At 54.7% G+C, this 57,344-nt stretch carries 56 protein-coding genes (1 of these 56 only partly in view); 21 read left to right on the plus strand and 35 right to left on the minus strand.

Features of this window, described 5'->3' with window-relative positions; translation table 11 throughout:
• Nucleotides 1-93 precede the first annotated feature (93 nt).
• Together VK738_15100 and VK738_15105 are read right to left on the minus strand one after the other, a co-directional pair.
• Nucleotides 94-309, minus strand: coding sequence for a hypothetical protein (locus VK738_15100; protein HTD23983.1), 216 nt, complete (start codon nt 307-309; stop codon nt 94-96).
• Nucleotides 310-352: 43 nt separating this feature from the next.
• Nucleotides 353-847, minus strand: a complete 495-nt coding sequence (locus VK738_15105) for a Spy/CpxP family protein refolding chaperone (protein HTD23984.1) — start codon at nt 845-847, stop codon at nt 353-355.
• Nucleotides 848-1,248: 401 nt separating this feature from the next.
• Here VK738_15105 and VK738_15110 point away from each other — a divergent pair, with 401 nt between their 5' ends.
• The 3 genes from VK738_15110 to VK738_15120 all read left to right on the plus strand — a co-directional run bounded on the left by VK738_15110 (nt 1,249) and on the right by VK738_15120 (nt 2,749).
• On the plus strand, nt 1,249-1,722 hold the full coding sequence (locus VK738_15110; protein ID HTD23985.1) for a hypothetical protein: 474 nt from the start codon (nt 1,249-1,251) through the stop codon (nt 1,720-1,722).
• Nucleotides 1,723-1,743: 21 nt separating this feature from the next.
• The gene (locus VK738_15115; protein ID HTD23986.1) at nt 1,744-2,463 is read left to right on the plus strand and encodes a hypothetical protein; all 720 of its coding nucleotides are present in this window, start codon (nt 1,744-1,746) and stop codon (nt 2,461-2,463) included.
• Between the two features lie 100 nt (nt 2,464-2,563).
• Nucleotides 2,564-2,749 (plus strand): hypothetical protein, encoded by a 186-nt coding sequence (locus VK738_15120; protein ID HTD23987.1) that lies wholly within the window; start codon nt 2,564-2,566, stop codon nt 2,747-2,749.
• Between the two features lie 61 nt (nt 2,750-2,810).
• On the opposite strand, the gene VK738_15125 is transcribed toward VK738_15120, so the two are convergent.
• Both VK738_15125 and VK738_15130 read right to left on the minus strand, forming a co-directional pair.
• The gene (locus tag VK738_15125) at nt 2,811-4,181 is read right to left on the minus strand and encodes an AsmA-like C-terminal region-containing protein (GenBank protein ID HTD23988.1); all 1,371 of its coding nucleotides are present in this window, start codon (nt 4,179-4,181) and stop codon (nt 2,811-2,813) included.
• A gap of 5 nt (nt 4,182-4,186) precedes the next feature.
• The gene (locus VK738_15130) at nt 4,187-12,841 is read right to left on the minus strand and encodes a glucoamylase family protein (GenBank protein ID HTD23989.1); all 8,655 of its coding nucleotides are present in this window, start codon (nt 12,839-12,841) and stop codon (nt 4,187-4,189) included.
• Nucleotides 12,842-13,617: 776 nt separating this feature from the next.
• Between VK738_15130 and VK738_15135 the strand changes: the two genes are divergently transcribed.
• Both VK738_15135 and VK738_15140 read left to right on the plus strand, forming a co-directional pair.
• The gene (locus VK738_15135) at nt 13,618-13,995 is read left to right on the plus strand and encodes a hypothetical protein (protein ID HTD23990.1); all 378 of its coding nucleotides are present in this window, start codon (nt 13,618-13,620) and stop codon (nt 13,993-13,995) included.
• Nucleotides 13,992-14,561: a CDP-alcohol phosphatidyltransferase family protein gene (locus VK738_15140; protein ID HTD23991.1), complete on the plus strand. Its 570-nt coding sequence runs from the start codon at nt 13,992-13,994 to the stop codon at nt 14,559-14,561. Before VK738_15135 ends, VK738_15140 begins: the two co-directional genes overlap by 4 nt.
• Here VK738_15140 and VK738_15145 read toward each other — a convergent pair.
• Nucleotides 14,493-15,539 carry a transglutaminase-like domain-containing protein gene (locus tag VK738_15145; GenBank protein ID HTD23992.1) on the minus strand — a complete coding sequence of 349 codons (1,047 nt, stop codon included), beginning with the start codon at nt 15,537-15,539 and terminating at the stop codon, nt 14,493-14,495. The genes VK738_15140 and VK738_15145 overlap by 69 nt on opposite strands.
• A gap of 290 nt (nt 15,540-15,829) precedes the next feature.
• Here VK738_15145 and cysS point away from each other — a divergent pair, with 290 nt between their 5' ends.
• Nucleotides 15,830-17,299, plus strand: coding sequence for a cysteine--tRNA ligase (gene cysS / locus VK738_15150; protein ID HTD23993.1), 1,470 nt, complete (start codon nt 15,830-15,832; stop codon nt 17,297-17,299).
• Nucleotides 17,300-17,305: 6 nt separating this feature from the next.
• Here the strand turns inward: cysS and VK738_15155 are convergent, their stop codons facing one another.
• Nucleotides 17,306-18,283, minus strand: a complete 978-nt coding sequence (locus tag VK738_15155) for an EamA family transporter (protein HTD23994.1) — start codon at nt 18,281-18,283, stop codon at nt 17,306-17,308.
• Nucleotides 18,284-18,693: 410 nt separating this feature from the next.
• On the opposite strand from VK738_15155, the gene VK738_15160 reads away from it, so the two are divergent.
• The 3 genes from VK738_15160 to galT all read left to right on the plus strand — a co-directional run bounded on the left by VK738_15160 (nt 18,694) and on the right by galT (nt 21,695).
• Nucleotides 18,694-20,043 carry an acetyl ornithine aminotransferase family protein gene (locus VK738_15160; protein ID HTD23995.1) on the plus strand — a complete coding sequence of 450 codons (1,350 nt, stop codon included), beginning with the start codon at nt 18,694-18,696 and terminating at the stop codon, nt 20,041-20,043.
• A gap of 85 nt (nt 20,044-20,128) precedes the next feature.
• Nucleotides 20,129-20,575 carry a YraN family protein gene (locus VK738_15165; protein HTD23996.1) on the plus strand — a complete coding sequence of 149 codons (447 nt, stop codon included), beginning with the start codon at nt 20,129-20,131 and terminating at the stop codon, nt 20,573-20,575.
• 76 nt (nt 20,576-20,651) lie between these two features.
• Nucleotides 20,652-21,695, plus strand: a complete 1,044-nt coding sequence (gene galT / locus VK738_15170; GenBank protein HTD23997.1) for a galactose-1-phosphate uridylyltransferase — start codon at nt 20,652-20,654, stop codon at nt 21,693-21,695.
• 1,022 nt (nt 21,696-22,717) lie between these two features.
• Here galT and VK738_15175 read toward each other — a convergent pair.
• The 9 genes from VK738_15175 to VK738_15215 all read right to left on the minus strand — a co-directional run bounded on the left by VK738_15175 (nt 22,718) and on the right by VK738_15215 (nt 29,955).
• Nucleotides 22,718-23,290, minus strand: coding sequence for a hypothetical protein (locus tag VK738_15175; protein ID HTD23998.1), 573 nt, complete (start codon nt 23,288-23,290; stop codon nt 22,718-22,720).
• 316 nt (nt 23,291-23,606) lie between these two features.
• Nucleotides 23,607-23,825: a Fe-S cluster assembly protein IscX gene (iscX, locus tag VK738_15180; GenBank protein HTD23999.1), complete on the minus strand. Its 219-nt coding sequence runs from the start codon at nt 23,823-23,825 to the stop codon at nt 23,607-23,609.
• Nucleotides 23,826-23,859: 34 nt separating this feature from the next.
• On the minus strand, nt 23,860-24,285 hold the full coding sequence (locus VK738_15185) for a 2Fe-2S iron-sulfur cluster-binding protein (protein HTD24000.1): 426 nt from the start codon (nt 24,283-24,285) through the stop codon (nt 23,860-23,862).
• Between the two features lie 110 nt (nt 24,286-24,395).
• On the minus strand, nt 24,396-26,306 hold the full coding sequence (gene hscA / locus VK738_15190; GenBank protein HTD24001.1) for a Fe-S protein assembly chaperone HscA: 1,911 nt from the start codon (nt 26,304-26,306) through the stop codon (nt 24,396-24,398).
• A gap of 84 nt (nt 26,307-26,390) precedes the next feature.
• A complete protein-coding gene (gene hscB, locus VK738_15195) occupies nt 26,391-27,137 on the minus strand; it encodes a Fe-S protein assembly co-chaperone HscB (protein HTD24002.1) in 747 nt (248 codons plus the stop codon).
• Nucleotides 27,138-27,211: 74 nt separating this feature from the next.
• Complete coding sequence (locus tag VK738_15200; GenBank protein ID HTD24003.1) at nt 27,212-27,601, minus strand: iron-sulfur cluster assembly accessory protein; 390 nt, start codon at nt 27,599-27,601, stop codon at nt 27,212-27,214.
• 118 nt (nt 27,602-27,719) lie between these two features.
• Nucleotides 27,720-28,148 carry a Fe-S cluster assembly scaffold IscU gene (iscU, locus tag VK738_15205; protein HTD24004.1) on the minus strand — a complete coding sequence of 143 codons (429 nt, stop codon included), beginning with the start codon at nt 28,146-28,148 and terminating at the stop codon, nt 27,720-27,722.
• A gap of 59 nt (nt 28,149-28,207) precedes the next feature.
• Nucleotides 28,208-29,467: an IscS subfamily cysteine desulfurase gene (locus VK738_15210; GenBank protein HTD24005.1), complete on the minus strand. Its 1,260-nt coding sequence runs from the start codon at nt 29,465-29,467 to the stop codon at nt 28,208-28,210.
• 26 nt (nt 29,468-29,493) lie between these two features.
• Entirely contained in the window at nt 29,494-29,955 is a 462-nt protein-coding gene (locus VK738_15215; protein HTD24006.1) for an Rrf2 family transcriptional regulator, read from the minus strand.
• A gap of 365 nt (nt 29,956-30,320) precedes the next feature.
• Between VK738_15215 and VK738_15220 the strand changes: the two genes are divergently transcribed.
• The 3 genes from VK738_15220 (at nt 30,321) to VK738_15230 (ending at nt 32,529) form a co-directional block, all read left to right on the plus strand.
• Complete coding sequence (locus VK738_15220; GenBank protein ID HTD24007.1) at nt 30,321-31,514, plus strand: hypothetical protein; 1,194 nt, start codon at nt 30,321-30,323, stop codon at nt 31,512-31,514.
• 197 nt (nt 31,515-31,711) lie between these two features.
• Entirely contained in the window at nt 31,712-31,966 is a 255-nt protein-coding gene (locus tag VK738_15225; protein ID HTD24008.1) for a hypothetical protein, read from the plus strand.
• A gap of 155 nt (nt 31,967-32,121) precedes the next feature.
• The gene (locus VK738_15230; protein ID HTD24009.1) at nt 32,122-32,529 is read left to right on the plus strand and encodes a response regulator; all 408 of its coding nucleotides are present in this window, start codon (nt 32,122-32,124) and stop codon (nt 32,527-32,529) included.
• On the opposite strand, the gene tsaD is transcribed toward VK738_15230, so the two are convergent.
• The gene (tsaD, locus tag VK738_15235) at nt 32,516-33,691 is read right to left on the minus strand and encodes a tRNA (adenosine(37)-N6)-threonylcarbamoyltransferase complex transferase subunit TsaD (GenBank protein ID HTD24010.1); all 1,176 of its coding nucleotides are present in this window, start codon (nt 33,689-33,691) and stop codon (nt 32,516-32,518) included. The genes VK738_15230 and tsaD overlap by 14 nt on opposite strands.
• Before the next feature lie 109 nt (nt 33,692-33,800).
• On the opposite strand from tsaD, the gene VK738_15240 reads away from it, so the two are divergent.
• Entirely contained in the window at nt 33,801-35,165 is a 1,365-nt protein-coding gene (locus VK738_15240) for a CCA tRNA nucleotidyltransferase (GenBank protein ID HTD24011.1), read from the plus strand.
• Between the two features lie 78 nt (nt 35,166-35,243).
• Here the strand turns inward: VK738_15240 and VK738_15245 are convergent, their stop codons facing one another.
• The 4 genes from VK738_15245 to VK738_15260 form a co-directional block, all read right to left on the minus strand.
• Nucleotides 35,244-35,540 carry a hypothetical protein gene (locus VK738_15245; GenBank protein HTD24012.1) on the minus strand — a complete coding sequence of 99 codons (297 nt, stop codon included), beginning with the start codon at nt 35,538-35,540 and terminating at the stop codon, nt 35,244-35,246.
• Nucleotides 35,537-36,316 carry a thioredoxin family protein gene (locus VK738_15250; protein HTD24013.1) on the minus strand — a complete coding sequence of 260 codons (780 nt, stop codon included), beginning with the start codon at nt 36,314-36,316 and terminating at the stop codon, nt 35,537-35,539. Before VK738_15250 ends, VK738_15245 begins: the two co-directional genes overlap by 4 nt.
• Nucleotides 36,317-36,469: 153 nt before the next feature.
• Nucleotides 36,470-36,850 (minus strand): metalloregulator ArsR/SmtB family transcription factor, encoded by a 381-nt coding sequence (locus tag VK738_15255; protein ID HTD24014.1) that lies wholly within the window; start codon nt 36,848-36,850, stop codon nt 36,470-36,472.
• A gap of 4 nt (nt 36,851-36,854) precedes the next feature.
• On the minus strand, nt 36,855-37,283 hold the full coding sequence (locus VK738_15260; GenBank protein HTD24015.1) for an SRPBCC domain-containing protein: 429 nt from the start codon (nt 37,281-37,283) through the stop codon (nt 36,855-36,857).
• A gap of 445 nt (nt 37,284-37,728) precedes the next feature.
• On the opposite strand from VK738_15260, the gene VK738_15265 reads away from it, so the two are divergent.
• Nucleotides 37,729-38,541, plus strand: coding sequence for a methyltransferase domain-containing protein (locus VK738_15265; protein ID HTD24016.1), 813 nt, complete (start codon nt 37,729-37,731; stop codon nt 38,539-38,541).
• Nucleotides 38,495-39,625: a radical SAM protein gene (locus tag VK738_15270; GenBank protein ID HTD24017.1), complete on the plus strand. Its 1,131-nt coding sequence runs from the start codon at nt 38,495-38,497 to the stop codon at nt 39,623-39,625. Before VK738_15265 ends, VK738_15270 begins: the two co-directional genes overlap by 47 nt.
• A 55-nt stretch (nt 39,626-39,680) precedes the next feature.
• Here the strand turns inward: VK738_15270 and VK738_15275 are convergent, their stop codons facing one another.
• From VK738_15275 to VK738_15295, 5 genes are all read right to left on the minus strand, one after another.
• A complete protein-coding gene (locus tag VK738_15275; GenBank protein HTD24018.1) occupies nt 39,681-40,415 on the minus strand; it encodes a hypothetical protein in 735 nt (244 codons plus the stop codon).
• A gap of 235 nt (nt 40,416-40,650) precedes the next feature.
• Nucleotides 40,651-41,940: a glycosyltransferase 87 family protein gene (locus VK738_15280; GenBank protein ID HTD24019.1), complete on the minus strand. Its 1,290-nt coding sequence runs from the start codon at nt 41,938-41,940 to the stop codon at nt 40,651-40,653.
• Nucleotides 41,937-42,668 carry a TIGR04282 family arsenosugar biosynthesis glycosyltransferase gene (locus VK738_15285; protein HTD24020.1) on the minus strand — a complete coding sequence of 244 codons (732 nt, stop codon included), beginning with the start codon at nt 42,666-42,668 and terminating at the stop codon, nt 41,937-41,939. The genes VK738_15280 and VK738_15285 overlap by 4 nt, the downstream gene beginning before the upstream one ends.
• A gap of 21 nt (nt 42,669-42,689) precedes the next feature.
• Nucleotides 42,690-43,412, minus strand: coding sequence for a glycosyltransferase family 2 protein (locus VK738_15290; GenBank protein ID HTD24021.1), 723 nt, complete (start codon nt 43,410-43,412; stop codon nt 42,690-42,692).
• A 1-nt stretch (nt 43,413) separates the two neighbouring features.
• Nucleotides 43,414-43,908: a DoxX family membrane protein gene (locus tag VK738_15295; protein HTD24022.1), complete on the minus strand. Its 495-nt coding sequence runs from the start codon at nt 43,906-43,908 to the stop codon at nt 43,414-43,416.
• A 168-nt stretch (nt 43,909-44,076) separates the two neighbouring features.
• On the opposite strand from VK738_15295, the gene VK738_15300 reads away from it, so the two are divergent.
• The 4 genes from VK738_15300 to gatA are packed head-to-tail and all read left to right on the plus strand — an operon-like array spanning nt 44,077 to nt 46,488.
• Entirely contained in the window at nt 44,077-44,361 is a 285-nt protein-coding gene (locus VK738_15300; GenBank protein HTD24023.1) for a DUF721 domain-containing protein, read from the plus strand.
• Nucleotides 44,362-44,373: 12 nt separating this feature from the next.
• Complete coding sequence (gatC, locus tag VK738_15305) at nt 44,374-44,703, plus strand: Asp-tRNA(Asn)/Glu-tRNA(Gln) amidotransferase subunit GatC (protein HTD24024.1); 330 nt, start codon at nt 44,374-44,376, stop codon at nt 44,701-44,703.
• Nucleotides 44,704-44,725: 22 nt separating this feature from the next.
• On the plus strand, nt 44,726-45,034 hold the full coding sequence (locus VK738_15310; GenBank protein HTD24025.1) for a DUF5076 domain-containing protein: 309 nt from the start codon (nt 44,726-44,728) through the stop codon (nt 45,032-45,034).
• Nucleotides 45,035-45,048: 14 nt separating this feature from the next.
• Nucleotides 45,049-46,488 carry an Asp-tRNA(Asn)/Glu-tRNA(Gln) amidotransferase subunit GatA gene (gene gatA / locus VK738_15315; protein ID HTD24026.1) on the plus strand — a complete coding sequence of 480 codons (1,440 nt, stop codon included), beginning with the start codon at nt 45,049-45,051 and terminating at the stop codon, nt 46,486-46,488.
• Nucleotides 46,489-47,014: 526 nt separating this feature from the next.
• Here the strand turns inward: gatA and VK738_15320 are convergent.
• The 6 genes from VK738_15320 to VK738_15345 all read right to left on the minus strand — a co-directional run bounded on the left by VK738_15320 (nt 47,015) and on the right by VK738_15345 (nt 51,274).
• A complete protein-coding gene (locus VK738_15320; protein HTD24027.1) occupies nt 47,015-47,602 on the minus strand; it encodes an FmdE family protein in 588 nt (195 codons plus the stop codon).
• A gap of 65 nt (nt 47,603-47,667) precedes the next feature.
• Nucleotides 47,668-48,693 carry a diacylglycerol kinase family protein gene (locus VK738_15325; protein ID HTD24028.1) on the minus strand — a complete coding sequence of 342 codons (1,026 nt, stop codon included), beginning with the start codon at nt 48,691-48,693 and terminating at the stop codon, nt 47,668-47,670.
• A 66-nt stretch (nt 48,694-48,759) separates the two neighbouring features.
• Nucleotides 48,760-49,479 (minus strand): glycosyltransferase, encoded by a 720-nt coding sequence (locus VK738_15330; GenBank protein ID HTD24029.1) that lies wholly within the window; start codon nt 49,477-49,479, stop codon nt 48,760-48,762.
• Nucleotides 49,406-50,158, minus strand: coding sequence for a UDP-2,3-diacylglucosamine diphosphatase (locus VK738_15335; GenBank protein HTD24030.1), 753 nt, complete (start codon nt 50,156-50,158; stop codon nt 49,406-49,408). The genes VK738_15330 and VK738_15335 overlap by 74 nt, the downstream gene beginning before the upstream one ends.
• 43 nt (nt 50,159-50,201) lie before the next feature.
• On the minus strand, nt 50,202-50,723 hold the full coding sequence (locus VK738_15340; protein HTD24031.1) for an NUDIX domain-containing protein: 522 nt from the start codon (nt 50,721-50,723) through the stop codon (nt 50,202-50,204).
• Nucleotides 50,724-51,034: 311 nt separating this feature from the next.
• A complete protein-coding gene (locus VK738_15345; protein HTD24032.1) occupies nt 51,035-51,274 on the minus strand; it encodes a hypothetical protein in 240 nt (79 codons plus the stop codon).
• A 307-nt stretch (nt 51,275-51,581) separates the two neighbouring features.
• Here VK738_15345 and VK738_15350 point away from each other — a divergent pair, with 307 nt between their 5' ends.
• Both VK738_15350 and VK738_15355 read left to right on the plus strand, forming a co-directional pair.
• Entirely contained in the window at nt 51,582-52,796 is a 1,215-nt protein-coding gene (locus tag VK738_15350; GenBank protein HTD24033.1) for a DegT/DnrJ/EryC1/StrS family aminotransferase, read from the plus strand.
• Entirely contained in the window at nt 52,765-53,247 is a 483-nt protein-coding gene (locus VK738_15355) for a GNAT family N-acetyltransferase (GenBank protein HTD24034.1), read from the plus strand. The genes VK738_15350 and VK738_15355 overlap by 32 nt, the downstream gene beginning before the upstream one ends.
• 90 nt (nt 53,248-53,337) lie before the next feature.
• Here VK738_15355 and VK738_15360 read toward each other — a convergent pair whose 3' ends face one another.
• From VK738_15360 to VK738_15375, 4 genes are all read right to left on the minus strand, one after another.
• A complete protein-coding gene (locus VK738_15360; GenBank protein HTD24035.1) occupies nt 53,338-54,564 on the minus strand; it encodes a glycosyltransferase in 1,227 nt (408 codons plus the stop codon).
• Between the two features lie 71 nt (nt 54,565-54,635).
• Nucleotides 54,636-55,670, minus strand: a complete 1,035-nt coding sequence (locus VK738_15365; protein HTD24036.1) for a glycosyltransferase family 4 protein — start codon at nt 55,668-55,670, stop codon at nt 54,636-54,638.
• Nucleotides 55,667-56,704 carry a glycosyltransferase family 4 protein gene (locus tag VK738_15370; GenBank protein ID HTD24037.1) on the minus strand — a complete coding sequence of 346 codons (1,038 nt, stop codon included), beginning with the start codon at nt 56,702-56,704 and terminating at the stop codon, nt 55,667-55,669. Before VK738_15370 ends, VK738_15365 begins: the two co-directional genes overlap by 4 nt.
• Nucleotides 56,705-56,717: 13 nt before the next feature.
• On the minus strand, nt 56,718-57,344 hold the final stretch of the coding sequence (locus VK738_15375) for a class I SAM-dependent methyltransferase (GenBank protein ID HTD24038.1). 1,080 nt of this gene lie beyond the right edge of the window; 627 of the gene's 1,707 nt are visible here — the last part of the coding sequence; the start codon falls outside the window, past its right edge; its stop codon occupies nt 56,718-56,720.

Below are 57,344 nucleotides of genomic sequence, written 5' to 3' on the forward strand. Positions count from 1 at the left end.
CCGAGCAATGCCAGCAGCGTGAATCATCGTATTTAAAAAAAAACATAACAGCCTGCAGTGAGCGTTCGATGATAGGGGCAAGACCTGAATACCTCATAAATATTCTTGCAGCGTCAACCAGATAATTAAGCCACAAACGGTATACAGGCCTCCAACCAATGACCAGCAAACCAATACAAGGGCCTTCTCATTCCCCTGACTTTCGTCATAACTGAAGATCAGGAACGCCTGCTCATTGTCAGTCATCCCGATACTTATGCCTCTTAGCCTTGTCAGTTCAGAGACATCGGCTTGTGGTTCTTTGATCATATTGGCTCCAGTGGTTCGGATTCCAGGAAAACGGCAAAAATGATTATCGTCCTACGAACCATTGCTGAATCACGTCTGCAATGTGTTGTCCGATGTCGTCAAGTCTTTCGCGTTGTGCATCTGTGAGAATTTTGTAAATATCCCGCTGCAGGCGCAAATTAGCGTCAACTAATCGTTCCAGGATGTGTGATTGCTCAACATCAAGTCGCCGAATATGACGATTGATATTGGTGGACTGCTTTGTATGGGTGGCAGTCGTCAGCGCTTCTCGATTGTGCGAAAGCTGTTGGAGCAGCGGCTGTGTTTGTCGCTGCTCCTCTGCAATACGGGCTTCGATGGTAGCTATTTGTACGGGTGTCAGCTCAAGGTATTTGGCGAGTGACTCCGGAATCTTCGGAGAAGAGCCGGGCGGTGCCACAACGAGCGTATCTTCTGATCCTTGGTCACTACGATTAGGATTCGAATCGTCTGCCTGCGCCAAGGCAAGGGTCGTCATTGTGACGACGACTAGCATTGGAATTAACCACGGGATTTTCATGTTGGCCGCTCCTTGCTGTTTAAGAGAGCCATCAGAATCGTTCCTTTCCAGCCTGTCTCAAACGATCGGATGCCTTCCGTCTAGCAGTGAATGCAAATGAGCAGCCAAAAGGCAAAAGGAAAACACGTGTTTCTAATCGCCTGAAAATAGGCAAGTATTTGCAACAAAGTGTTGGTGGGAGCGGTTGCAGCGCTGTCTGTTGGGCCTGATCTGTTGAAGCTGCCATCCGACAGTTCCAACAGTCATCATGCATACGCCCCACTATCCGGGCCTTCCCCGATTTAGTTTCATCGAGTTTGGCAAGAAATGGGATTTGGCATTGCACTTGCCCTGTATTGGGTGGGGTTTGCCAGAAACGCGAGCTACTTCGAAAACCCCACTGAAAACTTGAGGAGGATAACATGATCCAATCGTTTCGTTCTTGGCCGCTTCGTAGTGCGCGGGCATCATCGTTTCTGATGCTCGCTCTGGCGCTGTCGTTTTCCGAGCGGGTCTTCGCCCAAAGATATGTGGCAGCCCATGTCGCTATTCCTTTTGCTTTCGATGTACGGGGAGAAGCGTTTGCGGCTGGGGACTACGTCGTAGATTTTCCGGCTCCGTCTTTTATTTTCATCCGCAGCAAAGATGGCAGGCATTTCACAGAGGTGCCGACGGTTCCCTATGGTGAGCCGGTGAAGAAAGCGGACGCAAGGCTTGTCTTTGTGAAACGGAACGGAAAATATGTCTTGCATGCACTCTACGGCGTCCTGGGCAAACGCATAGTGACTCCTGAGCTGGCAGAGCAGTCTGTCACTGACAAGGATATAAAAGAGGTTCCGCTCAACCTTGAACCGAGCAGCTCGGCTGAATCGATTCGAGTCCCGCAAGCTCCGTAGAGAGATCAAGACGGGAGTGTAATGAAAGTTCCCGAGTACACAACGATGCTTCTACAGTTCGGAGGATGGATTTCGATGAACAGTGAATCTAAAGCGTGGTGGTTGGCTTTTGCACTGATCCTCTATTTTTCACGAAGTGCTCTGGCGCAAGAGAACGTGCAGAACGAGACGTTCGTCATCAATGGCGATCGGGGAGAAGCAAAGATTCTGCAGCTAGAGGGTCACAAGTACATTGACGTTGAGGATCTTGCGCGCATCACGAACGGATCGCTAAGTTTTCAAGAGAATCGGCTGATTTTGACATTGCCCGTATCCAGCGATAGCTCTGCTGCAGAGCCAAGATTTTCACGACATTTCATGCGCGCGGGCATCGAAGCGACAACCTCGATGAGAGAGTGGGCAAGCACACTCGCGCTCTTGATTCGGAACGGATATCCGGTGGGGAACGAGATACTTTCCTACCGCGAGAGAGCGCGTGACCGCCTCATCCTAGCCGCTGCAGAAGTTTCAACTCCGTCAGACCGAAGCGGCCTGCAATTGCTCTCGAACGAGTTCCAGAACTTAAGTACTTGGAACAACGATCTTGTTAATGCCCAGAATTCCGCGTCTGCCGGGGAGTACGTGATGAGCGATGACGCGCTCAACAAGGATTCTATGTTTCAGAAGATCTCGCAATGCGGCGAATTTCTGGGTCCGATGCTGGCTAGTGGCAACCTCGAAGACAATCCAGCGTGTCATTAGTGTCGATGGGACTATCCGCAAAGTAGCCGAGAAACCAGTTCGACCACTCTATCTCTCAACTGCCGCTGCTCCTGTTTGGCACCGCGTTACGGGTGATTGTATGCTCGAGGGCAGCAGGCGCCATCTCCGGGCGCACGCTTACATCACGCTGCGCCTGGCGGATACTCTCGACTTCATTGACCAGAGCACGCGCATAGAACTCTTGGGATGGAGCTTTTTCACTGATCCGCTCAATAATTTCACCACGGCGGTCAACGACTTGGCCTTCCCGAATCCGTCGCCGTGACACCAGTAACCTTCAATGGATATATAACGGACTTCAGGAATTCAGACACTACCATCTTCCCTCAGCGATGGTTCCGTGCATCGTCTACGTCTTTATCACCCTTCCCTTTAGAAAATACCGGGTTCTCGATCGTTCCGCTGATGCGAAAGGGGAACTCCAACTTACCGTCTTTTAATGTGGCACCACCGAACAGCCGGGCGAAGGTGTTGGTGAAGAAGCCCTCTTTGGTGGTGATCTCCGCCAAGCCCTGATAGTTCAGCGTGTCCGAGCCTGACAGGCTTACACTGCCCGAGCCGTCAACATCGACTCCATATCCGTCAATATCGATAACGCGGCTCGAAATCCTCTGATTGTCCAGCTCCAGATCAGTTGAGATCAAGGAAAATGAAGAAGGCTCGTTTTTGGCCGGCCCGAGATCGTTGAAGTGCGCCAGCTTCATCAAATTCGCGTTGAGCGCAAGACCCGGCACCTCGCCGTTGCGCACCGTCACGCGTCCAGTTCCGTGGATTCCCGCCAGCGGACGGAGCGTGTGCTCGATTTCTCCCGCTAGCTTTAGGTCTCCTTCCATCTGCCCGGTCATCTTTCCGCCGGCATGGGGGAAGGCTGCAAGAAGAAGACGGGTCAAATTCATTCCACTCAATCTCGCATCGCTCTTAAAGGCTGCGTTCTTTCCCGACAAGTCAAAGGAGAGGTCACCTGTGGCACTTCCTCCATAGACCTCCGCTTTGATATCCGTGAAAACAACGCGCCTGGCCTGCAAGCGCAATTTAGAATCCAGATTTTGTGCCTCGACCGAGCCGAAACGCAGAAGGGCCGCCTTCAGGCTGCCCTGAACAACAACGGTAGAGACCGCACTAATGAAGGCGTTGAAATCCACCTGGGCCAGCGTGGCTGCCACGTTGTGGGCCTCAAGAACAACAGGTCCAGGCTTGTCGGATGGGTCAATAAGACTCGAAGCAAACAACTGGCCTCCGGTAATCTCTACTCGGGAAATTACTCCAAGCCCGAAGATCGGAGCCTGTTTCCGAGAAGCTTTAGAAGGCGGATTTTCAAAGTTCCATAGGCCGTCAGGGTCTGAGATCACATTGATGATTGGATCGTGCAACACCACTGACTTGATTACAATCTGCCGGTGCAGCAGTGCCGCGGCATCGATCGCGGCGTCCACTCTAGACGCCTTAAGAAAATAGCCGGAAGGAAAAGGCTTGGGGTTTCTACAGCCAAAGTTGTCAAGGCGGATTGACAGAGGAAACCAATTTATTCCGAGATGCCCAAGCTCGATCTGCTTCCCAGTTTTTCCCTCCAGGTACGAAATAACCTCTGGCCGGTAGCGATCTGGGTTGGCCATAACGGATAGGAGCAAGGCCGCCGGAATAATCGCAGCGGCAACAATCACGGTCACGACGATAATGGTCTTCCGGCGGATGGTCATAAATATCAACCTGATACGGATCTTTGCGGGGCGCTCAAGGGTGTGACAAGTGTTTCTGCAGACACAAAGGTCAGCACGACAAAGTGCTCCTGAAGGTCGTTAACAAGCGGAACCGTCTTGTCACCCAAGGAGACACCATCCATCGTTACATTCATCTCGCCATCATGATCAGGTGATTGCAAGACGGTAATGTGATAGACGGTTTCTCTAAAGCGGTAGTGCACCTTAAATTCAGTCCAATCCGGCGGGAAAACCGGCGCAAAGTGGAGCTTGTCAACCTCCAGCCGCAGGCCTAATAAGGATTCGACGATAAGCCGGTACATCCAGCCGGCGGAACCTGTGTACCACGTCCATCCACCACGACCGGTGTGCGGCGCGACTGCATAGGCATCAGCCGCCATCACATATGGCTCCACCTTGTAGGTTGCGACGGCCTCGGCGGAGCGCGAATGATTTACCGGATTAATCATGTCGAACAATTCCCACGCGCGTGCACTATCACCCATGGCGGCGAATGCCATGGCTGCCCAGATGGCTGCGTGGGTGTATTGCCCCCCGTTTTCTCTTACCCCGGGGACGTATCCTCTTATATAGCCGGGATCCATGTTGGATTTGTCGAAGGGAGGCGCCAGTAACTTGATCAGGCCATGTTTTCGATCCACAAGCCGATTGTCGAGAGCATCCATGGCCTCGCGCGAACGCTCTGCACCGCCTACGCCCGACAATACCGACCAGCTTTGCACGATTGAATCAATCTGACATTCGGGATTGTCAGCAGACCCGAGCGGTGAGCCGTCGTCGAAGTAGGCGCGGCGGTACCATTCCCCGTCCCAGCCATTCTCCTCCAGGCTCTCGCGCAGTTGTGCGGCCTGGGAGTAGCAATGTTCGGAGAAGATCGAGTCACCACGACCGCGGGCCAGTTCAGCGAAGCGCGTCAATACCTCGTGCAAGAAAAACCCCAACCAAACGCTTTCCCCCTTGCCACGTTCGCCCACCAGGTTCATGCCGTCATTCCAATCACCGGAGCCGATCAGAGGGAGACCGTGTTCGCCCCGGGTGAAGCTGGCCATGATCGACTGAACACAGTGATCGTATAAAGTACAGGTCATTTCCGATCGTCGCGGTAAATCGTAATAAGAGTCTTCTTCCAGCTTTACCGGGCGACCTTCAAGAAATGCGACAGCTTCATCCAGCACTCCGGTATCACCGGTGCTAACAACGTAGCGGCAAACCGCCAAGGGCAGCCACAAATAGTCATCGGAACAATGGCTGCGTACTCCACGGCCGGAAGGCGGATGCCACCAGTGCTGGACATCTCCTTCACGGAACTGGCGAGAGGCGCAGAGCAGAAGCTGTTTGCGAATCAATGCAGGTTCGGCGTGCACGAGCGCCATCACATCCTGTAGCTGGTCACGGAAACCGAAAGCGCCGCCTGACTGGTAGTAGCCGCTGCGGGCCCAGAGACGGCACGCCAGCGTCTGGTACAGAAGCCACCCATTTACCATCACGTTGATTGACGGGTCAGGTGTGTCTACATTCACAGTGCCGAGAGTATGCGCCCAGTAGTGCCATACGGATTCCAGCGCGGCGTGGGCCGCCTCCGTTCCACGGTAACGTTGCACGAGATTGCTGGCATCCACGGCATCGCTCCCCACGCCGAGGATAAATACAATCTCACGCTCCTGGCCGTCAAACAGTTCGAACTGAAGACGGATCGCCGAACATGGATCCAGACCGGCGCCGAGCTTTCCGGATAAGCGCGGCTTATACATGCCGGCTGGATTCGAAAGTACACCGTTGCGGCCCAGAAACTCTCTTCGGTCTCCCGTGACGGTTCGTGCCGTCTGGTTTGCATCAAAGAAAGCGACCCTGCCGGGAAACTCTGAGTTGTAAGCATTGCGTGCGAACAGCGCTCCCGTCGCGGGATCAGTCTCAGTCATCACGTGCAAGGTTGATTTGGGACGCGTGTCTCCCAGCACCCATTCCACGTAGCCGGTGGCAGAGAGCCGGCGGGTGTGACCAGACTCATTGCGCACTTTGAGCACCGAGAACTTGACGGCAGCATCCTTCGCCACATACACCTGCAACTCTGAGCTGATGCCCTCTTCGGTGTGCTCGAAGACGCTATAGCCGAATCCGTGCCGCGTAACATAAGGCCCCGTGCCGCGAGCAGGCAGAGGTGACGGTGACCAGAAACTACCGCTCTCCTCATCGCGAAGGAAAAATGCTTCGCCGCTTGCATCGGTCACAGGATCGTTGTGCCAGGGAGTCAGCCGGAATTCGTGGGCATTCTCACTCCACGTGTACGATGAGCCGCTCTCAGAGATGACAGTGCCAAATTCGGAATTTGCTATCACATTCACCCAAGGTGCAGGCGTCACATGGTCCTGCGCAATCGTGATGACGTATTCCCTGCCATCGTGAGTGAATCCGCCCAGTCCGTTGAAGTGAATCAGGTCGCGGGGCGGCACCTCGTGCTGTTGGATGTGCTCGTCGCGGCTGGCCCTTCTCATCTGTATACGCGGGAGGTCGGCTTCCACAGCCTGGCGGGTGTTGATCTGGGCATTCAGCGCGCCACGAGCATCGCTGATAATGGCCCGGGCAACGGCTTGAAACAGGAGGCGATCTTCATTGGATATCTGCTCCGCGACTCTGACAAAGATCTCGCCTGCCCGTTCCGCCGGGTTGGCTTGAACGCCTGCCGCAACCAGATTCATGATCTGTTCCTGTAACAGTTGCCGGTACCCGGCATGATCTTCATTCCAGATCACCAAATCAACTGCGAGCCCTTTCAGCCGCCAGTAGGCGTGAGCTTGCACAAGCTGACGCACCAGCTCGATGTTGGCTGCGTCCCCAATCTGCAGCAACACAATCGGCAGATCGCCGGAAACCGCGTAGCCCCACAAGCCAGACTGACTACGGCGGTTATTGCTCAGCACAGAAGCTTCAGCACGCAGCGACGAGTTGGCGTAGAGGATGGAACTGGCAAGCCGTCCAAAACTCTGCGCGTCAGCCTCCGTGACATTGAGTTGGCGCAAGAGTACCTGGCCGTGGGTCCATGCAAGATCAAAGACGCGGTCCGCCAGATGGCGCTCCTGATATTTGTCAACCAACTGCAGACAGCGGTCGCGAGTCTCGCCGACGCCAGAAACCAGGTTCGCGGTGGCAGATTGCCCCGGGTCGAGACTGATCTGATAGCGGATTGCAACAATGGGATCGAGCACCGAGCCCTGGCTGCCTGACAGCAGCGCAGAACCATTCATCGCCACCGGATTCGCAACCGTTCTTCCCCGACCAATGAATCGCATGCGGTCGGTTTCGTAGGATACCGTCCCAACATCGGCGCCATGCACGACCACCAGATGGAACATCCAGGGCGCCTGTTCATCAAGAGACCGGGCGCGCCGCGTGCAAAGAATCGCATGGCGCGGCTCCAGTATCTCGGTTTGTACGAAGAGGTTGCTGAAGGCGGGATGGAGCACGTCCGCAGCAGGCGGAGCAAGAACAACTTCTGCGTAACTGGTGATCTCAATAACCCTGCGTTTGCGGGAACGGTTGGTGAGCGTGACTCGCCGCAGCTCAACGTCATCCTCTGGCGAAACCGCGATCTCGGTGTGGGCCTCCAGCTCTCCTTCGCGGCAGCGAAACTCTACCTTCGCTTCGGAGAAGATGGCCTCGTAGTGCTCCAACCGTTTGACGGTTGGCTGATGCGCGGACGACCAGAACCTTCCTGTGGCGACGTCACGGATGTAGCAAAAGGTCCCCCACTGATCACAGGTGGTGTCTTCGCGCCATCTGGTGACTGCGACATCTTTCCATCGGCTGTAACCTCCGCCCGCGTTGCTGACCATCACGTGGTATTTGCTGTTCGAGAGTAACTGCACCTCCGGAACTGGTGTGTTGGCGGTATGAAAGACACGTACTGGAGTTTCCAGCCCGTCCGCATTGTTGCGGGACTCGGGAAGCTCGTCGGGCGCTGAATAAAGCCTTGTTGCTTTGGGAACCTTCTCTTGCAGTAGCAACGTGGTCGCCTGGAATATCGGGACTGATTCAAATCGGCGTTGCATTGGCCGATCCAGCAGAACATGAGCGAGGGCCAGCAAGCTCATGCCCTGGTGATGGGCCATGTGCGAGCGGACGATTACGTTCGATTGGCCACGAGGCACCCGCGACGGAGTGTAGTCAATGGCTTCATAGAAGCCGTATTTGCCTTCGACGCCAGCAGCCGCGAGCCTCTGCAGGTTCGCACAGGCCTGCTCGGGCGCAACCATGAGTGCCAAACTCGAGGCATAGGATGCGATGACCAGGTCCTCGGCTAACCCACGCCTTAGGCCAAGACCAGGCGTCCCAAAGGCCCGATACTGGTAATTCATGTGCACATCAACCGTGTTGTAGCCGGATTCGGATATCCCCCAGGGCACGTTTCGCATCTTGCCGTACTCGATCTGCCTCGCCACCGCTGCCAGGCAACTTTCATCGAGCAACGTATTTTGGTAGGTCGGCATGACAAGCAGCGGCATGAGGTACTCAAACATCGAACCATCCCATGAGAGCAGAGCCGGTCCTGCCGCCGAACTTGTAAGCTGGCGGCCCAGAGAAAACCAGTTCTCTTGTGGGACTTGGCCCTGCGCGATCGCCACAAAACTGCATAGCCTCGCTTCTGACGCCAGCAGGTCGTAGTAGCTCGAATCCCGGCGATGTTCGCTGATGTTGTATCCAATCGTCATCAGATGACGCTCCTCGTCGTAAAGGAAGTCGTATTCGATACGGGCAAAATCCTTGCACTCCACCGCGAGCCGCTCAATCTCGGCAATCCGCTCCTTCGCGCGATGACTCGCTTCGCTGATAAACCGTTTCAACTCATTCAACCACTGGCCCGGCATCGCTTCCCCCTGTTGCTGCGGGTCACCAGACAGCGACTCTAAATCCCATACTGCCAGTTCACGCAGAGTGGGGATTTTGTCCAATTGAAATGTACTTAGTTCGTCCGGTGGACGCGCGGCCACCATCCAAGGAGCGAGGAAGGTCAAGTCTTCAAGCGCAGCCTGGCACTGGCTGGTGAGAGCATCTCCCCACCAGTTCGCCTGGCCTTCCTGCCTGCTGTCGACGCTTTCAGCAATTCGCGTAGTTTTTGTGGCAAGCTGCTCAAGACACAACCGTGCAGCCGACAAAGTAGCTGGTGGAGAAATGCACAACACCTCCAACTCCTTCCGCAGATCTTCTGCTTCACGCAGCGTGAGCTTTGCCAGTTCACTATTTTGTGAGGGGCCATCATTGACCACATCCTGAAAAACTCTGAGAGTATCGAGAATGCCGTGGAACAAGCGGGGAGCAAGAATCTTTTGATCCACGAGCGCGCTAAGGCCAGGCTCTAAGGTCAGCACGTGGGCAGCCAGATTGCCGCTATCCACGGTGGATACATAGAGCGGCGAGAGTGGTTTCAATGTCAGTGTGTCATACCAGTTATAAAAGTGTCCGCGATGCCGGTCGAGCGACCGCATGATCCGGAATGCGAGGCCCGTGCGCTGAAGCAACTGTGCCGCCGAAAGATACCCAAAGTCATAAGCGGAAAGATTGGCGAGCAACGCCAGTCCCATGTTGGTTGGAGAGGTCCGGTGAGCAATGGTGGGAACCATGCTCTCCTGATAATTATCTGGAGGAAGCCAGTGATCTTCTGCACCGACGAACTTCTCAAAGAATGACCAGGTTTTGCGCGAAAGTTTCTGGAGAAAGATTGTCTGCTCGAGGGAGAGATCTACCGGGTCACGCGTGAGTGGCAGGCTGATCCACCAGGCGACGGCCGGCGAGGCAACCCAGATCAGCAACACCGGAAGGGCTATGCCCAGAGCAGTCGGCCGCATCCTGGCGAGAGATATTAGGCCAACTACGGCGAAAACAGGTGCAGGCCACATCGTACGGAAAGATCCGCCCAAACCAGAGGCAAGACCAGAACGGCTCTTGTGCTTCTGCTCGCTTGAAGCATCCCACTCCAACAGCCGGCGACGCGAAAAAAGCATGCGCCAGATTGCCCGAAGAATCGCGTCAAGGTTGAAGAAGGCTTCGTATGGCAGGCAGGCAAACGCAAACAGCCCTTGGGCAAAGTGCCGGCTGAATCCGCGCATCACTTCAGGCAAGTGCTGCCTCGGCGCGACATCTTCTGACTTCTGGAACAGATCGAGGAGAGAGCTGAAAAAGATGGGAACAAAGATTGTCCCGACGATCGCCATGGTCCACGCCCAGGCCGGGGATAATCGCAGCCAGCTCAACAGCAACAGGAAAACCAGTGCCGCCGGTACAAGACTGCGGCGAAGATTATCAGCGATTTTCCATCGAGAGAGAACAGACAGAGGATTTTTCAGTGCTCTACGCTCCGGACCGGGCACTCGCGGCAGAATCCAGCGGGCGATCTGCCAGTCACCGCGAATCCAGCGATGACGCCGGGCGACGTCCGCGTCATAGCGTGCCGGATAATCCTCGTAGAGCTGCACGTCGCTCAGCAGACCCGATCGCGCATAGCATCCTTCTATGAGGTCGTGGCTTAGAATGCGATTTTCAGGAAAACGCCCATCCAGTGACTGCTCGAAGATATCTACGTCATAGATTCCCTTGCCGACGAAAGAACCCTCGCCAAAAACATCCTGGTAAAGATCGGATACCGCGCGTGTGTACGGGTCAATGCCCGGTTCACCGCCCCAGAGCCGCGCATAGCGGGAATGATTTGTGGCGGGAAGACTCACCGCAACCCGCGGCTGCAGAATGCCGTAGCCCTCGGTAATGCGCTGCTTTGCGCTGTCGTAAACCGGCCGGTTAAGCGGGTGCGCCATGGCTCCCACGAACTGCCAAACCGAGTCGCGAGGCAACTGCGTGTCAGTGTCAAGGGTAATGACGTATCGAACGCTTCGCAGGACTGCCGTCTTCCCGACAATACGTGAAAAGTAATCACCCGGCCGGCCGCGCAGAAATGAGTTCAACTCCGCAAGTTTGCCGCGTTTGCGCTCGTAGCCCATCCACATTCGCTCTTCCGGATTCCAGCGGCGTGGCCGATGAAAAAGGAAGAAAGTATCGGTTTCCTCGTGGTTGTACTTCTTGTTCAAGGCTGCGATCCCGGCCTGGGCAAGATCCACGAGCGGCCCGTCTTCCGGCATGTTCTCCTGCTCCGCATCGCGACAATCCGACAAGAGGCAGAAATGCACATTGTGATCGCGGTTGGCAAGAAACCGAACCTCCAGGGCTTCGACCAGTTCGGCGACGCTCTCCGCCGTGGTGAGCATGGTTGGAACCACAACCAGAGTGCGCAACTCAGGCGGGATTCCCCGGGAAAAGTCCATCCTCGGCAGCAGGTCCGGTATCGTCAGATTGGTCAGCGCCCAATTGAGTAGCGTGACAACGAACTGGCTGACAACGATCACGGCGAAGATGGTCATCATCGCGAGAGTCCAAGTTCGCAGGCCATCGGTAGAGGCTTTTATGGCCAAGGTTCTGGTGACAAGGGCGGTCGCACCTAGGATCAAACCTAAATACAGCAGCACTGAACGGCGTCGGCCAATCGTCCGCAATGATCGTGAGATAGATTCGCGCATCGCCACCGAGCGTTCGAGAGTCTCGCGACCATCCCCGATCAAATAAAACCCGACATGACTGGCCCGGCCTCCTTTTTTATTCCAACTGTCATGCGCCAGTCGAACTGCTTTGCCGGCTACCTCGCCTTCGGATAAGCTGCTGCTCCTGGCTATCTTTTCGACGACATGCCGGTAGCGGTCGCGAGTGGCAAAATTCATTTTGCCGTACACGCCTTCGGGATCTTCGCGCAGGGTGCGCTCAACGACGCTCATCGTCTCGACAAAGTGGCGCCAGTCGGTCGCATCCAGAAACCTCAGACTGGCGATGCTGTTGCTGATGGAAACCTGGTCGGAAGCCTGCTGCTGGTTCTCAGACCGCACCAATTGCTCAATCGTTGACCCGGATTCTGAGAGCCTCTGTTCAATCCATGTGAGCGGCAAGGCTAGTGCCGGTCCCTGTCCCTGCAGGCGGCGCGCCAATTCGGAGATAAACGAACTGACCATCGGAGGGTTCGACCGCGCCATGTCTGCGATCACCAGGATTAGGTTCTTTGGGTCTTTTTCCGCAGCCTCGGTCATCTTATCTGCCCAGGTGTCGGCGAGGTTGCGATCGAGCCTGTCAGCGGCAATCACCGCAGCGACGCGTCTGAGATTCTCAATCAGCGCGAGCCGCAACATGATAGGAATGGCCCATAACTCTCCCAGATTCAGGTCCGTGACCGTCTGGTAAGCCTCCATGAAACCACTGAGGCTTTCCAGATCTACCCGGGCATCGCCGTGCGAAATCGTTTCCAGAGCAAGATCATAGACACGTGGCAAACCTGCTGATGGGCCCCTGAGCAAGCGCGGGAGTGCCTGACTGTAGCCTTTTGGCAGGTGTCTCTTGGCAGTACGGATTTGTTCTTCGATCAGGTAGAAGTTGTCGAGCAACCATTCGCCGGCTGGCGCAATACGCCGGTTTGCTTTTACCGCAATGGTTAGCAGATGACAGGCTTCATTCAGTATCTTTTCGTTTTCTGCCAATCTGGCCAGGAGCTTGTCTGGCGCTCGTCCGTGCGCGACCGCGTGAGAGGCGGCCAGGCTTTTGCCATGTTGCTTCATTTGCTCTCTGCTGAACAACTCCGAACGTAGAAGTGCTTCTGCCTCTTCAGGCCTCGTCGGTCCAAGGCTTTTGCGCAGGAGCGTCCCAATTTGAAGCAGGGTAGCGTGCCTATGCCGGCTAATCAACGAGTCATCTCTTTCTCAAAAACATACTTTTGCAATGCAGGATCGGAATTCTTGAGCGTGCGTCGTGCGAAAACCAGGAGCGGAGAGCCGTGAGAATGCTGTAGGGCCTACTTCGTCATAGCAGTAATGGCGGTGCCGCGGCTGAGGCGTATTGAACCAGCCGATGCCGATTCGCTATTTTCAAGAAATGCAACAACCATGCAAATACAGCCTTGGACTCTGCTTTTCGCGATGTCTAGCTTGCTGGCGATCTCGCCATCGCTTAAGCCCTGCCCTGCTAGGCGATCAATAGGCAGCAGCACGCCCCTTGTTCCCAAAGCACACGCATAGGATTCACTTCCTGATAATTATGATCGTCAGCAGGGCAGCTAATCTGGTCAAAATGGCTCACTTCTCGTTTTCACGCGAAAACAAGAGGCTTCGTGTTTGAATACCAGCGGTTGGAAGATGGATGTAGTTGATCTATTGCGGTAACCATCCCGATACACTACTGCTCAAGCAGATATGCTAATCTCTAGACCAGTTTCAGAATCGGTACTCGAATCTGCTGTCCGAATCGATCCTGAAACAGCTCTAATCTGTCTATCTATTGGACTTTAGAACTCTGTTTTCCCACGTGAATTGCAGAAAATTCCAGATATCCTGAAGCTATGCGGAAAGCCAAGCGCACATCGAAGATAGGCGAAGTTGGGCCGTTTGCGTCCAATGCCGTGGTTCTGGTCACGCTCAACTCGCCGCGGGAAAAATTCTGGGGTGCGATCCTTAATCTTGCTCCGGCTGGGGTCAGCGTGCGCGGCATTGACTTGAACTCGGTTGAAGATTTCATCCGGCAGGTCAAGGCCGGCGACCTGGTCACTCCCAATGCGGTGTTCTTTCCCATGCATCGCATTGAACGCATCGAGCTCGATCTCCGCAATGGAGACATTCCTTCTTTGCAAGAGCGTTTTCAAGCAAAAACCGGCTTCGAGTTCCCCGACTTATTGCGGGAATTCTCTGCCCCGGTTGCGGGAAAGGAACCAGGCGCATGATTTCGCAATTGCGTGCTGCTCCCAACCAACTCACGCTTCTGCGCCTCATCTTTATTCCATTTGTGGTGATTGCGGTCATGGAAGGCCACGACCATATGGCGCTGGCGCTGTTTTTGGTTGCAGGAATCAGCGATGCGCTCGATGGGCTGCTGGCTCGGGTTCTGAAGCAGCAAACCGCTCTCGGGCTTTATCTCGATCCCATTGCCGACAAGCTTTTGCTCAGCACTTTATTTCTGGCGCTTTCATTTTTGCACAGGATTCCGTGGTATGTGACCGTGCTGGTTTTCAGCCGCGACATCGGCATCCTGATCGTCAGCACGCTGCTCTATGCCACCAACACATTACGCGACCTGCGCCCCAGCATCTTCGGAAAAATGAACACTGTGGCGCAGGTCGGAACAATATTTCTCGTATTGTTTTACCCCGTCGCTTCCATGGACTGGGTAAAAGCCACCATGCAAGCCAGCTTTCGTGTGACCTTTGCGCTCACGCTGATCTCATGGATTCACTACACTTTCGTGGTGGGCCGGCGCCTGCGCCATAGCGGCAGTCCCAGTTCGAGTTGAAGCTTGTTTTGTCTTCGTATCACTCACGTTACTGAAGGAAAACAAGGTTGCAACGTTGATATACTCTTTGCCATCCACCTCCACATAGGGATAGACAAAATAGTTCAAGGGCGCACCGGCTTGAGGCGGGTTGAGCGTTAAATCGCGTCCTACAGTGAATTGCACGCGGTTGGTATCGTGCGCTCCGAAGAAGTAATCGCGCTTTTCCTGGTGCTTCCAGGCCTCGGAAATATCCACCGGGACCCAACCTCTTTGTTGCAAATAAAACTCCGCCCAGCAGTGATAGCCGGCAATTTCGGAAGAGCTTTTGTCGGCCGGTAGCGGGAACCCGATCTCAAACTTCGCTGGAATCTGCTGTGAGCGCGCCATGGAAATGAACAGTGAATGAAAATCGGTGCAATTTCCTTTTTTGGCACTGCAGGCGTAGAGGGTATCGCCATGGCCCCATCCGGTGCCGGTCTTGTCATAACGCATGTTGCTCAGGACGTAGTCGTAAATAGCACGGGCCTTTTCTTCATCGGTCTTGGCATTCACAGTTTCTTTCGTCGCCAGCTCAGCCGGAAGGCCGGTAATGGGAACAAGCTTGTCGGCTTCCAGAAGCCGCTGGCGCTCGTGGGTAGAGAGACTCACGGTTTTGGCCGAAGCTGGCGTACTGAGGTGCTCACGGCGCACAACGTCATAATCCGCGGAAAACTTGTACTCCGGCTTGGTGGCTTTTTCGGTTGAGGCATACAGCATCCAGTTGCCGTATTCTTTTTCCTGCGTCTTTTTCAGCGGCAAATCGCCCGAAGTTGAAAGCACACGGACCACCTGAAATTCGTCGGAATGCGCGAGCGGAATCCATACATGAACAGGAGCGCCGGGCGTGAGGTTCCTGACGGTAAACTCGTAGTGGAAGGTGAAATGGCGTGTCTGCTGCGCTGAGGCCCATAGGCTGCAGCAAACGAAGACAGAGAGAACCGCAATTTTTCGTAGCATGATTGTGACCTTTCGAGTACAGAGGCAAACTTTGAGCAGGATTTCATCCTGCAAGGGCTTTAAGATGTTGATGGGTAAGAGAAACGGCCTACGGACGTTTTAGGAAGACGGTTCAAGTGAAACCGCTGCAGCGCAGGTGGGGGAAGAGCGCCAACATGATCAATAAGGATGCAACAGCGGGCGGAAAGTTGCAAGGCTTTCCAGCGCCGATCAGGACTTTTACCTCCAGCCGATGATTTAGAATCCCCATGATTTAGAATCAAAGATTCGTTTTAAATAGTTATTACCCCATGCCGTTGCAACTGTTCAATACCCTCTCCGGCAAGACGGAAACTTTTGAGCCGTCGCAGGACAAGCTCGTGCGCATGTACTCCTGCGGCCCGACCGTGTACGACTACGGCCACATCGGTAACTTCCGCACGTTCATCATGGTGGACCTGCTGCGCCGCTTCCTGCGTCAAAGTGGATACCAGCTCAAGCATGTCATGAACATCACCGATGTGGATGACAAGATCATCCGCAACGCGGCGAAAGAGAACGTGGACGTGCATACCTACACGGCAAAATATGAGAAGGCTTTTCTGGAGGATTCGCAGATCTTGAACCTGGAGAAGCCGGAGCAGATGGCGCGCGCCACCGAGCATATCAGCGAGATGGCCGATTTTATTGCGGCGCTGGAGAAAAAAGGCTATGCCTACCGCACCGACGACGGCTCCTATTATTTCCGCATTGCCAAGTTTCCTGAGTACGGCAAGCTTTCCAAAAAAGACTTCGAAGGCATAGAAAATGGCGCGCGCGTGGATGTAGATGAATACGAGAAAGATAACGCCCGCGACTTTGCTTTATGGAAAGCCCCTAAACCGGGCGAGGCCCAGTGGCAAACCAGCATCGGTCCGGGAAGGCCGGGCTGGCACATCGAGTGCTCGGTCATGGCGATGAAGTATCTGGGCGAGAGCTTCGACATTCATCTGGGCGGGGAAGACCTGATTTTTCCCCATCACGAAAACGAAATTGCGCAATCAGAGGCGCTCACGGGAAAGCCTTTCGTGCACTTCTGGGTGCATGTGCGCTTTTTGCTGGTGGAAGGCAAGAAGATGTCCAAGAGCCTGGGCAATTTTTTTACTCTTCGCGACCTGATTCTGCTGAAACATAAGCCTTCTTCTATCCGCTATCTGCTGGCTTCAGTACCTTTCCGGAAGCAGCTCAACTTTACCTTCGATGGACTCAGACAGGCGGCTGCTTCGGTTGAGCGATTGCGTGAATTCAAGTTGCGCATGGAAAAGGGCAATTTTCCCGACACAGGTAGCCCAGAGTTCGCCGATTTGGCCAAAGTGGGACTGCAAAAAATGCGTGAGGCACTCGAAGATGACCTGAACACCGCAGAGGCGCTGGCAGCGATTTTCGAGATGATCCGCCAGGCAAACGCGGCAGCAGATGCAGGCAAACTCGGCAAGCAGGATGTGACGCAATTGCTGCATACGTTGGAGCAGTTCGACCAAATCTTCGACGTCGTGCGTGACAATGACGCGGAAAAAATCCACCAGATTGCCGAGTGGGCGCGAGAGCAAGGGAAAGAAATCGAATTACCTCAAGCCAAAAACCAAATTTCCGATGCGCAGGTGGAAAGCTTGATTGCCGAACGCGCCAAGGCAAAAGCTGCGCGCGATTTTGCCCGTTCAGATGCTATTCGCAAACAACTGGCCGACGCCGGGATCATTTTGGAAGATACGAAAGATGGAGTGCGCTGGAAACGCGCTTAAGAATAATCATGCTTCGGCTTCGCAGGCAGGTAAAATTTTAGCCGCCGGAGCAACTTGCGCCTTCAGCTTGGAGCCCGTCACCAGCACAACCGCGCTCACGATGATCACCGCCCCCAAAAGAATGTAGCGGTTGACCTCCTCGTGCAGAATCAGCCAGCCCAGCAAAACCGCCACCACCGGATTGACATAAGCATAGGTAGCAACCTTGGCTGTGGGTACATGCTCGAGCAGCCAGATGTAAGCGGTGAATCCGACCAGCGAGCCGAAGATGGTTAAATAGACCGTGGCCCCGACGCCCCGCGCTGTCCACACGACCTTGTGCTGATCATTCAAAGCGAAAGCGATGATCATGTTCACCACCCCGCCGAGGGTCATCTCCCAGGCTGTAGCGGCGAAGGGATCAACCGCAAGTTGCGTTCTGCGCGAGATGATGGAGCCCACGCTCCAGCACAAGCTGCCAAATATCAATGCGCCGCTGCTCAAGAGAAACATCTTATTCAGAGAATTCTGAGGCAAGCCCAGCCGGATGACAGGCGCAAGCTGTGGCCACAGCAGAACAATGAGACCGACAAAGCCAAGGGCCAGGCCCATCCAGCCCCAACCTTTCAGCCGCTCGCCACGCAAGATAAGACCGTCAATCAAAGCTACCCAGAGTGGGACCACGGCAACAATCAACGCGGCCAATCCGCTGGGGAGATATTGTTCCGAATAGGCCAGCAGCATGTTGCCGCCGGTGAGCAGCAGCACACCCATAACCAGCAGCAGGAGTGCATCTTTCATCGTCAGGCGAATGCGGCGGCCGCTCAACGCGCAATAGACGAGCATAATAATTCCAGCCGCCACAAATCGAGTGCCGCTCAGCAGAGCCGGAGGAATATGTTCGACCGCAATGCGGATGCCGATATAGGTTGATCCCCAAAAGAAATACACGAGACAAAACGCGAAGAAAACGCGGAACCGGTGTTGGCGCTCTTTGGGTGTCATGGCAATCAGGGATACTCACATTGGACGCGGTACTGGTGAGCAGCGATGCAGATTTTTTGGCGCAAACGATTAGACTTTAGACCCAAAATGAACCTGTCTTCATTTTTAATATTTAGGATTTAGACAGCAATTTTGATTGAGCATGGACGTCAGTTCGGGAATATAATTGAAGGTGTTCGATAGCGATTGAAATGTATTTTGGCTTCCAATCCGTAACCCCGCGCCAATCCATGCGCTCGCGGCCACGCTGCCGGTTGCAATCCTTGCCGGCGGTGGCGCGCCCTAATCTTTTCTCCGGCGACTAACTGCACTATTTCTGACTCTTACATTTGTGGTCTTCCAAGAGACCGCTCAGTTGATTTCACGGCAACTTGCTTGCCGGTTTTTCGTAATGATTCGGAGAATTGCATATGACCTCTACAGCTATTTTGACTTCGGCGGGACCGAAGATTAAGACGCAACTGCCGGGTCCTAATGCCCGCCGCGTGCTGGAAGCAGACGCACGGTTGATTTCGCCTTCTTATACACGCTCGTATCCGCTGGTGGCCAAGCGCGGCCGGGGCGTGATCGTTGAAGATGTTGACGGCAACGAGTTCCTCGATTTTTCCGCAGGTATTGCCGTGGTTTCCACCGGCCACTGCCATCCGGAAGTTGTGGCGGCCATTCAAAAGCAGGCCGGCGAACTCATCCACATGTCAGGCACAGATTTCTATTACGAAAGCATGACCACGCTGGCGGAGCGCCTTTCGAAGGTCGCTCCCATGAAGGGGCCGCATCGCGTGTATTACGGCAACTCAGGCACGGAAGCCATTGAAGCTGCATTGAAGCTGGCGCGGTATCACACCAAGAGGCAAGGGATCATCGCCTTCTATGGAGCTTTTCACGGCCGCACCATGGGTGCGCTTTCGCTGACGGCCTCCAAGCCGCAGCAGCGCCGGCGCTTTGCGCCACTGGTTCCAGGCGTGACCCACGTGCCTTATCCCAATCTCTATCGCCGTCCAGAGGGCAGTGACGCAAAGCAGTACGCCATGGATTGCGCGCGCTTCATTGAAGAGAAGCTGTTCAAGACCACGCTGCCTCCGGAAGAGGTTGCGGCAATTTTTGTGGAAGCGATCCAGGGCGAAGGCGGATACGTTGTGGCCCCCGCGGAATTCATGCAGGAGCTGCGGCGCATCTGCGACAAGCACGGCATTCTGCTGGTGGTGGATGAAGTCCAATCGGGCAGCGGGCGCACCGGCAAATGGTGGGCGGTCGAACACACCGGCGTTGAACCCGACATCATTACGGTTGCCAAGGGAATCGCCTCCGGCATGCCGCTGGGCATCACCATCACGCGCGCCGAAATCATGGACTGGGTACCAGGTTCGCACGCATCTACCTTCGGAGGTAATCCGGTATGCATCGCGGCAGCGCTCGCAACCATGGATGTGCTGGAGCGCGAAGGTATTCAAAACGCTGCCGAGGTCGGCGATTACATGATGCAGCGCATGAAGCCCTGGGTGGAAAAACATGCTGTAATCGGCGATGTGCGCGGACGCGGCCTGATGATCGGTGTGGAGATCACGCGAGACAAAAAAGCCCGAACGCCGGCGTCAGACGTACGCGACAAAATTGTTGAGCTGGCCTTCGAGCGCGGTGTGCTGTTTCTGGGTGCGGGAGAGAGCTCAGTGCGGATTTCGCCTCCGCTGATCGTAAGCCGAGAGCAGGCCGATATTGCCATGACTGTGCTGGAAGAGTGCATTGTGTTGGCGGGCAAATAAGAGGCTCGATCACTATCTTCTTGCAGAATAAATCGGATGCTTAAGCGTTGAATGCGGCCGGTTTGTGGATAAAATTGTCCTGGATATGAGTTCTGGACGTATTACCCGCCTCGCTATCCGTGCGCTCGATTCCGCGGCGCGGTTGGTCCCGCAACGGAAAAAAGCCGAACATCTGACCACCGGCGAGCGCGGAGAAGAAGAAGCCTATTTTTATCTTCGCCGCTGCGGATACGTCATGGTCGCGCGCAACTTTCGTTCGCCCCGCCGCCGTGGTGAGATTGATTTGATTGGCTGGGAGGGCGACATTCTCTGCTTTATTGAGGTCAAAACCCGAACTTCGCATGCCGTCAAGCCGGCAGAGGCCGCTGTGGATGAAGACAAACAGCGGGAATTGGTCGCGGTGGCGCGTGAGTATTTACGCCGGGTTTCGGGCAGTCCGGCAATCCGCTTTGACATTCTAAGTATTTATCTGGAAAAAGGGGCTTCTTCTCCGCAAATTACCCTATTCAAGAATGCCTTTTCCATGCCCTAGAGTAGAATTTTATGGTTAACGGCAGGCGAGGCGAAAGTCGTGCCAGGCCACCGGCAGAGAAAGGAAATCTGTAGCTGTGCCCGAATTGAGAAAAGACCCGATTACCGGCCGCTGGGTCATTATTTCCACTGACAGGGCGAAACGCCCTACTGATTTTGTGCGCGAACCCGTGAAACAGAAAGGCGGGTTCTGTCCGTTTTGTCCGGGCAATGAAAGCAAGACGCCGCCGGAAGTGCTGGGCTATCGCTCTTCCACCATTGGTGGCCCGGAGGCGCCGCGCGACACGCCCGGCTGGCGCGTCCGCGTTGTGCCTAACAAGTTTCCCGCGCTGGGAATTGAGGGCAACCTGGATCGCGCCCCTGAGGGCATGTTCGACAAGATGAATGGCATAGGCGCGCACGAGGTGGTCATCGAAACTCCGGAGCACGAGAAAACACTGGCCACGCTTCCCATCAAGCGCGTGGAAGATGTGATCTGGGCCTTCCGCGACCGCATGATCGATTTGAAAAAAGACAAACGCTTCAAGTACATCCTGATCTTCAAAAATCACGGCGAACCGGCCGGAGCTTCGCTCGAACATCCGCACTCGCAGTTGATCGCTCTCCCCATCATCCCCAAGCAGGCGATCGAGGAGCTGGAGGGAGCCAAGCAGTACTACCAATACAAAGAGCGCTGCATCTTCTGTGATGTGATCCGCCAGGAACTCGAGGACGGAAGCCGCACCGTGGCCGAGAATAAGGACTTTGTGACCCTGGCCCCGTTTGCTCCGCGTTTTCCTTTTGAAACCTGGATCCTGCCCAAGAGCCATGATTCGCACTTCGATAATGCGCCTTCCCAGGTTTACGAGAATTTTGCGCGAGCAGTGCAGATCCTGATGGCCAAAGCGGAACGTGTGCTCGATAACCCTTCCTACAACTTCGTGATCCATACCTCGCCTGTGCAGGACGGCGCCAACGATTACTACCACTGGCACATGGAATTCATGCCTAAGCTGACCAAGGTAGCGGGATTTGAGTGGGGAACCGGTTTTTATATCAACCCTACGCCTCCGGAAGAGGCTGCCAAGTTCCTGCGCGAAGCGCCGGTGGAAACTCCGGCACAGCAGTTGGTCGGAGCATAAACGCAAAACCTTTCGCCGCGGATGGACGCGGATCAACGCCGATTTTTCGGAAGATTGTGGAGGCCCCCACCCCACTTGCTAGCTTGTGTTTTTGAGCCCAAAATCGCGTCTGACCCCCGTCGTTATTGGCGAAAATCGAGGTCGCACGAGAGACTTGCTGCTAGTGGCAGTCTTCAGTCCTCTTTTTTACTACAGAGACGCAGAGGCACAGAGAAGAGCAAGACTTTTCGCCGCGGATGAACGCGGATTTTTTGGAAGATTGCGGGGGCCCCACCCACTTGCTAGCAGGTGTTTTTGGGCCCCAAAATCGCGTCTGACCCCCGTTGTTATTGGCGAAAATCGAGGTGGAACGAGAGACTTGCTGCTAGTAGCAGTCTTCAGTCCTCTTTTTCACCAGAGACGCAGAGGCACAGAGAAAAGCAAGACTTTTCGCCGCGGATGAACGCGGATCAACGCCGATTCTGCGGAAGATTGTGGAGGCCCCCACCCCCACTTGCTAGCAGGTGTTTTTGAGCCCCAAAACCGCGTCTGACCCGCGTCATTACTGGCGAAAATCGAGACGGGGTGGGGGACTAGCTAAAGCAGTTTCAAGTTTCGAGTTTCCAGTTTCAAAAAACAACCACAAAACCCTTCGCCGCGGATGGACGCGGATCAACGCTGATTTTTTAGAGTGGATTGTAGCTCTCACCCACCCCACTTGCTAGCAGGTGTTTTTGAGCGCCGAAAACGCGTCTGACCCGCGCCGTTATTGGCGAAAATCGAGATGGGGTGGGGGACTTGCTGCTAGTAGGTCCTCAGTTGTCAGTCCTCAGGCCTTAGAATCCCTCATCGCGAATGAATTTTCAAAGACCCAATGGGCGCGAGCCCCGCACTCTGGAGTGCTGTTTGAACACACTTCCAGGAACAATGATGACCTAATTACTGAGAAATGGAAGGGTTTGATATCACAGTGATATCACAGGCCGGAATATTGCTGCCGTGGATCTCAAAAAGCCAAGAGCTAAAAGCTAAGAGCTAAAAGCTTACTGGCTTAAGAGCGAACGTGACAGGTTTGACGGCAATTGTCTACCTTCGTTTTGTATTTGGGCGAGAGTTTGTTGTTCTTCTGAGGCGAGTTGTTTTTCTTCATCCTGAAGGGGCTTGATGCTCATGGCAAAGAACTCGGTTTGCTCATTAGGCTCAAGGTGCATCAAGGTTTTGACCAGCAATGTTTCCTGCTTCACATCGGTCTGCAACCGCTTATCTAAACCCAGGGCTTTTTTCATGTCGTTCAAGACCGGAAAAATTTTAGGGTCATCTTGAAACTCTGGGATAGCCTGGTCTACCAAGACTTCGCCTTTCTCCGTTGTAGAGCTTGCATCGTTGAGAAGAGGTTCCAGTCCGAGGCACTGATCGTGATAGTCCATCATGCTGAGCGCCGGGCCATTTCTAAGCTCCTGGATATGCCGGGTGAATCCCGCGCTCTTTGCCTGCAACTCTCCGCCATCTTTTAACAGGTTTTCAATGTAGTGTGACCTGGCGGCGCGGTTTGCAGTCCAACGCCAAAGCGAGATTGTTGCCAGCAATCCGACAACTACAAGTGCTGCCGTTGCCAATACCGCAACTGGATGCCTTTGAAAAGCAGCGTACCACGGCGCCGGCTTTTGTTTATTGAAAGTCGCGACCGAATACTTTTGGATGGCTATCGTACCGCCGGTCCGCGCATCAGGCTCAGACTCTTGATAAACCGGGACTTTGGCTGTGTCCTCTGCGGGCGGCGTTTGGGTTACGACCGCTTCGGTTTGAGTTTGAAAATTGTGTACTCTTTGGCCGCAGAACAGGCAGATGGAAGCTTCATCCGGATTTTTGGTCCCACAATAAACACAGAACATTCTTACATTCCTCCGCCGGCAAACAATTCTATCAGCGAGATCAGTTATGCGTGTCCTGGTATTCTTCGTGCCATGCCATCTGGATGGCCTCTAACTTGGACTCATTCGATTTCATGGGATCATCTTTGAAGTTCGGCAACCCAATAACGTATTTGTGCAAGTCGGTGAAGCGCACCGTCAAGGGGTCGAGATCGGGATATTTTTCCGCCAGTTCGAGGGCAATATCTTCAGCGGTGTCCCAGGTGAGATCAAAGGCCATGGCTTTTCTCCGGCTCCATTCCAATTGAGTGAATTTATTTTCCGGGGCCGTGTCCTTCGGACACGTAGTTCCGGTTCCACGAGGGAATCTCCACGACAACAGTCCCTGGTTTTTCGATAACGCACTGGCATCCCAGACGCGAGTTGAGTTGCAGGTCGGCGGCCATATCAAGCCGGTCGGCTTCGTCGTCATCCATTTCATTCAGCCGGTCAGCGCCTTCCTTGACCCAAACGTGGCACGTGGTGCACGCACAGTTGCCGCCACAAGCATGGTCCAGAAAGATGCCATTGTTCAAGGCAACATCCAGAAGAGACTCGGGTTTGCCATGTTCTTTATACGGCAGCTTGCCGTGTTCGAACTCCACGGTCTTGCCTTCCGGTAAAAAAGTTACCCGCACCGTGTTGGGCCCGGGGGCGTCGGCGGTTGCTGCGCCAGTTCCTTGTGTTTTTTCTTCAGCCATAATTTGAATCCAGTTTTCTATGATCTTGTTTTACAAAACTTACTCCAGCCCAAAGCTGCGTGGGCAAGATGCCCATGCGACAGCCGGCGAGACGCCGGCGCTACATCGAGCTAATTTTCAATTTCCGCAGGCGCTATGGGATGTGGAGCGGTTGGTCCTTCGGCATCCAAATCCTGCATATCTTTCCCTTTCAGCGCGGAACCAACGGCAGAACTCATCATTAAATCAGCCAGGCGCATGGTCACGTGATTCAATTTCTCAATGGAGTCGCGCATCAACCGGTAATCCTCTCCGCCCTTGATTTGCTTCAACTCCGCTTCCGCGCTTGCGATGTCTTTACGCTCGGTCTCGCTGAGCTGGTTCCAGGCAGGATTGCGGCGTCCCTTTTCCAGCGCCAGCAGAATGGTTTCGGCTTCATTGCGCGCTTCGACGATCTGGCGCTGGCGGAAATCTTCCTCGGCGTAGTCGAATGAATCCAGGATCATCTTTTCCACCTGCTCATCGGTCAGGCCATAGGTAGGTTTGACTTCGACCTCGGACTCTTTGCCGCTGCGCTGCTCCCTTGCCGAGACATGCAGGATGCCGTTGGCGTCAATCAGGAACTTCACTTCAATGCGCGGCAGTCCGGCGGGCATCGGCGGAATGCCTTTCAGATCGAAGCGGGCCAGCGAGCGGCAATCTTTGGCCAACTCGCGCTCCCCTTGCAGGACATGGATGGCAACGTTGGTCTGGCCTTCCACACCGGTTGTGAAATGCTCAGTCGCAGACGCGGGCACGGTAGAGTTGCGGTGAATAATTTTAGCTACCACGCCGCCCAGGGCTTCAATGCCGAGCGAAAGCGGGGTCACATCCAGCAGCAGCATTTCTTCGGTAGCTTTCGAGCCACCGGCCAGGATGTTGGCCTGCACGGCGGCGCCCAGTGCTACAACTTCATCAGGATTTACTTCTGTGTGCGGCGGGCGCTTGAACAAATCCTCGACCAGCATACGCACCCGAGGGATGCGGGTTGATCCGCCCACGAGTACGACTTCATCAATTTGTTCCGCTGTAAGTTTGGCGTCAGCCAGAGCCTGCCGGCAAGGGCCGGCGGTGCGCTGCACGATAGGTTCAATCAGTTGCTCGAACTGCGTACGCGTAATTTCGCGCAGATATTTTTTGTTGCCGGGCAGTTCCACGTTGATCGTGGTTTTTTCGCGCGCGGAAAGGTCGATCTTGGCTTCAATCACCGCCTTGCGGATAGCTTGCACCGCCTCGGCATTGCGCCGCAAATCGAGTTTCATGTCGCCGGCAATATCATCCAGGGCAATGGTGATCAGCAGGTTATCAATGTCATCGCCGCCGAGATGGGTATCGCCGTTGGTGGCAATGACTTCAAATATTCCTTCATGCAATTTCAGGATGGAAATATCAAAAGTGCCGCCGCCCAGGTCATAGACGGCAACAATGCCTTCCTTCTTTTTATCCAGGCCATAGGCGAGGGAAGCAGCCGTGGGCTCGTTGACCAGGCGCAAGACTTCGAGTCCGGCAATGCGGCCGGCATCTTTCGTAGCCTGGCGCTGCGCGTCATTAAAATACGCAGGAACGGTGATGACCGCTTTGGTTACGGGCGCGCCAAAATAACGCTCCGCATTGCGCTTAAGCTGGCGCAGGATGAGCGCGGAAATTTCTGGCGGAGTAAATTCCTTGTCTCCCAACTTAATGCGCAGGACCTCGCCGGGTTTCAGGTTTTCACTCAGGCGGAAAGGGAAGAGCTTCAGTTCGTCCTGCACATCTTCCAGGCCACGCCCCATCAGGCGCTTAATGGAATAAACCGCACGCTCAGGGGTTTCGATGAGATATTTGCGGGCAGCATTGCCAACCGTAAAATCTTTTCCGTCCGGATTCAAGGCCACAACGGAGGGAAGCAGATTCGATCCATCTTCCCCAGGGATCACTACCGGCGTAGAATCGCCCATGTAAGCGACGAGAGAGTTCGTCGTGCCAAGGTCAATACCTACGATAATGTCACGTTCTTCAGCCATGAGTATATTGAGTGATTGAATCATCGGTTCATTGGGTCATTTGAAAAACAGGAGAATGACTCAGTGGCCCAATGATCCGATGATTCAGTTTTGTAATGCCTCGTTCACGTCGCGCACCAGATTACGTATATAAGAACGCCGGTTCAGCAGGTCTACCATCTGGTTACGAACCTGCAAGCGTTCAGGATCGTCGCTTGGTACACCGCGGTTGATCGCCTGGTCCCATGCGTCCCAAAGTTTCTTCAGTTCGAAATGCAGGCCCTGCAACCTGGTCTCAAAATTCTTTTTTGCGGTTTCCAGTTGCGCGATGACTTCCGGGTCCTTTTCAGCGCTCATGCGCAACTCCTGGAGCTGCATATTCAGTTCAAAAACCTCTTCCAGAAGATCAGGCGGCACGACCTGTTTCTTTTCTTCGCCGGTTTGCCGTGCGCGATCGGTCGCGGCTTTCGATTGCTCTTCAAGCTGCACACCTTCAAGCGAGAGCAGGTATTGCGTACGCGCGATAGAGTCTTTCAAAGTCCGGTAAGCATCGTTGAGCCGCGAACTTGTTTCCAGGCTCCACTCCTGCTCCTGCGGCGTGGCGCGCACAAACAGATCAGGATGCAGCTTGCGGCTCAGCCGGTAAAACTCTTTTTCAAGCGTGCTGCCATCAAGGTTCAGCTTGCGGGGCAGGCCGAAGAAGCTGAAATAATCGGCCGCAACCGGTTTCTGCACCTTGAAGCAGTGAGGGCAAAAGTGCGATCCCGCGGGAAAAAGTGTGTCGCACGACCAGCACTGCACTGTGTCCTCTGCGTTTTTTGCGGCGCTTGCGATGTGAGTTTCCGTTGCCATAAACAATTTCACCACGGTCCTGTCTGCGAGTGGCGCCAGGACGCCGTGGTGCAATTCAGGGTAACCTAAAAAAATTATGAAAACGATGAACCGCAACCGCAGGATTTACTTGCATTCGGATTGCGGAAAACAAAGCCTTGTTTCAGCAGCGTTTCTTCGTAGTCCAGTATCATGCCGTGCAGGTAGATAAACGACTTGGGATCAACGAAGACACGCACTCCATCGTAATCGTACACGCGGTCGCGTTCGCGGGGCTTGGTGTCGAAGCGGATGTTATAGGTAAGCCCCGAACATCCTCCGCCCTGCACGCCCAAGCGCAATCCGCCGCTCTCGGGCGAGATGTTTTCCTTGGCCATAGCGCTGCGGACTTTTTCCAAAGCCTTCGCCGTCACCTCGATAGTCTTCTGTGGAGGGGCGGCGTTGGCAATAGGAAGAACGGTCGTCGTATTTTCTTTTTCCGACATGGGTGTTTATCGAATATCTAAATATCTACCGGACACGACGCTTCGTCGCTTTGCCATCAGAGACGTAGCAAGCTACGTCTCTACAGGACATTTCTTCCGCGTTCCAGCGCCGCTCGTCTTAGGCTTTGGCTTCAGCTGTGGCGTGAGCCGACGTGCCGGTGGCGACGCCATTCTTCTTCTTCCAGTCGCCGATGGCCGCGCGGATGGCGTCTTCTGCCAATACCGAGCAGTGAATCTTGACCGGAGGCAGCGAGAGCTCGCGGACGATATCCGTATTCTTGATCTGCAAGGCCTCATCCACCGTCTTGCCCTTCACCCACTCGGTGGCGAGCGAAGACGAGGCGATGGCAGAGCCGCAACCGAAGGTCTTGAACTTGGCGTCTTCGATGATGTTGGTCTCCGGGTTCACCTTGATCTGAAGCTTCATGACGTCGCCGCACTCCGGTGCGCCCACCAGACCAGTGCCGACTTCAGCGCTGCTCTTGTCCATGGACCCGACGTTGCGCGGGTTCGAGTAGTGATCCAGTACCTTATCGCTATATGACATTTTCTTCTCCTGTTACTAAATTCTTTTCGTTAAAGATGCAGCTTACTGCATCTCAAAAATTAATGCGCTTCCGCCTGCCACTGTACTTTCGAAAGATCAATGCCTTCTTTCACCATCTCGTAGAGAGGCGAGAGCTCACGCAGCTTCTTGACCGTAGTTACGATGCGGTCAGCCACGTAATCAACTTCAGCTTCGGTATTGAAGCGTCCTAACCCGAAGCGAATCGAGCTGTGCGCCAAATCATCGCCGAGGCCCAGGGCCTTCAATACATAAGATGGTTCTAATGTCGCGGAGGTGCAGGCCGAACCGCTCGAAACTGCGATGTCGTTAATTCCCATCAGCAGCGATTCCCCTTCCACGTACAGAAAGCTTATGTTCAGATTGCCCGGCAGGCGATGCTCCAGTGTGCCGTTCACATAAACTTCGTCGAGCTGGCTCATGATTCTGTCTTTCAGACGGTCGCGCAATGCAGCAAGGTGGGAAGCTTCCTGGGGCATATCAGCCAATGCGATATCACACGCCTTGCCCAGACCCACGATGCCGGGAACGTTCAGTGTGCCGGAGCGCATGCCACGCTCGTGGCCGCCGCCGTCAATGATGGCGGAAATCTGTACGCGCGGATTCTTGCGCCGGACATATAATGCGCCCACACCTTTGGGGCCATACATCTTGTGCGCCGAGATGGACATCAGGTCAATGTTTTGTTTGTTGACATCCACCGGCACCTTGCCGATGGCCTGAGTTGCGTCGCTATGGAACAGGACGCCTTTCTCGCGGCAGATTTTGCCGATCTCAGCAACCGGTTGCAGAACACCGATTTCATTGTTGGCATACATGATGGTGACCAGGATGGTCTTGTCGTCAATGGCGCGCTTGAGATCTTCCAGATCAATCAATCCATCTCTGCCGACGGGGAGGTAGGTCACACGGTAACCGTATTTCTCCAGGCGTTTACAGGTATCGAGCACGGCTTTGTGCTCGGTGGCAGCGGTGATGATGTGGTTGCCTTTTTCCTTGTACATCTCGGCGACGCCCTTGATGGCGAGGTTGTCGCTCTCGGTGGCGCCGGAGGTGAAAATGATCTCCTTCGCAGTCGCGCCTACCAGCTTGGCAATGCGTTCACGGGCTGTTTCAACGGCTTCTTCGGCCAGCCAGCCAAATTCATGGTTGCGCGAAGCTGCGTTGCCAAACCTGCCGGTAAAGTAGGGCATCATCTCCTCGAGCACGCGAGGATCCACCGGCGTTGTGGCGTGATTATCCATATAAATCGGAAGCTTCACGCCCGCGGGAAGTTTAGAGTTTCCATTTTCCGTGTTCATACAATTTCTCCCAATCCAAGATCTTTTCAGGTCAGCCGAACCAGTTCGGCAGCGCCCGTTTTTTCACTGTGCTCTTCGCATTCCTCGTCGGAATCGAGGGCCATATCGGCAATTTTCATGCGGGTCAGCACTCGTTCAATACTCTCGCTCACCTTGCGCAACGGCTCGCGGACGGTGCACCGCGAACTCTGACCGCAATCGCGAAGGCTGCCATAGCACGACGTCATGAACAGCGGTCCGTCAATGGCCTTAATGACGTCTAATGCGGAAATCTGTCGCGCATCACGCGCCAGAACATAACCGCCATTGGTGCCGTGATGCGAACTCAGCAGCCCGGCTTTCACCAAGCGCTGTAGAATCTTTGCCAGCGCTTCCTGCGGGATGCCGTAAGCATCGGCCATGTCCTTCGCACTGCAATGGCCTCCGTGGCCTGCCAGGTGCCGCATGGCGATCAAACCGTAATCAGCTTTTTTTGTGAGCTTCAGCATCCGCCAAGGCCTTTGCCTTGATACCCGACCAAATCAGTCGTATATCATTTTAGATGCTTGGGTCGGGAAAAAGCAACTAGAAGCAGCCAACCGCACAATTTTTACAGCCAAAGGTAAATATCTTCCGCTCAACAGTTTATGTGGACTCGATGTAATTCGCCAGGCGATTCCGCTGGAAATCAGGGCAAGATGTAAGGTTAACGGACTGCATAGTAACATATTGATTACTAGACGCTCATGTTTTCTGTTTGCCACGGCCAGATTAAGGCGTATGCTGGATTGCTTTTTAGGATTACTTGGATAGTCTGATGCTAGTGCACAGCCCCTACATTCGGGTCACGGGTCGAACCCTATTCAGAATAGCTGTGTTAAGCCTTGTGCTGCTGGGTGCGAGCTTTCCGGTCCAGCCTGTAAAAGCCGCAGGCATAACTGCCGGTCGTTCGAGTGAAACAGAACAAATTCGTCCTCCTGAAAAAACAGATGCGATTGCCTCTCGCGTGCAGGCAAGAATCGAGCCGACGTACAAGATCCAAGTCGGGTTGAGCAGTGAAATCTATCCTGTCTTCGCCAATCAAGCTTCATTGCAAAAACACGAGGAGCGCTCCTGGGGAACGGTGAGCGTTACCATTACCAACTCCACGGATGCGCCCTTACAGAATCGCGTGGCTGTACAAGTCCCAGGATGGAGCGATCAGGAAATTCAAATCGCCGAGATGGGTGCAGGGCAATCGCGCACACTGCTCTTTGCTCCCACGTTTCTGCCGCGTCTCTTTCAGAACCGGGAGCTGACCGCCGCAACCGTCGCAGTCACTGTGAGCGATGCCGCAGGACGCACAGTGTTCTCCGAAACTGTGCCGGCACACTTGCGGGCGGTGAATGATCTCTACTGGGGTGAAGGTTTCAAATTTGCTCCTTACATCGCCTCGTGGATCACCCCGCATGATTCGCAAGTAGAGATGGTATTGGGCCGTGCCAAGGAGTTTGCCCCTCTGCGCCGCTTGCCGGGTTACGAAGAATGGAAAGATACCGCCAGTCAGGAAAGATCAACTCTGATTCAGGCACGCGCCATCTATCGGGCCGTGCAGGCGTTGGGCGTTTCTTACGTTAAAAGCTCTCTTACGTTCGGAGGGAACAAGAGCATGAGCGAGCGGATTCGCATGCCGAACGAGTCTCTGCGTTCCCGCTCCGCGAATTGCATTGATGGGGTGGTGTTGTACGCATCCTTGTTTGAGAATCTCGGAATGGAGCCTGCCGTGGTCTTGGTTCCGGGACATGCCTATCTGGGAGTGCGCACCGCCCGAAATTCCGAGCGCTACCTCTATTTTGATACAGCGCTTACGGGCCGCGCCGATTTTGAAACCGCCGTGACCGCGGCCGAGCGCGGCATGGATCGTACCCCCGAATCGCAAATCAGCATGATTCGCATTGAAGAAGCGCGCCGCGCCGGCATCTTTCCCATGCCCGAGTCACAATACGATGATGCAGCCGCGGAGAGCACCGCTCTGCACGCACACAGACATTCCGCTTCAAAAAACGGGACGACCATCCTTTCACAATAAGTCCTCGAGCTTCCGGCCCATCTGACAACTTTTCCCGCCAGAAATCGTCTCTATACTGTTGCCAATAATTTTCTTTGTTAGCCCCTTGACACTGGGTTCGGCAGAGGTAAAAATGAGCGAAATTCCATCACTTGCCGGTATCGCGGGACTTGCCCCATGAATCTGGGTTCTTCAAACCGGCAATGAGTTAAGAATTTATGAGCACGGTTCCAAGAACATCAGGTTCTTCCATTCCCTCCAAGAAGGCAGCCGATAGCAAACCAGCCTCGGCTCCGGCTCCACAGAAGCGCGCAACCCCATGCTTACATCCTAAAGTGCAGGTGGTTTCGCGCGATGAAGACGCGGAATACGTCGAATGCCTGGAGTGCCGCGAGGTGTTCGAATCCAGCGAATTTCAGGATATGGCTATCGAAGAAAAAATCGAAGAAAAGAACAACAGCGAAACAGAATAAAGCCTGGAGCCTCTCCTGCATGGTGCGCAGCGGCACCCGGGGCTTACTTTGTCTGAAATGTTACTTTCGTAACGGTTACTTCGGTAATCATCGTTTCTCCTCAAGCGACGTTATAATCTTCTCAATCGTCCCGGGGAAGCAGTGAGAGGTATTTCATGAAAAGCCACAATGCTTTAGTGGTAGATGACTCCATGCTTATCCGGCACACAGTTTGCCGCTATCTGGAAGAGCGTGGATTCCACGTAGAGTCTGCCTGCAACGGAGAAGAGGCGCTCGCCAAGTTGAAGGATTTCGAGCCGGAAATTATTTTTACAGACCTTTCCATGCCGAGAATGAACGGCGTGGAGTTTCTCACCGTGCTTAAGAACAAACCCGAAACAGCGTGTATCCCAACCGTGATTCTTGCCGGAAAGAGCAGCACCAATCCTTCTACCGCAGAACACCTGGCCAATTACGTTATGTTTAAGGATATTGACATCGAGGTGCAGCTTCGCAATGCCATGATCCAAGTGCTGGGTACAGATGTCGCGCCGGTTGAGGCTGAGAAAGTCAGAGTTCATTAGAACAGTTTTGCCCTAGCCGCAGACTGGCCTCGGCAGAAAATTCAGGGTCGGCAAATTCTCCAGCCAAAAATTTAGGATACGCCGCGGCAGCGATCATAGCGGCGTTATCGGTCGAAAGAGGCCGGGAGGGGAAATAAACCCGCAGGCCTTTTTGCCCAGCCTGCTGTTCAAAACGGGCGCGCAGCTCACTGTTAGCAGCAACCCCTCCGGTGATGAAGAGGGTTGCAGCATTAAACTGCTCGGCAGCCTTGAGCGTCTTTCCTACCAAGTCATCCACGACGGCCCGCTGAAATGAGGCAACCAGGTCCAGGGTCTTTTTGTCGCAGAGAGCAAGAACATCTTCGAGACTAGGCTTAGGATTGTGCGCGAGCTTCTGCTGGCGGTCCTTGCAGCTTTTCTTCATGTCATTCAATTCAACGTAGCGAAGCACGGCTGTCTTGATTCCGCTGAAAGAAAAATCAATGAATGCCTCGCCATCGTGCTCCGGGGCGTTGCGGTCCTTGCCTTTGATCTGCGCAGGCATAAACTTCACGGCTTTGGGGTTGCCATGTTTGGCCAGCCGGTCAATGATGGGCCCGCCGGGGTATCCTAAGCCCAGCAACTTGGCGACTTTATCGTAAGCTTCGCCGGCGGCGTCATCGCGGGTGCGTCCTACGTTTTTATATGTCCAGTTAAATGAATTTGCAGTGTGCGCTTTCTGGTTGGCCAGGTACAAGTGCGTGTGTCCGCCTGAGACCACCAGTGCCAGCACAGGAAAAGGAAAATTGCGATTGCCGCGCTGCCGCTCTTCCAGCAATACGGCATGGATGTGTCCTTCAAGGTGGTTCACGGCAATGAGCGGCTTCTCCAGAGAAAAAGCCAGCGCCTTGGCATAAGTCACGCCCACCAGCAATGCACCCGCCAGACCTGGACCTTGAGTGACCGCGATGGCATCAATACTCTTATAGCTCTGCCCGGCTTCTTCCAACGCGCGCCGGACCACGGGAACTATGCCACGCAAATGCTCGCGCGATGCCAACTCAGGAACCACGCCACCATAGGGCTGATGCGTGGCGAATTGCGAGAGCACGACGTTCGATTCCATGTGCTCACCCGAGCGCACCACGGCGGCCGCGGTCTCGTCGCACGAGCTCTCAATACCGAGGATGAAGACATCGGCCATAGCTATATATTATGAAATAAGCCTGCCGTCATATGGGCAGGGGATTTATAGCCATTGTTTCGGATAAACAAAATCGTAAATCGTACTTCATAAATCGTAAATCCACGACATGTCCACTCAGCAAAGATCGGCGGTTGAAATTATACGCACCCTGCGCGAACGCGGCTTCCAGGCGTATCTCGTGGGCGGATGCGTGCGCGATCTGCTGCTAGAACGCGAGCCCGCCGATTACGACGTTGCCACCGACGCGACTCCTGATCAGGTCATGTCTGTTTTCCCCAAGACCTACGCTGTGGGGGCACAGTTTGGCGTTGTGCTCGTCGCAAGCGAAAACCAGGAGCGAGAAGCTGACAACTGCACAGAAGTTGCTACTTTTCGCAATGACGGAATCTACAGCGATGGCCGCCATCCCGATGAAGTGCGTTACACCAAGACGCCGCAGGAAGACGTGCAGCGGCGCGACTTCACCATCAATGGATTGCTGCTCGATCCGCTGGAGAACAACAAAGTCCTCGATTTCGTAGGCGGGCAAGACGACTTGAAAGCCGGCATCATTCGCACCATCGGGGATGCGGAGCGGCGCTTTACCGAAGACAAGCTGCGCATGTTACGTGCGGTACGATTTGCAGCGCGCTTCGGCTACGGCATTGAAGCCAGGACGATGCACGCTGTCAAAAGGCTGGCAGGATCCATCCACGACGTCAGCCGTGAGCGGGTGCGTGATGAACTGACGAAGATGCTCACCGAAGGCCACGCGCGGCGCGCCTTTGAATTGCTGGATGAGTCGGGGTTGCTGCCCGAAGTGCTGCCTGAGATCGCAAAGATGAAGGGCGTCGAGCAGCCTCCACAATTCCATCCCGAAGGAGACGTGTGGGTGCACACCCTGATGCTGCTGGAGTCGCTGGCCCCCAACTGCTCGCCCACGCTGGCCTGGGGCGCGTTGCTGCATGATGTGGGCAAGCCCCCAACGTTTCGCGTGGCTCCTGATCGCATCCGCTTCGACAATCACGCCGAGGTCGGCACCAGGATGGCGGAAGAAATTTGCCGGCGGATGCGCTTCTCGAATGAGGAAACCGAGAAAATCATGGAGCTGGTGAGCAATCACATGCGCTTCCCCGAAGTTACGCGCATGCGGGAATCGACGCTCAAACGCTTCCTGCGCATGCCCAATTTTGGGGAACACCTTGAGCTGCACCGCATAGATTGCGGCGCCAGCCACCGCGACCTCGCGCTCTATGACTTCGTAAATGAAAAATTGCGTGCTCTGCCCGAGGAGCAGATTCGCCCTAAGCCTCTCATCACCGGAGATGACCTCATCGCCAGTGGTTATCAGCCCGGGCCACGTTTCAAAGAAATTCTCTCCGCGTGTGAAGATGCACAACTGGAAGGGCATGTTCAGGACAAGCCGCACGCGCTGGAATGGGTGAAAGAACACTTTCCAGTAAACCAGGAAAAAGTTAGCGGTTCGTCGTAGCGCCGGCGTCTCGCCGGCTGTCGCGCGGGCATCTTGCCCCGCAGCTCTACGCTGGAGCGCTCAGAAATGAAACATTCGCTACGCAACACGCATCCAGAAGGCGCGCACCCATCGGGTCACAAAATATGCGAGCGACACAAAACATAGAACGAGCAGCAACATCCGCAAGTGCCCTGCGGTTGGCGCAGAAATTCCGATGCCGGTTACAAGCGCAATATAGGCTGCCAGGCACATAGGACATTTGGGCAACAGAATCAGCAATACTCCCGGCCCCATCCAGCCGAAGAAATCAAAGCTGCGCCGCCCGAGCGACGACGGATGCGAACTGCTCTCCGTCGCCGCCGGTCTCAGATTGCAACAACTGCGGGCGCTCATGAGCGGCTCTCTCCTGAGCAGCAAGAGCCGGCCGACTGCTTGACGTGCTCGTATTTGTCATGATGGCGGACCCACTCCATTCCATAGGCTAGGCCTTCTTCATCGCGTCCTTTGGGCGTCATATCGAGATAGTTATAAGCGCCCAGCAGGATATCGACTCCGCGTCCGTACGTGGAATACGTGTGGAAAAGATTGCCGGACGGGTCCTTGTAGAACACGCTCACGCCTGGCGCTTCATCGCTGGGGAATTTGTTCATGCCATAGTTGTAGTAGACCGTGCCCTTCGTCATCTCGTCTTTGCTGAACGAAACGTGGAAGTCACGATTGAAATCGTTCCCAAACGATGACACCCATTGGAAGCTCCAGCCCATGCGCTTCTGAAAGGGCTGCAATTTTTCCAGAGGCGCTCTCGACACCGCCACCATGGAAACATCGCGCGCATTGAGATGTATGATGAAGCTGTTGAAGTGATCGGCCTCGAACGAGCAGCTCTTGCATCCCTCCTGCCACTCTGGACCGAACATGAAGTGATAGATGATCAGTTGGCTGCGTCCTTCGAACAGGTCAGTAAGCGTTGTTTTGCCCCTGGGGCCGTCGAAGACGTAATTCTTGTCGATCTTGACCCAGGGCAACTCGCGCCGCTGCCGGCTGATCTCATCGTGTTGCCGCGTGAGTTCCTTCTCTTTGCGGAGCAGCTCTTTACGGGTTGCAATCCATTCTTCCTGGGAAACAACTTTATGGTTTTGTGTTTCTGTGCCGATGACTAATGTTGCCATGTTCATTCTCCTATTTGTGTTTTTGTTTTAGTTCACGAAATCACTAAGTAACTTTAAAAGTGTCATCCTGAGCCGCAGGCGAAGGATCTCCGATGGAGCCTGGAACCATGCACGGCTTAAATCGGAGCTTCCTGGATTTTTCACTCGCTCATCTCATTTCTGCCTGCGCGAGCCCGCCCGCTTGCCCGATGCTTCTTCCTCCTCGACCTTTTCTTTGATCCGCAGCAACTGGCTCGACCAGAGGTCTTCGAACGGAGTGACCCAGCGCTCATAGATCTGCCGAAGCGGAGTAACATTCAGCGAGTTCACTCGCTGCCTTCCCGACTCCTGGGTGTGTACTAACTGGGCTTCGCGCAGGACATCCAGATGTTTCATCACGCCGAAGCGCGACAGATGAAGGAAGGCTTCTACAATCTCGGTCGTCGTACACGATTTCTGCCGCAGAAGATCGAGGATCGCCCGCCGCGTCGGGTCTGAGAGCGCCTTCCACACCGGGTCCAGCTTGTCGTTCACGACAGAAGAGATCGCAGGCACGTTGCTACTCGCAGTCCTTCTTCAGACTGCTAAGGATGTGGTTCCAGCCTGTGCTCACGCCCTTGCGGTGCTCCGGATCAATCATGCCCAGTGCGCGGTGACGCAGCGTGACCTTGCTGCCTCCCGAAATCTCCTCGATCTTTACCTCGACGTGATTGTTGGCGGGATACGACATGAACATCGGGCCGCTCAGCTCCAGCAGGCTCGGAGGCTTGATCACCTGCACGACCCCCCAAAAATGTCCGACTCCGTTGCCGCGGTCACGGTACCAGCGCCCGCCGGGCTTGGCTTCCAGCAGCAACTGCATCGGCACACCATCGGGCCTGGTGTTGCGCTTCCCAAAGTGCTCCAGCATCATGGGGAATACTTTCTCTGGAGCAGCTTTGATTTCGATGTGCTGCACCACGTCAAGTGTGAGGTCCTCTAATTTCATTTTTTGTTTCTCCTTCCAAGAGAATAATTATTACGTGAGTAAATAGTAACGTGACTTTGCAGTCACGTCAAGTCAAAAACAAGAAAAATTTTGAGAGCGGAAGTCTGTTAGTCATTCAACTGCAATAGTCCGCTGGATCTCTGTACACGCAGTGATTCCGCGCAATCAGTTTCCTCCGCGTCTCCGCGGTATAGAGATTTCGGTACTGGGTCAGTTTCGGAAAGGAGATCTGCAGCGGCAAGGGGTTGTTTTCGACCACCGCTATCAGCGGGGAGCAATCGCGATCACTTCCCATAAGCCGACTTCGCGTTACTAATCTCCTGATAGCGGGACCATACATTCCGGATTGCCGACAACCCCTTAGTCTCAGTACACTTGTTTTTTTGATTTACGCACTGGTTCTTACCAACGACTGGATTGGCGAGCGGCTACGCTTGAGGGTCGGATGAAGATGACTGCCAATGCCGACAGTGGACGCTTCCAGAGCGATGCGCACAAGTATGCCGCCTACCTTGAGACGCCCGAGGGCCGGTTGCGATCTGACTTGTCCTTTGCCAACCTGCAAGATTTTCTTCTCCTGCAGGCCCCCCTGCGGGCCAAAGATTCGTTGTGTGCGCTGGATGTCGGGTGCGGCACAGGAGCTACGGGGGTTCGCCTGGCGCGTCTTGGCATGCAGGTTACGCTGCTGGATTCGTCTCCGGCGATGCTGGATATCGCGAAACGCACAGCACAGGAAGCAGGAGTTACGGACAAAGCCGTACTGCAACATGGGGACGCTACGCGCTTGACGAACTTCTTCCACACTGCATCGTTCGATGTAATTCTGTGCCACAACGTACTGGAATATCTCGACGACCCGGTTGCTGTGTTGTGCGCCGCGGCTCGCGCCTTGCGGGATTCATCAGCGATACTGTCAGTCCTGGTGCGGAACCGGGCCGGCGAGGTATTCAAAGCTGCCATCCAGGCAGGCGATTTGGCGGTTGCGGAAAATAACCTCACCGCCGAGTGGGGCGAAGAGTCTTTGTACGGAGGCCGCGTACGACTATTTACGTCTGATAGCCTGCAAGCCATGCTGAAAGCGGCGTCGCTGGCAGTGATTGCCGAGCGGGGTGTACGCGTCCTTGCGGACTACTTGCCGTCGCGGATTTCTCGCAGCGCCGAGTATGCGCGGATTCTTGAGCTGGAGCGCAAACTGAGCAGCCGGCCAGAGTATGCCGCAGTCGCGCGCTACACACAATGCTTCGCACGTTTGCCTTGATGGAGAATGGTCCATGAATAACCTCGCCGGCAAACCTTCATCCATCCCATCCGGCGCGAGGGCGACTGATGCCACGATTTCCCTTGGCCTCGGGCTCACCAACGAATGTAACCTCTCCTGCGCCTTCTGCTACCGGGATCCAACCCGCACTGATCGCCTCTCTCTCGATCAGGTGAAGTCGGTGATGGAACGGCTGCCGGTCCGTTCGGTGAATCTGGGAACCGGTGAGAACGGCATGCATCCGGACTTTAAAGCGATTCTGGCGTACCTGCGCAATAAACCCATCAAGCTTACGATCACCTCCAACGGCCATAGTGTTGCTGTGTTGGAAGACAACGAGTTGCGCGCCTTTCACGATATTGAGTTTTCTCTCGATTACCCGACGCAGGCGGAACAGGATGCACAGCGCGGAAACGGCAATTGGGAGCTGATCCACCGGCAAGCAGAACGTTGCGTGAGGCTCGGCGTGCCCGTAACCATCATCGCGGTCATGATGAAGGCGAACCACCTGCGTCTGGCGGAGGTCGCGCGAGTAGCCAAACAGTTTGACGCTCCTCTGCGTGTGAACGTGTACCAGGCGGTGCGGTCCGACATCTATGCGTTGTCCTACGGAGAGTATTGGGAGGGGTTCCGGCGTCTCTTTGCGGAAACGGACGTGATCGCCATTGGCGAGCCGCTGGTTCGCGCGATGGCGGGCCTCCCCCCGCTCCAGGGAGGATGTGGCGTAAGCACCGTGAGGGTTACGCCGCGCGCCACGACACAGCCCTGCGTTTATTGGCCAGGATCGGGGGAGCCGTTGTCGGATTTGATCTCGATGGGGCTCGACATTCTAGACTCCGCGCCCTTCGACCAAGCCCGCACGCTTCCCGATGCGTGCCAGCCTTGTGAGTTCCGGGACGCATGCCATGGTGGCTGTGCCGGACGACGACGTTTGCAAGGCGCGCTGCTGCAGCCAGACTGCTATTGTCCGATCATTCGCGGCGAGCGTCCGAGCCTGAAGATTCGCATGGCCGCCACCCGCGATCTGCCCAAGCTAAGCAGCTCCTGCACCACCGTAGTGATTGCCAGGGAGGCTGATTCATGAAGAACGACATCAATTCCCGAAATGAGCCAGCCCTCTGTTTATTTTGCGCCTCGTCTTACTTCGCGTCCATCCAGGCGTCTGATCCCGCCAGCTTGACGGCCACGTCCGAAAGAAAGAGGTGCAGCGGCTTGCCGTCGGCCGTTCCATGATGGTCCGTTGAGATGAGCAGAGGACCGGCCTTCTTGTAGCCCGCCCATGTAGCGACGACGACACTCGGTTTCTGGGATCCCCCGCGGTGGTAGATGAATTCCTGGACTCGGTTGTCTTTGCCGACGTAGAGCTCCCAAGTGTCGCCGGGCGTGTAGCCGCCGGCCTCGGAAGGATATTTCACCACGACCTGCTCGGCAGATCCCTTCCCCATCGGAAGTTTATGCATACCTCCATCCGTCACGGTGGCGCTGGTGTCCCAATAGGCATGGAAGGGGAACAGAAGCCAATAATTATCGTTGTTGAAACCCGGATCGATTTGGTTCTTCACGTTGTCAGGCTGGCTGCTGAGCTGAGAGCGCAGGTACGTAACCTTCACCGGCTTGCCATCTTTATCTTTTCCCTCATAGGAGACCTTGCCGGTCTTGGGTTCCCAAACCCACGTACGGGAGAGATTCACTCCGGGGAATTGTAAGTTGAAGGTGTAGCGGATCGCATCGACTTGCCCGAACGAATCGAGGCCATACGTTTTGGCGACCTGTTCGAGAATTGGCGGGCGCTTCTGCGCCCAGGAAGTTGCAGCAAGGACCAGCACTCCGCAAAGCAGAAGACCCATAATGGTTAAACGGCGGGCATTTCTCATAGAGTTCGCTCCTCGGTGAAATTGAAACAGATGTTGTGTTGGATGACAGTTAAAAGCTTCGGGATATGCACGAGGGCACGTCGGCACAGTACCCTTTAACCATGCCAGCCACTCACACCTCTGGCTAGGTTGGCCGATATTATACAGCACACTCCGGGTGATTTTGTTCGCGCATGCTCATGCGGCCACACTGGTTATGTCACAGAAGTTTGCAGACCGCATTCGCAAAGGGCGCCTACTCCGTTGAGCATCGCGTTACCGCCGGTCGTGTGAACCGGCGAAAGGCGATAATTGCAGCGGCCGCTGCCACGGATCCGTATTCCAGCAGCATAATCCAGCCCGGAACCAGCCACGGCCGACCAATCGTGCGCAAATGCCAAACGTAGTAAGTTGGGATGATGCTAACTGTCCAGATGATGATCGGCACAGTCGAAGCCGACCGCACAAACGGCAACAACCAGAGAAGGTACCATGGATATACGACCGGCGCGCATAGAAGCGATGCTGCCATGGGCCATGCAAATGCGTCTGAAGACGATTCCGGGGCCTTGCTTCTCAGCCAGATTGCGGTAAGAAAGCCGACGAGCACTGCCAGCGCAACTACAAGCTGCGGAGCCGCCACTCGCTCGAGCATTGCAAATACCGGATCATTAAAGCGGAAACTGTGCACGTAAGTGCCGAGCGAGCCGATCGGAATCCGCCCGTGGTTGAGAAATGGTACGTATAGAAGTCCGACCACGACTGCCGCCAGCGCGCCGTCGCGCATACGAACACGCTTCCAGTAGAGTGGCAGCAATACAATCGGGAGCAATTTCACTGCAACCGCCAGCCCAAATGCCAGGGCTGCAAGCGCACGCCAGCGCCGTCCCAGCGCGGCGACAGATACCAACAGCAGCAGCGCGCCGACAATATCGATATGACCACTGCCGGCCACTTCCGTCGCCACGAGTGGATGCCAGGCATAAGCCAGAACCCAATGCGCTGATTGCCCACTACTACGCAAGACATCGAGCAAGACGAGAACAATTGCGAAATCGCAGACCACAAATGCTACTTTCAACGCAAAGATAGACTCATGAATCGCCGTTACGGCGCGGAAGAAAAGCTGAGCGCCCGGTGGATATGGGCTCGGTACATCCGGGTTGTTCAGCGTGCGGGTCTCGGGTGTATGCAACGTGGCGAGCGCAGGATCGCTGGGAACGAGAATATAAGGGTTATAGCCGAGCCGCTGCACGCGGCCATCCCAGACATATCGGTGAATGTCATCATCTAAACCCGGCTGCATCAGGAGAAATGGAATATGCCACAGCGCAGCCAGCACCAGCCCGATAACGATGACGCGCCGCGGAAATCTTGGTGTGGAGAAGAACTCGCGCATAGCGAGCAGGTACGCGATGCCGGCAACGGCCAGCGGAATCATGAAGGAGGGTCCGCCCATGCTGCTGAAATTGCGTGAGCAGATTGTCAGCGACACAAGCAAGATGCCGCCGAGCCCATAGAGCCTGTGGGATGGCGTGAGCTTCACAGGTCTCCCGTGCCCGGCCGCAACTGTGCCACCGCCTGTTCCCACTGTTTCAGCCAGACCGCGGTTCGTGGCGCCCTGGCCGGAGCGAGCCGCAATTCCGCGGCCAGCCGAGTTAAGTCGCCCTCCACGTCGATGTCGTAGAAGGGATCCGTGAAACCGACGGAAAGCTGTAGTCCGCGAGCGCGCGCCAGCAAGGCCTCAAGCGCGCTCGTAGTGCCCATGCCGTCGCCATGGAAAAGCGCTGGATGGGCGGCCTTGGCCCCTACGAGATAGTAGCCGCCATCATGTGTCGGTCCAACAACCAGGTCGTGCCCGGTGAGCGTCTCGAACGCGCTTTCAAGAACTGAAGCCGGCAGATGCGGGCTGTCGCTGTTGAAGGCAACGACGCCTTGCCGGCCAGACGCTGCGAAGTGTGCAAACACCGAGGTCAGGCCAGCCGCAAGGCCTTGCCCTTTCTGCGCTACGACATCCACCACACCTCGCGCCAACCGCGTGAGCTCTTCGACATCCGAAGCAGGGCACATAATGGCAACCTCCACAGTACCCAACGAGCGCGCTAGTGCCATTGTGTCATCCAAAAGGCAGCAATAGAGCTCGGTGACCGCTTCAACTGGAAGGCTCTGAGCTAAACGGGTCTTGACCATGCCCGGCCTGGGTGCTTTTGCCATGACAACCAGCCTGCGGTCCCTTTTGGACGAATGTGCTGTAACTTTGCTGGAGGATTCCATAGGAGGTCGCTTTGGCAAGACTCACGCTGGCCGTGGCACTCCGGCCCTTCGATGCCGGAAATAATAGCGCACGATCAGGCTGAGGATGAACCACGCCGCCCCCACAGTGCCCTTCAGCGTACCGCTGATCTTCGACTTCCCAATGCGCGGATAATAACTGACCGGCACCTCAACGATGCGGAATCCCGCAAGCGTTCCTTTTAGAATCATTTCAACCGCCCAGCCGTAGGTGTTCTCCTGGAGCTCAAGCCGGCGAAGGACATCTGCTCGACCGGCGCGGAACGGCCCGAGGTCACTGATCCTCACGCCGTACAGAAGCCTGATCAGGCTGGCCGCGAGGCGATTTCCAAACGCCTGATGCCACGGCAACGCCCCGGGAATGCGCTGCTCGCCGAGGCGAGAACCGAGTGTGATATCGGCACGGCCGTCAATGATCGGAGTCAAGAGAAGTGGCAGCTCACCTGGTCGATCGCTGTAATCGCCATCGAGGAACACTACAACGTCGGGGCTGTTTGCAGCAGCCAGTCCGGTCAAACAGGCGCGACCGTATCCGCGACGAGGTTCGTGGATGACGCGGGCGCCCATCTTTGAGGCGATCTCGGGAGTCCCGTCAGTTGAATTGCTGTCTACAACCAGAACCTCAGTGACAATATCGGCCGGGAGATCAGCTAAGACGCGGCCGATGGACTGCGCTTCGTTGTGCGTAGGAATGACCACCGACACGCGCGCTTGATCCTGGCTCAAGTCACCACCATGGGGAGGACGGCCGGCGTCGCGCTAGCAAGGCGTCGACGCCCCACGCTCGACCGGCCCGCCCCACCGCGAGCCCAAGCGATGCGAGCACCGGAACCAGCAGCTCCCAAATCCACGACGTGCCCCACTCCGAGATCCAAAGACTGCCCAGGAACAGAAATGCTACAAGGGCAGCCGGGCGCGTCAGCAGACCGAGGACAAGCAGGATCCCGAGAGAGATCTCGGTCATTGCCTGCATAGGAGCCGCCATCGCGGCGTGACTTGCTGCCAATCCCATGACTGCCTTCCACGCGGCCGGTGAGTGACTCGCCTTGATGTAATAGTTGATGAGGCTTGAGTATCCCGCTTGCGTGTAGAGACCCTTTCCCAGATTTTCGAAAAAGACCCACACAAACATTGCGCCGATCGTGACACGAACCATTGCCAACCCATTAGCCGCGGGCAGTTGGTTGGTCACATTTTGCGTTGGGCTTGCGTTCGTCATCATCGTGAACCTCGTATCCAATGGATGCCGTGCCGGTTTGCGACGGGAAGAGAAGAACTGGACATTTTAAGCGGTTCTTCCTGTTCTTGCTAGTGGTGACCCAGTAGCAGAGATTCCCCAAAGGTGGGTGAAAGAACGCTTTCCGGTAGAATCTAAAGATTAAGGATCGTTATGCAGCCGATGCGCACAGGTTTGGAAAAAATTATTCTCGAGGCACTGCAGCACACGCCCCCGCAGGAGGCCCCGGTGCTAGCCTGGCCGTTTGCCTGCGGTCCAGCGGTTGCGAACAAGACGAGACCGCTGAGCTTTGCAGACGGCATCCTGACCATCGAAGTGGCAGACGCCAACTGGCGCGCGCAATTGATGGATATGGCCCCGCAATTTCTGGGGCGCATCAATCAACTTGTTTCCCTTAAAGTGGAACGTTTGCGCTTCATCGTTCCCACTGGAAAATAAACTGGACTGATTATGAAAGTTACGGAAAAAGATGTCACCACAGTCGCCGATCTTGCCAATCTGGAGCTGACCCCCGCCGAGCGGGAGCGCATGGTCAAGGATCTCAACTCAATCCTGGGATACATTGACCTGCTCAACGAACTTGATACCGCGAGCGTTCCTCCCATGGCGCAAACTGCAGACCGCTTTGGCATTGATGCCGGCAAAACCGGCAGCGAACGCTTTCTCTACGCTATGCGCCCGGATACGCAGAGGCCTTCGCTCCCGCGCGAGGCGGCGCTGGCCAACGCGCCCGATTCTGACGGAAAATTTTTCAAAGTGCCGAAGGTGATTGAGCGCTAGTTTCCCAAAGGAGGAACCCCGTATGAGCAAGAGAGAAAAAGAACTGGTAGTTCCGCCCGCAGCCAAGTCCGACGCCAGCTCCCAGGAGATGCTGAGGGCCTGGATTGCAGACGGCGGCCTGCATTGCACGCTCTCTATCGGCGCCTGGGGAGACAAGGAAACCATTGGCTGGGGGATTTTGCTGACGGATGTGGTCCGTCACGTTGCCGATGCGTTGCACCAACAGGAAGGCATGGATCCCGACGATACCATCAAGCAAATACGGGCAGTCTTCAACAAAGAACTGGATGCACCCACGGCAGATGCCAAGGGCAACTTTATAACTCACTGAATTCGTCATTCATTATGGATTTGAACCTTCTTACCGTCGCTTCCACGCGCACCGCCATCGCCGAGCGCAGTCTTACAGCTACGCAACTGGCAGAGAGTTTTTACAAAAAGATCGAAGCCGAAGATAGCGAGATCAACGCCTACCTGACGCTCTCGAAAGAACGCGCCCTGGCGCAGGCGGGCCGCATTGATACGCTCGCCGGCAAAGGGGACCCGTTGCCTCCTCTGGCTGGAGTTCCAGTGGCGATTAAAGACGTCATGGTGACGCGCGGTGTACGCAGTACCGCAGGGTCGAAAATTTTAGGAAACTATATTCCTCCCTACGACAGCACGGCTGTGGCGCGGTTGGAAGAAGCCGGGGCCGTAATTCTGGGCAAGACCAATTGCGATGAGTTTGCCATGGGCTCTTCCACGGAAAATTCGGCTTACGGTCCGGTGCGCAATCCGCGCGATAAGAGCCGTGTTCCCGGCGGATCGTCGGGAGGCTCAGCCGCATGTGTGGCCGCCGGTACTGCTGTGGCGGCGCTGGGGTCCGATACTGGTGGTTCCATCCGCCAGCCTGCAGCTTTTTGCGGTGTGGTGGGGGTCGTGCCGACCTACGGACGAGTTTCGCGCTATGGTTTGATCGCGTTTGCTTCTTCGCTTGACCACATCGGCCCGCTCACAAAAACCGTGAAAGACTCAGCGCTCATTTTGCGCTCCATCGCAGGGCGTGATCCGCTGGATTCAACTTCTACCGAAGTGCCGGTCCCCGATTACGTCGCCGAGATTGAAAAACCGGTGCGCGGTTTGAAAATTGGAATTCCCAAGGAGTATTTTGCCGAGGGGCTTGATCCCGAAGTTCGCGCCGCGGTGGAAACCGCAATTGCCAAGCTGGAAGAAGCGGGATGCAAAGCCGTACCCATTTCGCTTCCGCACACACCCTATGCGGTTCCTACGTATTACCTCGTGGCCACCGCAGAGGCTTCTTCCAATCTCGCCCGCTTCGATGGCGTGCGCTATGCCTACCGCAGCAAGACTGCCAAGAGTCTGTCGCAGATGTACCGCAGCACGCGCGACGAGGGCTTTGGCGCAGAAGTCAAGCGGCGCATCATGCTGGGCACCTACGCGCTGAGTGCCGGATATTACGATGCCTATTACTTAAAAGCCCAGAAGGTCCGCACTCTACTTACACGCGACTTTGAAAATGCATTTCAGAGCGTGGACGCCATCGTAACCCCCACCACTCCCACACCTGCCTTCAAATTGGGAGAGAAAACCGACGATCCGCTGGCCATGTACCTGGCCGATATCTACACGGTTACGGCGGACCTGGTTGGAATTCCGGGAATCTCAGTGCCTTGCGGAAAGTCGAAGAGCGGCTTGCCCATCGGAGTGCAGATTCTGGGCCGCCACTTCGACGAGCCCACTATCCTGCGGTTGGGACATGTGGTGGAACATAGCCTGGCGAGTTAGGCCATTTTCTCTAACACAGAAACACAGAGGCGCAGAGAAAAACCAAAAACGGTTGTGTTTTGTACGGGCGGGTATCCCCCCATGCTTGCTTGGGTCGGAGACAGTTGCCGGGCTCTGTTAGCTATAGGAGGTTTGCCGTTTCCTCTTTGGTTATATTTGGCTTTTCCCGAAATTCAGTGGAGCCGCCCCCCTCCCTTGTTCAGTAGGGATCTTGAGCGCTAGATCTTTCTTTTCAATTGGTTATGCAAAGGACTAAGTAGCCTCAATATCCTGTGTCTAGGGGTCGGACAGTTATATATCGGTAAACACGCGTGAGGCGGAGGAGTGACCAGGGGAGCCGGTTGCTCCGCATTGGTGGCAAGTTTTCAAAGAGCCTGTGGGGGCCTTTTCTAACCCTTGTTCTAACTCTTGGCCCCCGCATTCCTGGGAATGCTGGATACACTTCCAGCGACAATGATAGTCGGGGTTCTCTCGGAAGTTAAGAGTTTGATACCACAATGGGACCAGGGGGGATTGGGTCATTGAATCATTGGGTAATCGGTGTGTAATAGCTTTCCCCAGCGCAACTCCGGCATAGCACTCTGCCTTCGCGCCGGATCTCGCGGTGGAAGTTAATGCCCTCGCCGCATTGCTCGCAGACGACGCGCTCGCCTTTATATCCCGGGAACTCCTCGGGGCCAAGCTCGACCTTCACCCACTGCGTGTCGAACAGGTCATCGTCTTTCATCTCGCGATAAGCCAGCATCTGTTGCTGGTTCTTCTCCGGGATTTCCGGATGCATCGTACGCGCCAACGCCTTGGAAGATTCTTTAGCGGCAACGCGCACGGCCTTTCCCGTGGTCACATCCACAAATGTGGCCGCGACTTTGCCCCAGTCGCGGAACTTGAGTGCGCGCTTGCCCAGCCTGCATCCTGTGACCACGGCGACGGCGTCAGTCGCGCAGCGGTCAATTTCTACGAATGTCACCAGTCGCTTGCGGTCTTTGCCGTGCGGATCTTCGATGCCCAGTTTGCTGATTCCCAGTATGGCGAGGCGCACACCCAACACCTGGCCGGCGCACAGGTGGCCGTGGGCCTGGGCTGCGTCTGCAAGGTATTCGTCCAGGGTCTTCACACAACCATTATGATGCATGGGCGCGATTTGGCGATGGAATAGGTTGGGTTTTAAAAAGGGTGATTTTAGCGATCTGGCTTTGTAGGGCGCAGCAAGGCCAGGGTCTCAGGCTGGATTTGAATTTTAACCGGCAGGGAACCGAGAAACTCGCCATCGGCCTCGGCAAGAATCTCTCCGCTGCCCTGGCGGGCGCCGTTCCAGCCTTCGGGCAGGCTTTCGTCTGCACGTAGCTCGCGGCAGGTGAGTTCACGAACCCGGACCAGCTCCACGTCGCGGACCTTTCCTGGCGGTGCGCCCATCAGGTTTCCTATCAGGCAAAATCCGTAAGCCAAATAGCGAAGAGCGTTGGGAGTCTTGAACAGGATTACGTGCAGGTCTTCCGAAATGCGGCCACTGCTGTTGCCATTGCCATTTCTTTGTGCCGCCAGACAGCGCCCAAAGTAATCAATGCGCTCGGCAACAATCTGGGTGACAATCTCCCGGCGCGGCACGTTGACGCCTGTTTCCTGGAATTCGACAACAAACGGCGGGAACTTGTAGCGGGCCAGAAGCAACTGCCGCGCTGACTCGGCGTAATAGGCGTAGATGCCGTAACGCGCCTTGAACTCGTGATTGATCTTGCAGATGACATGCGCGTCAGCACCTACTCCCGCTGCAACAATCCAGTAGCGGTGAGCCATCTCACCGGTCGCTGTGCGGAATTCCATCGAGGCCACCGTGGTAGGTTCAGGATGTGCGGTCAGCAAAGCGCGGGCGGCTTTCAGCGGATGGCGGGGGATTCCCAGGTCCTTGGCCAGAAGATTGCCCGAACCAAAGGGGATGATACCCAGCGTTACCTCGTCCCCGGCCTCAACCAGAGCCTGCAAGACTCCGTGCACCGTGCCATCGCCGCCGCAAACAATAAAATTGGTGAACTCATCTTTCAACAGACGCTGAATCTGTTGCGAAACCGAGTCCGAGCTCTGGGTGGGGAAGGTAAGAACGTCGTGACCTTCGCTGCGAAGCACGCCGGCGGCTTGCTCCACCTGGCTTATGCGCCGGCTTCGGCTGGTACCGGATGCGGGATTGTAAAGTAAAGCAATCTTTTGCATGTTTCTGGGAGACGCTGCACAAAACCTTCGTTCAGCTTACCTGCTTAATCCAATTTTATGCTTTTCTCAGGAGTGCCAGTAGTGATGGTCGCGTAGAAAATATTTGTCATTCCAGGTGTTGAGCGCGGTCCTGAAAAACATGCCCATGATCTTGATGTGCCCCATCTTCATGAAGCGGCGGTTGGTGGTGAGCGCTTTTCCACGAACAATGCCGAATTTTCTGCACGCTACTTTTTTGCTCAATAGATAGTCTTCGGCGTAGAGGGCCTGCTCGTGAAAACCTCCCAACTCTTCGAAACGTTTGCGGTCGAAGAGCATGAACATTCCCGTGCTGAACGGGTTCAGCAGGCGTGAGAACTGCTGCACAACGTTGTTGCCGAAATAGAGAGTCTTGTCCATGAAGCGGCCGTCGCGGCACCAGATGTTCGTGGTAACGCAATGCAGTTTTTTTCGTTTCACCAGCTCGAGGGTGCGGCGAACCAGCGTGGTATCGGCCAGTTCCATATCAGCGTCAAGAAACAGTACGTAAGGCGTAGTGGCCAGGCGGGCTCCGGCGTTGCGTCCGGCGGAAGGCAAGCCACCGGGGATTACGCGGACATCAATCCGGTCACGAAATCCGAGAGCCAGATCGGGCGTGCCATCGGTGGATTGCGCATCGGCGACATAAACCACGGTCTCGCGGATGCCGGGGCAATCCTGCTGCGCTATAGATTCAAGCAGCCGGGGAAGCAATGCGGATTCGTTCTTGGCTGGGATTACGATTGTCAATTCTTGACTGGTATTCATGGATTTGTACGCCCTCCTCGCCAATCGTGATGTAAGTAGGGCCGGAGCTGATCCAGCAACCGGCATTGTAGTAGCGGGTGCCATCCTGCTCCGCCTGTAAAGGTTGATGGGTATGCCCGCAAAAAACGCAGTCTACCCGATGATGTTTAGCATAGGCCAGCGCACCTGAGGCGACTTTGGGTGTGAGCCGCAACCATGCGCTGTTCATACGGTCGAGAAAGCGACTGAACGAAGCGGAGCGCGAATCCAGCCTTTGCAACATCAGATAAGCCCATGCGCCCAGCCTGCTCAGCAGAGCATTGTTGACAACAAAGCGGTCGAATTGATGTCCATGTACAGCCAGGTGGCGTTTTCCCTCGAACTCCCAAAAATATTGCTGATACACGCGCACGCCCACCAGGTGTGACATGAGATGCGAGAGTCCATGGTCGTGATTGCCTTCCACCCAAACCACTTCAATCTCTCGCTTGGGATTCGAAAGTTTGCGGATATAAGAAAGAAAGCGCCAGTGGTCTTTTTTAAGACGCGCAAAATTGAGATCGCAGAAGATATCTCCCAGAAGAATGAGCCGCCGGAAGGTGTGCTCTTGCAGCATTTCTACTGCATCGGCTGCCCGGCTGAGCCGCGAGCCCAGATGAAGGTCGGAAATAATGACGGTATCGAAAGAAGTTGCTCTCATCTGCCGCTTCTACCGCGCGCGAAAGCTGCACCGCCGCGCCGGTTCATGCGAATTCTCCTAAACTGCTGGTTCCGTTTCCGTTTGCCCGGCGCGCCCGTGCGGCCACGTTGCGCAACTTGCGCTGGATGGCATCGAGTGCGCGGTCAATCGCAGCATTGAATTCCTGGCCGTATTTCGCTTCGCGTCCTTCAGCGAGCATCGTGCGGGCATCCTGGGGTGAACACCAGGTAGGTTCACGGAACGGCTGCTGGGGCCTTTCCAGGGAGCTCACTTCCATCAAATAAGCGTGCACCTGGAACTCTTCCGGCACGCGGCAGAATTGCTTCTTGGAGCCAAGATAAGTGTGGAAGATCTTTTCTGCGACCTGGCCCAGTGCACCCGCCTCTTCCCAGGCTTCACGCTCGGCGGATTTTCGCGCTCCCAGTTGGGGATCAATGCAGCCCTTGGGAAAGGTCCAGCGGCCACGATTGGTTCGCACCAATAAAAACTCAATGTCAGAATCAATTTGCCGGTAACAAACGGCCGCCACTTGAAAGGCGGTTTCAGTCGGATAAGACGGCAACAAGCGCCGACTCCCATTTGGATTAGTTTGTTTCTGTGCCATGCATTTTAGTCGCAGTCGCCTTAGCCTTCCGAATTTGGTGAGAAAAGGTCAAACCGAAACATGCACCTGAATCAGTGCAGATTCAGAGCCAACAGGAGCACGCAACCGCCCACAAGTCCCAGTATGGCCATAATCCCACCTACGCCTAAATGATGGCCGAAATGGTGTTAGAAACAGGTAAATAAGGGATTAAAACTTGGTAAATATTGCACCAGAATCGGGGCAGCACCAGAACCAGGGCAGTTACGTAGCAGGACGGGTTACGTTGAAGATCAAGCCGCTTTGGGAATTTCCTGAACCGGGAATTTTTGAATGACTGACAGGTGAGCAGCGACTTTTTGAAGCTCTTGCAACTCTGGAAACTCTTCCATCACCAGACGAAGCGTCGGCGGAGGGGTAGGAATAGAGATAAAGTGATGCTGATTGAAGACACGATCCACCAGCTCTTCGAGTCGCTGGATGATGTTTGCAGAGTGCCAACTACGAAGTTGTTCGCCTGCTTGGGTCGGCATTTTAAGGGTCTCCAATACTGCTTGTGATTCTGTGGTGCAATTGGATGACCATTTTGGTGCAGTATTTTCAATAACCTAGCAGGCTGGAGCCTCTAGTGAGGACATGAATTCTATTTGTGGGGAGAAGTTTTTACACTACCTAACAATTCTGCATCGCCGATTGCCCGACCGCACCTTCCCCCAAGCAAGAAGAGAGGTGCTGGCTTATAATCTTTTAATCTTCCCTGGGTGTTTTCAAAATTGATAGTATCAGAGCCACAGATCCTGAGGTACTGGAGTGAGGTTCGGATGTTGAGGTGTCGATATTATGGACAGACTAATTATTCAACAGACTGAAAAATCCGGAGAGCAGGTGCGTAGCGCCACGGCCGCAAAGATGGCCAGGAGCAAGACGAAAATCCCGGTTGCAGCCGTGGATGTAAGCGGCAATGAACTGAAATATGCCTCAGAGGCGATATCGAGTTCATGGATATCGTCTACCGGACCGTATATTACCCGCTTTGAGCAGGAGTTTGCGGATGCATGCGGCACGCGGACCGCAGTAGCGGTGGTGAATGGAACGATTGCGCTGCACCTTGCTTTACTGACCTTGGGCGTTCGCGAAGGAGATGAGGTGCTGGTTCCTTCCCTGACCTACGTTGCGACGGCCAACGCGGTGAGATATGTTGGCGCGACACCGGTATTCGTTGACGTAGATCCCAACACATGGTGTATTGATCCAAATCTGTTGGAACCAGCAATTACTAACCGGACCAAGGGAATAATACCCGTTCATCTCTATGGTCATCCCGCCGACATGGACGCCATCAATCATATTGCGGCCATACATGGTCTTTGGGTCCTGGAGGATGCTGCGGAAGCCCATTTTGCCTCCTACAAATCCCGCACAGTTGGCAGCCTGGCACGCATGGCGACATTTTCTTTTTACGGCAACAAGCTTATTACCTGTGGAGAAGGGGGCGCGATCACCCTCAATGATCCAGCCCTGGAGCTGCGCATGCGCAGCTTGCGTGGACAAGGGATGGACCCGCAGCGGCGATATTACTTTCCGATCACTGGTTATAATTTCCGCATAACGAATGTAGCGGCAGCCATATTGTGCGGACAGATGGAGCGTCGCGAAAGCATTGTCGCCCGCCGTTTGCACATTTTTCAAAGATACCGGCAGCTGCTGGCGGGTATTCCTGGCATCTGTTTTCAGCCCGTGGCTGATTGGGCGAACCCGGCGCCGTGGCTGTTCTGCATTACCGTGAACGAAATCGAATATGGACGTTCCCGTGACGAGCTGGCAGCCTTGCTTATGACGGAAAAAATTGATACGCGGCCTTTCTTCTTCCCCTTGCACAAACTTCCACCATTCCACAAGGAGTCATGCCAGCGGGGTGACTACCTGCCTGTGACGGAGAGACTTGGCGCGAGCGGGATAAATTTGCCGACCTATAATGAACTGGGTGACAGTGATCTGGAGCGCATTGCTGAGGTCATTCGCAATGGCCGAAGAGGGGGAGTCACTGGACCTTAATTCCCTGGAATTTCGCAGATTGTCGCCTGATTTGGAAAATAGCCTTGCGAAATTTTTTGATGTGCTCCGGACGACCGGAGACACCGAGCATTTTCATCCGCATCCCTTCACGGCAGAAGAGGCGAAGATACGATGTTCATATCAGGGAGAGGATCTCTATTATGTCGCGGTCGCAGAGGGCGCGGTACAAGCCTATGGGATGTTACGCGGCTGGGATGAAGGCTATGAAGTGCCAAGTCTCGGGATTGCGGTACATCCTCGGGCGCGTGGGATGAAGATAGGGAGCGCCATGATGCATTTCCTCCATAACGCCGCTCGACAACACGGAGCCAAGCGCGTCCGGTTGAAGGTTTACAAAGAGAACGTGGTTGCATATCGCATGTATGAAAAACTTGGTTACCGTTTTGAAGAGCAACTAGGAGAACAGTTGGTGGGTTTTATCGAGATCTAGATCATAAGCACAGGCGCAATGTAAGAACGGAGCAGGCCAAAGATTACGATTGCAATCCCAAATTTCGCTGAAACAGCCCCAAAACTGCGCTTACGAAAGACTGAACATATCTGCAATCAGTTCGGCACAGCGATGTAATACCGACATATCAGCTTCTGTTCCCATCCAGCTCAAGGTTTGACTTACCCGATCGGAGAGCTGCAGCAAAGGGGCCTGCCGCTGAATCTCAGGAAAAAAATCAAGCATCTGTTCTACATAGTTCTGGACTGAGTATTGCGCCGCCAATTTCGCTGCACGGCCGCCGATCTGACTACGCAGCGACTCATTAGAAACCAGTTCTGTAAGTTTTCGTATAAATGCGTCTGTGTCGCCGGCGGGGATCTTGACAATGACATCATCGGGAAATTCGGAATAACAACCGGTGTCATAGGCCATAATGGGCTTACCGAAAGGTAACTGCTGCATCAGGGAAGCGGACGCTCCTTCCATCGCAGGCAATCTCAGAGTGATGAAAAGATCGGCCCGGGCAAGATATTCGTGCAGCACGGCGTCAGGCTGGTATCCCATAAGTTTCACCGTTTCCTGAAGCCCGCACTGGGAAATCTTGTTCTTGAGGCCGCGGACGTATTCGTCTCCTTCGTTGTAAGAGCCAATGATCACATATTCCACTGACTGCGCCAGCCGGGGGTGACTGGCGAGAGCATCAATTACGATTTCAGAATGTTTATTCCGGTTCACCACGCCTACTGTCAGCAGGAGCAACTTGTTCTTCGATTGATTTCCCGGAAGTGAGCTGGCGAGTTCGATGTTCCTGTCGTAACAGGGCAAGAATAAGGCTTTGACTGGGCCAATCCATCGTTGTCGAATCAATTCGGCGTGCCCCGGCGAGTGAACAACGATTCCGGAAGCATTTGCTATTGCGCGTTCGTACAGCGGGAAACGGGTCACCTCATTTGTTCCCAAAGCGGGAGCACTGGGATCAAGGCTTTTTGCAAACTCTTGTCCTTCGACGCCGTAGAACAGCGACATTTCGCTGATGTATTTTTCGGGGTCCTTCATTTTCGATAAATACAGGCTGGCATAAAAATGGTGGAGCACGCGATCGTGCAGAATAATCAGACCGCTGTGTTGCTGCAAGACTGTGTGGAGCGAATCATGGTAAGGCAAATAATCGCCCATGTTGTAGACAACAAGGTCATATCGCTGTAGTTTTTCGTGAAGATGCTGCTCGGGCTCATAATGTACTGTCCGTATCTGAGCAGGCAGCAAGTCCGTGTTCTCGCTGATCCAAAGGTCGAGTTCACAGTGTGAAGCCAAAACGTTGCAGACATTCTGGCTAAACTCCGCGATGGCACTTTTTGTTGAATAGGGCGTAAACCAGGCAATTCTCATGACGTAAGGCTTTCAATAACCTGTTCCCAGGAAATTCTCATCGAGCATAGCTTTTCCCGTCCCGCAGCTCCCATTCGAAATGCCAGAGTGCGATCGGCAAACAGGCGGTCCATGACAGCAGCTAATTCACATGGTTGGGGAGGCACAACATATCCATTGAGGCCGTCTTCTACAATCTCTAATGTTCCCCCAGAATCAGAAAAGGTGATGATCGGTTTGGAAGAATGGAAACTCTCAAGGCTTACATAACCGTAATCTTCGTCATAAGGTAAATAAGTTGTTGCAAGTGCGTTTGTGAACCATTGCGCCTTCTCCTCCTGGGAAATCCTGCCCAGGATAGACACTCTATCCTCGACGCCGGCGTCGCTGATGGCGTTATGAAGCAACTTCATTTCCTCGGCATTATCCGGGGCCCCGGCAATGACGAGCCGCACCTTGGTGCGTGTATAGCGCAGCGCTTCTACCGCCATACACTGACGTTTGCTGCGCGATATTCTGCTGGGATAAAAAATGTAGTCTCCGAATTCGCCGGCCTGAAACAGATGAGAGTCCATAAGGGGCGGATACAGGACTTCACTCTCCAATCCGTTAAATTTTCTTAGCCGGCCGGAAACAGTTTTGGAAATGGTATAAATCTTGCGAGCGCGACCGAGCGTCTCCGTATCGGTTTTTGCGATTACTCTCTGCAGGGATACTCCATCAGGGCTCTCGGGAATCGACTGGTAGGGAGTGTCCCAGAGGTCGTAGGCCTGCCGGAACTGATGCAGAAGCCAGAGCACTTTGTTTTCGTGCGGGATGTAGTAGGCAGGAAATTTCAGCGCAATTACGCGGTCCACATTGATCAAACGCATGCACTTGGCGGCCAGCATATGGTCCAGAATGGCACTGGTCGGATACCATTTGAACGGCATTTTCAGTACCTCGGCAGAATAGCCGAACTCTATGAGCTTATTGCGGAGTGAATCCGCAAGAAATTCAGCGCCGCCGTATATAAACGGTACCTGGGTTGTAACGATCGCGATTTTTGTCACTGGGTGAAACTCTTCACAACGTGATCCCACGAGATGTTCAATTGCCGAATCTTCTCCGGGCCGGTGCGCCCCATCCGTGCCGCTTGGGTGGGATCAAGCCTTAGACGATCAAATGCCTCGGCCAATGCTTTCGGTTCCGGTGGAACAACAAATCCATTCACTCCGTCTTCGACGATCTCCAGGGTGCCGCCCGAATCTGAACAAGTAATGACCGGCTTCTCAGAATGAAAGCTTTCTAAACTGACGTACCCATACGAGTCTTCCTGAAATGGTATGTACACGCAACCCAAACATTTTGAGAAAAGATCGGCTTTCTCATCTTCCGAGATCCATCGCCCGAGGAGTTGCACGCGTTCACTTAATTGATTTTCTTGGATCGTTCTTTCTACAAATTCCAGTTGTTCAGGGGCATCAGGATTGCCGGCAACCACAAGGCGCACGTCAGATTTGACGTATTTCATTGCTTCAATAGCCAGATCCTGGCGTTTATGTTTTGTGATTCTGCTTGGATAGAAAATATAGTCAGTGGAGTTACCGGGATGAAAACGGCGCCAATCCAGGAGCGGCGGATACAAAACCTCTGAATCCAAGTCGTTATGGTCTTTCAGCCGCTGGGAAACGATTTTGGAATTGGTAAAGATTTTCTTGGCTTCCCGCAACGAAATGTTATCGGCATCTATAAACGCTTGCCTTGTCCGAAGACCTTCCTCGGTGTTAGGAATGTCCTGGTATGCGGTTCCCCAAAGATCATAAGCGCCGCGATGATGGTGAATAAACCATGCAATCTTATTGGGATGGCGGAGCAGATAACTCGGCGTCCGGATTGTAATCAGCAGGTCCGATTCTTCCGAGAGATCAAACAACCTGACGGCAAGCATCTGGTCCAGCATATCGTTCCAGCGGGAGACAAACGGAATCCTCACAATATCAACCGTGTGGCCGCGTTCAGCAAGCACGCTGACAAGATCGGTCGCTATCATCCTTCCGCCGCCTTCAATGAAAGGAACGATCGTAGTAGCAATTAATATTTTCAAAATTGCAGCCCCGTTACTCGCCTTGCTTTAATGCGATTGCAATTCCATTACCCAGCTCCCGAAAATCCCAACACACGAAGCGTGGATCTGACATGACTTCCTGCGCCCATATTTTATAGAGGAACTCCGATCCAGGATAGGAGATGTCATCCAGCAATACAAATCCACCGACCGCGAGATGCGGCAACACATCGCGCAGGTCCTGCCTTCCTCCTTCAGCGGTATGATCACCATCAACAGTGATTAGATCGAACGCATCGGGATTCTCACAAAAATATCTTGGAACCGTCTCGTGACTGTTACCGCTGATCAGCGTCACCGGGCCTCGATGCCGTACCTTCTTGAGTTGCTGCCGGACCAGCTTCGGGCCTGGATTGGAGAGGCCGGCGTAACCTTCCACCCACATGTCGAACCCCACCAACTCGGCCTCAGGGCAGAGCGCGCCGACCATGCACATACTGCGGCCATGAAATACTCCGATTTCCAGGTAGCGTTTCGGTCGAAGCAGAGTTGCCAGTGCGACCAGGGCCGTCGTGAGATCTGCGTAACGCCAGCCGTCTCCATAACGGGTCTGCCCCGTTTGGTAATACTTCAAAAGATACTGCATCACCGCATCTTGATCGAGTTTCTTCAGAATGCT

It is taken from the genome of Terriglobales bacterium (assembly GCA_035487355.1).
Classification (GTDB): Bacteria; Acidobacteriota; Terriglobia; order Terriglobales; family Acidobacteriaceae; genus QIAW01.

Coding starts and splice junctions, on each gene's coding strand:
- VK738_15100 (HTD23983.1), bottom strand. CDS start 309: ATGATCAAAGAACCACAAGCCGATGTCTCTGAACTGACAAGGCTAAGA.
- VK738_15105 (HTD23984.1), bottom strand. CDS start 847: ATGAAAATCCCGTGGTTAATTCCAATGCTAGTCGTCGTCACAATGACG.
- VK738_15110 (HTD23985.1), top strand. CDS start 1,249: ATGATCCAATCGTTTCGTTCTTGGCCGCTTCGTAGTGCGCGGGCATCA.
- VK738_15115 (HTD23986.1), top strand. CDS start 1,744: ATGAAAGTTCCCGAGTACACAACGATGCTTCTACAGTTCGGAGGATGG.
- VK738_15120 (HTD23987.1), top strand. CDS start 2,564: ATGCTCGAGGGCAGCAGGCGCCATCTCCGGGCGCACGCTTACATCACG.
- VK738_15125 (HTD23988.1), bottom strand. CDS start 4,181: ATGACCATCCGCCGGAAGACCATTATCGTCGTGACCGTGATTGTTGCC.
- VK738_15130 (HTD23989.1), bottom strand. CDS start 12,841: ATGAAGCAACATGGCAAAAGCCTGGCCGCCTCTCACGCGGTCGCGCAC.
- VK738_15135 (HTD23990.1), top strand. CDS start 13,618: ATGCGGAAAGCCAAGCGCACATCGAAGATAGGCGAAGTTGGGCCGTTT.
- VK738_15140 (HTD23991.1), top strand. CDS start 13,992: ATGATTTCGCAATTGCGTGCTGCTCCCAACCAACTCACGCTTCTGCGC.
- VK738_15145 (HTD23992.1), bottom strand. CDS start 15,539: ATGCTACGAAAAATTGCGGTTCTCTCTGTCTTCGTTTGCTGCAGCCTA.
- cysS (HTD23993.1), top strand. CDS start 15,830: ATGCCGTTGCAACTGTTCAATACCCTCTCCGGCAAGACGGAAACTTTT.
- VK738_15155 (HTD23994.1), bottom strand. CDS start 18,283: ATGACACCCAAAGAGCGCCAACACCGGTTCCGCGTTTTCTTCGCGTTT.
- VK738_15160 (HTD23995.1), top strand. CDS start 18,694: ATGACCTCTACAGCTATTTTGACTTCGGCGGGACCGAAGATTAAGACG.
- VK738_15165 (HTD23996.1), top strand. CDS start 20,129: ATGAGTTCTGGACGTATTACCCGCCTCGCTATCCGTGCGCTCGATTCC.
- iscX (HTD23999.1), bottom strand. CDS start 23,825: ATGGCCTTTGATCTCACCTGGGACACCGCTGAAGATATTGCCCTCGAA.
- VK738_15185 (HTD24000.1), bottom strand. CDS start 24,285: ATGGCTGAAGAAAAAACACAAGGAACTGGCGCAGCAACCGCCGACGCC.
- hscA (HTD24001.1), bottom strand. CDS start 26,306: ATGGCTGAAGAACGTGACATTATCGTAGGTATTGACCTTGGCACGACG.
- hscB (HTD24002.1), bottom strand. CDS start 27,137: ATGGCAACGGAAACTCACATCGCAAGCGCCGCAAAAAACGCAGAGGAC.
- VK738_15200 (HTD24003.1), bottom strand. CDS start 27,601: ATGTCGGAAAAAGAAAATACGACGACCGTTCTTCCTATTGCCAACGCC.
- iscU (HTD24004.1), bottom strand. CDS start 28,148: ATGTCATATAGCGATAAGGTACTGGATCACTACTCGAACCCGCGCAAC.
- VK738_15210 (HTD24005.1), bottom strand. CDS start 29,467: ATGAACACGGAAAATGGAAACTCTAAACTTCCCGCGGGCGTGAAGCTT.
- VK738_15215 (HTD24006.1), bottom strand. CDS start 29,955: ATGCTGAAGCTCACAAAAAAAGCTGATTACGGTTTGATCGCCATGCGG.
- VK738_15225 (HTD24008.1), top strand. CDS start 31,712: ATGAGCACGGTTCCAAGAACATCAGGTTCTTCCATTCCCTCCAAGAAG.
- VK738_15230 (HTD24009.1), top strand. CDS start 32,122: ATGAAAAGCCACAATGCTTTAGTGGTAGATGACTCCATGCTTATCCGG.
- tsaD (HTD24010.1), bottom strand. CDS start 33,691: ATGGCCGATGTCTTCATCCTCGGTATTGAGAGCTCGTGCGACGAGACC.
- VK738_15240 (HTD24011.1), top strand. CDS start 33,801: ATGTCCACTCAGCAAAGATCGGCGGTTGAAATTATACGCACCCTGCGC.
- VK738_15245 (HTD24012.1), bottom strand. CDS start 35,540: ATGAGCGCCCGCAGTTGTTGCAATCTGAGACCGGCGGCGACGGAGAGC.
- VK738_15250 (HTD24013.1), bottom strand. CDS start 36,316: ATGGCAACATTAGTCATCGGCACAGAAACACAAAACCATAAAGTTGTT.
- VK738_15260 (HTD24015.1), bottom strand. CDS start 37,283: ATGAAATTAGAGGACCTCACACTTGACGTGGTGCAGCACATCGAAATC.
- VK738_15265 (HTD24016.1), top strand. CDS start 37,729: ATGAAGATGACTGCCAATGCCGACAGTGGACGCTTCCAGAGCGATGCG.
- VK738_15270 (HTD24017.1), top strand. CDS start 38,495: ATGCCGCAGTCGCGCGCTACACACAATGCTTCGCACGTTTGCCTTGAT.
- VK738_15275 (HTD24018.1), bottom strand. CDS start 40,415: ATGAGAAATGCCCGCCGTTTAACCATTATGGGTCTTCTGCTTTGCGGA.
- VK738_15285 (HTD24020.1), bottom strand. CDS start 42,668: ATGGAATCCTCCAGCAAAGTTACAGCACATTCGTCCAAAAGGGACCGC.
- VK738_15295 (HTD24022.1), bottom strand. CDS start 43,908: ATGATGACGAACGCAAGCCCAACGCAAAATGTGACCAACCAACTGCCC.
- VK738_15300 (HTD24023.1), top strand. CDS start 44,077: ATGCAGCCGATGCGCACAGGTTTGGAAAAAATTATTCTCGAGGCACTG.
- gatC (HTD24024.1), top strand. CDS start 44,374: ATGAAAGTTACGGAAAAAGATGTCACCACAGTCGCCGATCTTGCCAAT.
- VK738_15310 (HTD24025.1), top strand. CDS start 44,726: ATGAGCAAGAGAGAAAAAGAACTGGTAGTTCCGCCCGCAGCCAAGTCC.
- gatA (HTD24026.1), top strand. CDS start 45,049: ATGGATTTGAACCTTCTTACCGTCGCTTCCACGCGCACCGCCATCGCC.
- VK738_15325 (HTD24028.1), bottom strand. CDS start 48,693: ATGCAAAAGATTGCTTTACTTTACAATCCCGCATCCGGTACCAGCCGA.
- VK738_15330 (HTD24029.1), bottom strand. CDS start 49,479: ATGAATACCAGTCAAGAATTGACAATCGTAATCCCAGCCAAGAACGAA.
- VK738_15335 (HTD24030.1), bottom strand. CDS start 50,158: ATGAGAGCAACTTCTTTCGATACCGTCATTATTTCCGACCTTCATCTG.
- VK738_15345 (HTD24032.1), bottom strand. CDS start 51,274: ATGCCGACCCAAGCAGGCGAACAACTTCGTAGTTGGCACTCTGCAAAC.
- VK738_15350 (HTD24033.1), top strand. CDS start 51,582: ATGGACAGACTAATTATTCAACAGACTGAAAAATCCGGAGAGCAGGTG.
- VK738_15355 (HTD24034.1), top strand. CDS start 52,765: ATGGCCGAAGAGGGGGAGTCACTGGACCTTAATTCCCTGGAATTTCGC.